Below are 48,621 nucleotides of genomic sequence, written 5' to 3'. Positions count from 1 at the left end.
GGCTCCTTTATCCGGCTGGGCGCAGAACGCCGTCGACCAGTCTGTTGATCTTGAGGGGGTTGTGATCGGCCAGGGCGGCCGGCAGCAGATCAGCGGGCAGCGCCTGGTAGCAGACAGGCCGCAGGAAACGGTCGATGGCCAGGGTCCCGACGGAGGTGAAGCGCGGATCCGAGGTGGCGGGGAACGGGCCTCCGTGAACCATCGCATGGCTCACCTCCACGCCGGTGGGCCAGCCATTGGCGAGGATGCGCCCGGCCTTGGTTTCGAGGTGAGGCAGGAGACGCCGCGCCAGATCGTGATCGGCAGGCTCCAGATGCAGGGTGGCGGTGAGCTGGCCTTCCAGGTCATCGATCAGTCGGAGCAGTTCGGCCTCATCGCGGCAGCGCACCACCACCGAGGCCGGGCCGAAGACTTCCTCGCCGAGCCTGGGCTCGGCCATGAATGCCTCGGCGGTGACGACGAACAGGGCGCTGCGGCCCCGGTTGGGCGCATCCGCCGTCCCGCCCGGGACTGCCTGTTCGACACCCTCGACGCCGGCCAGGGTTTCGACGCCCCGGACATAGCTGGCGTGAATGCCGGGGGTCAGCATGACGCCAGCCGGCGTGGCGCGCAGGGCCTCGGCCGCCGCTGCGATGAAGCGGTCCAGCGACGGGGATTCCATGGCCAGGACCAGGCCCGGGTTGGTGCAGAACTGGCCAGCGCCCATGCAGAGGGAGCCGGCGAAGGCCTGGCCCAGAGCGTCCGCCCGGTCATCCAGTGCTGCCGGCAGAAGCAGCACGGGATTGATGGCGCTCATTTCGGCGAAAACCGGGATCGGTTCTGGCCGCTGGGCTGCGATGTGCATCAGGGCCATGCCGCCCGCACGTGATCCGGTGAAGCCGACCGCCTTGATGCGGGGATCGGCCACCAGGGCGCCGCCCAGCTCATGGGAGTCGCCGGCGAGCAGGGAGAACACCCCGTCCGGGAGGCCGCACGTCCTGACCGCGTCGGCGATGGCGGAGGCCGCCATTTCGGAAGCGCCCGGGTGGGCCGGATGGGCCTTGACCACGACGGGGCAGCCGGCGGCCAGCGCCGAGGCGGTGTCTCCGCCAGCCACCGAAAAGGCCAGGGGGAAGTTGCTGGCCCCGAAGACGGCGACGGGCCCCAGGGCGATCTTGCGCTGGCGCAAATCGGGACGGGGCAGGGGCTGCCGCTCGGGCAGGGCCGTGTCCAGGCGGGCGCCGGTCCAGTCGCCCGCCCGGATCACCTGGGCGAACAGCCGCAGCTGGCCGCATGTGCGGCCCCGCTCGCCCTGTAGGCGGGCGGCGGGAAGGCCAGTCTCCAGGCTCGTGCGCTCGATCAGGGCGTCGCCGAGAGCCTCGATGTTGTCGGCGATGGTCTCAAGAAACCGTGCGCGTTGGTCGGGACTGGTTTCCCGATAGACCAGGAAGGCCTCCATCGCCAGAGCGCAGGCGGCGTCCACATCATCCGGCCCCGCCGCGGAGAATTCAGGCTCCAGCAGCGTGTCCGCGGCGGGATTGAACGCCCTGAATCCGGCGGGACGTGCGATCCGTCGTGAGCCGATGAAGAAGTCGCCTGTCAGTGTCATGCAGTCGCACCGCCTTGCAAGGTGAGGAAAGGGCGCCTCGTGCTAAGCATAACTCATACAAATAAACAAGGTCGCGTTGTTGGCTTTCTCAACTTCCGCCGCCCCCAAGTCCTCTCCAGGCGCGAGCTCGGACCAGATCAATGGTTGGGGACTGGTCAGCGATCAGCTGGTTTGGGAAGTGGCGCGCCCGCGGCGGGCTCGCTCGGTCATCTGAATGGGGGTGTCCATGATGGCCAGACGAATGAGCTCGGCCATGGCCTTATGCGCCTGCTTCGGATTGCCGGCGGCCACCGCCTCATAGACCAGTTCATGGTCCGGCACAGGGTCGCGCAACAACGGCGTGGCGCGTTGCTTGAACTCGGTCAGGGCGCTGACGGCGGCGGTGACGCTGTTTGTCAGGGAGATCATGAAGGGATTGCCGCTGGCCGCCAGCAAGGCCCCGTGAAAGGCGCCGTCGGCCTTACGCCCCGCCTCGGTGTTGAGGGTGTGTGCGACCATGCCATCCAGGGCCTCGCGCATGTCCCTGAGGTGGCGGTCCGAGCGGCGTTTCGCCGCCATTTCAGCTGCCGCCGGCTCCACCACCGAACGAAGCTCAAACAGGCTCTGCAGCACCGTGGGGGCGGGATCGCCGGAGAAAATCCACGCCAGCACGTCGGGGTCGAGCAGATGCCACTGGTCTTGCGCACTGACCCGTGTGCCCACCTTGGGTCGACTTTCCACCAGACCCTTGGCCGCCAGAATGCGAACCGCCTCGCGGTAAGGGGTTCGTGACACCTGCAGCAAGGCGCTGGCTTCTATTTCCCCGCCCAGGATATCTCCAGGCTTGTAATGGCCGGCGACGATCGCCAGACCAAGATCACGGGCGATCGAGCTGTGCAGGCGCAGGCCGGTTTTCTTGTCGCGAGGCGACGCAGGCGTGGTCATGGGTGTTTCGATTCCTGTCGCCTCCTTAGAGAACACGCCGGGCCGCCGGACAAGGCCGGCCGTCCCGAAGGGTTCACGCCAGGGTGAAGACGTTCCACGACTGGGCCTTCAATGTCGCTGTCAGCCTCTCGCCGTTAAGCACCGCTGTGCCGTTGTCCGAAGGGGAAACGGCCTCGTCGTCCCGGGTGTTGATCGCCTTCAGATCTGCGTGGTGCAATTGCTCGGCCCCTGTCAGCGCGGTGACGCCGCAGCCGCGCAGTTCGACGTCCAGGGCCATGTCCTGGTCGGTGCTCCGGTTCAGGGCGAACACCGAGCAGGCGCCGGTGTCGCGGTTCCGCACCACTGTGGCCAGGAGATACGGGACCGCTTCATGGTCACCGCCGCTGAAGGTTTCACTGTCGACCTTCAGGCGCAGAACCTCGCCATGGGCGTGCCGTGACGCCTGGGCGAAGGGGTGGAAGATGGTCTGGCGCCACGCCGGGCCGCCAGTTTCGGTCATGATCGGGCCGATGACGTTGACCAGCTGGGCCAGGCACGCGGACTTCACCCGGTCGGCGTTGTTCATCATGGTGATGAGCACGCCGCCCACGATCAGGGCGTCTTCGAAATTGTATATCTCTTCCAGCAGGGGGGGGGCCTCGGGCCAGCCCGGCTTGCGCAGGTGTTCGCCGCCGTGGGCCTTGTACCAGACGTTCCATTCGTCCAGCGACAGCATGATCCGCTTGGAGGAGCGGCGCCTGGCCGCCACGGCGTCGGCGATCGCCGTCACCTCGGTGATGAAGGCGTTCAGGTCCTCGATCACCGTGAAGTAGCGGGCGATGTCGTTCTCGTCGTTGCGGAAATACTGGTGCAGCGAGATGTAGTCGACCTGGTCGAAGCACTGGTCCAGCACTTCGTATTCCCAGGCGGCGTAGGTATCCATGGTCCGGGCGGACGAGCCGCAGGCCGCCAGCTCCAGGTCGGGATCGACCCAGCGCATGACCTTGGCGGTCTCCTGAGCGATGCGGCCGTATTCCCGGGCCGTCCTGGCGCAGATCTGCCAGGGGCCGTCCATCTCGTTGCCCAGGCACCAGAACCGGATGTTGTGCGGCTCCTCGAAGCCGTGGGCCTTGCGCAGGTCCGAATAGAGGGTGCCGCCGGGGTGGTTGCAGTACTCCAGAAAGTGGCGCGCCTCGTCCGGGCCGCGGGTGCCCAGATTGACCGCGAACATGGGCTCGATGTCCGCCCGGCGGCACCAGGTGATGAACTCGTTGGTCCCGAACTGATTGGTCTCGGTCGACCCCCAGGCCAGGTCCAGCTTCACCGGCCGCTGATCCTTGGGCCCGACGCCGTCCTGCCAGTCATAGCCCGACAGGAAATTTCCGCCCGGATACCGGACGATGGTGGGGCCAAGTTCGCGCGTCAGCTCCAGCACATCGCCGCGGAAGCCGTCCGCGTCAGCGGTCTCGTGGCCCGGCTCGTAGATGCCGCCATAGACACAGCGCCCCATGTGCTCGACGAAGGTGCCGAACACCCGCCGGTCCAGCGCTGAGATGACGAAGTCGCGGTCAGCGACGATTTTGGACGACAGCATGGCTTTGCTCACAGTTTTGGGCTCACGGTCTTGAGTTCGAGGTCTCGGGGATGTGGAAGAGAAGGTCGTTGACCCGGTGCTCGGCGTCCGCCAGCGCCCGGTCGATGGATTTCCGGCCCGTGATGGCCGAGGCCATCTCGTCGCCGATGATGTCCTGGATGGCGAACTGTCGCTCCACGTCGCTGGGCAACGGCTCGCCGATTTCCGCCAGCGACGCGATGGACGCGCGGTGCGGCAGCGCCAGATACTCGGGACTCTCGATCACCGCCTGGCTGGTCGGCAGGTGCCCCGTGCGAGACCAGTCCAGGTGATGTTCGGCGAAGAACCGCAGCAGGCGGAACACGGCCTCGCGCTCCCGGGACGTGCGGTCGCGCACCGGCATGACCCAGGCATGGCCGTCGATGAAACTGGCGGGACGACCCGGATACAGCTGGGGATAGGGAACGACGGCATAGCCGCCTTCAAGCGGGGCCCCCGGGCGGTTGGCTTCACGCTCGAAGTCGCCGATCATCCATGTGCCCACCAGATAGACGCCGCCGCCACCGTTGATGAAACCGGCGGTGGCCGCGGAATAGTCCTGGTTCCTCGTGGTCAGGTTCCGGTCGTAGATGTCCTTGAACAACTGAACCGCGCGCCGGGCCTCGGGCGTGGTCAGGTCGATGCGTCGGCGGTCGGCGAAGAAATCCGCGTTCTGCTGCATCAGCAAGGTGTAGAGATTGCGCGTATAGGCGGCCCGCTCATTGGCCATGGACTGGACCAGATAGGGCTTTCCCGTCGCCTCGGTGAAGCGGCGCGCCTGATCCAGCAACTCGTCGGCGCTGGTCGGCAGGACGGGCGATCCGTCCGCGCGCACCAGGCCCGCCTGGCGGAACAGGTTCATGTTGATGTGCCAGAGCGGCGCCCAGATATCGATGGGCAGGCCATAAAGCTCGCCGTCCCGGCTGACGCCGCCCAGGGCGGTGGGGGTGAGCGTCATCCGGTCCACGCCGGCCTGGGCCAGCCCGTCCGCCAGGGGGGCCAGCAGGCCGCGGGACTGATAGTCCGGAATGGACGATACATGCATGGTCACCAAGTCCGGCGGATCCCCCGACGCCAGCCGCGCGGACAGCTGGTCGTAGCCCGGCCAGGGCGCGATGTTCACCCGCACCCGCACGTCCGGGTTCTGCGCCTCGAAGGCGTTGATCAGGGCGGTCATGACGCCGCATTCACTGTCCAGATTTTCGGCGTCGGTCCGGTCCCCGATCTCGGCGCCGCATTCGCCGAAGACGCGCTGGACCTGGATTTCGGTCACGTCCTCTCGCGGCCCGCACGCGGTCAGGGCGACCGCCGCCGCTATGGAGATCACGGCCCGCATCCTCATCGCACCGCCGCTCCCGCCGCCGCGCGCACGATGTGCTTCTGGAAGATGACGTAGACGATCAGGATGGGGATGGAGGCGAACACCGCCTGGGCCATCAGGAACCCCAGGCCGTTGGTCTGGGCGAAGTTCTGCTGGGTGGCGGCGATGCCCACCGTCAGGGTGAACATGCGGCTGTCCGTGGCCGAGATGAGCGGCCACCAGTAATCGTTCCACGCCGCCAGAAAGGTGAAGATGCCCAGGGTCGCCTGGGCCGGCAGCGTCAGCGGCAGCAGCACCTTCCAGAAGACGCGGAACCGCGACGCCCCGTCCAGCATGGCGGCTTCGTCCAGTTCTTTGGGGATGGCCCGGAAATACTGGGTCATCAGGAACACGCCGAACGGAGCGGCCAGTCCCGGCAGGATGAGGGCCGGGTAGCTGTTGTGCAGATCCAGCCAGCTCAGCATCTGGTGCCTGGTGATGATCACCGACTGCTCCGGAATTGCGAGGCCGAAGAGGACCAGAATGAAGATGATGTTGCGGCCGGGGAATTTCAGTCGCGCGAAGCCGTAGCCCGCAAGCGACGACAGGATCAGCACGCCAAGGGTCGTAGCCAGCGCCACGATGGCGCTGTTGATCAGCCAGCGGAACACGCCCGAGCCGCCCAGGATGTCGGCGTAGTTCTGAAGCGTCCATGGCGCCCGAAAGACCGAGTTGGTGTCGCGCAGAAGCTCGACATTGGGTTTGAGCGACAGGCCCAGCATCCACAGCATGGGCGCCATCATGATGAGCGCGGCCAGGACCAGTCCGCCGAGGGCCAGCCAGCGGCCCGTCCGGTCCACGGCGCCGTGGGCGGGGATCATGACTGCTCCTCCCGCGTGCGGGCGATCAGGAACTGCACCATGGCCGCCATGAGGATGATGGCGAACAGGATCTGGGACGCCGCCGCCGCATAGCCAATGTCCCAGCGCCGGAAGCCCACCTCATAGATGAACAGCACAATGGGTCGCGAGGCGCCGTTCGGCCCGCCCTGGGTCATCAGCTGGGCCTGGCCGAACAGCTGGAACTGCAGCACGATCTGGATCACCACCACCAGGGCCACCGCGCGCCGTATGGATGGCAGGGTGATGCGCCACAGGCGGATGAGGGGGCCGGCCCGGTCCAGGGCGGCGGCTTCGTAAAGCTCTTTCGGAACCTGCTGGAGAGCCGCCAGGAAGATCATCATGGGCAGACCCAGGCACCACCACACAGTGGTCAGGGCGATGGCCGGCATGACCAGGCCCGGATCGTCCAGGAACGGTATCGGGGATTGTCCCGACGCCTCCAGGCCGTTGGCGATCAGTCCGCCGTCCGAGATCAGCACCATGCGCCAGATCAGGGTGACGACCGTGACCGACAACACCGACGATGCAAAGAAGACGCCCCGCAGGATCGCGGCCGTGCGGGTCTGGCTGTTGAGGGCCAGGGCCAGCAACAGTCCCAGCAGGGCCAGCGACGGCACGGTCAGAACGACGAAGTAGAAGCTGTTCCCCACCGCCTGAACAAACACCTGGTCCCGCATCAGCCGGACATAGTTCTCCACCCCGACGAAGGTCGCGCCGCCGAAGAGGTCGGCCTTGTAGAGGCTGAGGATCACCCCCGCGATCATGGGCCCGATCAGAAAGGTGACGAACACGAACAGGTACGGGGTCACGAAGGGCAGACCGCTCCAGTCCCGTGTGCGGCGGCCGGGCGGCCGGGCGGCGACGGCAGGGGCCTGGGTGCTCATCAATCAGTCCGCCGCATGCCAGCCGCGGTCGTTGGCGTCGAACAGGTGCGCCGCGACACCGTTCAGCTTGAGGCCGATGCGGTCGCCGATCTTCAGCGGCGTCTGACCCGGATTCTCCGCCACGAGACGCCTGCCCTGATCCGTTGTGGCGTACACATGATCCCGGTCGCCCAGGCGTTCCACCACATCCACGGCCGCGTCCAGATCGCCGGCGCCCGGCGCGGTGATGGTCACAGCATGGGGGCGCAAGGCCAGCCGCCAGCCCTCGCCCCCAGTCAGGCCCTCGCTCGGGACGCGGGTGGCGATCATGAGCCCGTCCTCAAGCCGGGCGTGGGCGAAACCGTCGACACCGGACGTCACGGTCACCGGCAGGAAGTTGATCCGGGGTGAGCCGACGAAGCCGGCGACAAAGGCGGTGGCGGGACGCGCATAGATCTCCACCGGCGTGGCCACCTGCTCGATGCCGTTCTTGCTCATGACGACGATGCGGTCGGCCAGGGTCATGGCCTCCACCTGGTCATGGGTGACAAAGATCATCGCCGCCTCCACCCGTCGCCGCAATTGGGCCAGCTCCAGCCGGGTGCGCAGGCGCAGGGCGGCGTCCAGATTGGACATGGGCTCGTCGAACAGAAACAGGTCCGGCTTCTTGACGATGGCTCGCCCGATGGCGGTGCGCTGGCGTTCCCCCCCGGACAGCATGCCGGGCTTGCGATCCAGCAGCGGTGCGATCTCCAGCATCTCCGCCGCCTCGTCGATGCGGCGGGCGATCTCGTCGGCGGGCGTGCGCGCGTTCCTCAGCCCAAAGGCCATGTTCTCGCGCACCGTCATGTGCGGATACAGGGCGTAGTGCTGGAACACCATGGCCACACCCCGGTCGCCGGGAGGAAGCACATCCACGCGTCGGTCTCCGATGCGGATCTCGCCCGCATCCGCCGTCTCCAGTCCCGCGACCATGCGCAGCAGGGTGGACTTGCCGCAGCCCGAAGGTCCGAGAAAGGCCACGAACTCGCCTTCGCCAATGCTGAGGGAGAGATCGTCGATAACCGTTGTCTGACCGAACCGCTTCGTCAGGTTCAGCAATTCCACGCCCGCCAAACGTCTGTCCCCATATGAAATGCGCCCGGTTGAAGACCCGGTGGTGGCGCTATTTACTCATACAAATGGCACTGCCCCGGAGGCTTTGCAACGAAAAAATGCGGACGATGAGACTGCGGCGGCAGTCATGGGCAGACAACGTATGCTGCCGCCTGCCCCTCCCGACGTTCCCGGCCTTGCGGGCCTCCGACTTCCGGCGCTGGAGGCTGCAATACACACGTGCTCAGACCTCAGGCGCGCTCTTCCAGGTGAGCCCCAGGGCGATGTGGGGCGGGCAGGGGCCACCGCCTGGACCGCAGCCTTGGCGGCGCCTTCCCAAATGCGCTGGAACGCCATGCGCGCCGTTCAGGGAGAGCCGCACGATCCGGGTGCTGCGGGCCGCCTCGGACCGGCCGTGAAGAGGCGGGGCCGCCCATGGGCCACAAGACCGGTCTCTCCCGGCTGAAGGAGGGCCGTCGCCCGATCCTGCAACCAAACGCCGGCCCCGCAGTAAAGAATATCGCCGGTGCTAGGAGGGCGCGCGGCAACAGTCCTGTTGGAGCGCGCGCTCCTTCGCTGGCGCCTGGGCGGTCTGGCGGTGCTGGTCTTCGCCTGGGTCATCGGATGGCTCACCGCGCCCTGATCGCAAGCAGCGGCCGTCAGGGGACGGCCGGGGCAGGGCGGCTGTCCCGCTTTTGGCGGCGCGGCCCCGCGAGGCCCGGCGACGGTGCAGATCGCACCCGCGCGCGAACTGCCTTGCTGGTGTACTGTGGCGGCATGAAGCTGAGCCCCGCCTTCGTCGCCCCGTCACTCGCCGCCCTGGTTCTGACCGCCTGCGCCACGACGCCGGCGCCTCTGCCGTCTTCAGCGGTCACATCGCCTCCCGGAGAAGCCGCCGCCATGGCCACCGACCTGACCGGCCGCGCCCTGGGGGTGCGGCTCTATGAGCAGCTCCGCCCGGCCGACGACAATGTGGTCATTTCGCCCGTCAGCCTGATGGGCGCCTTCGGGGTGGTGTCGGCCGGCGCGCGAGGCGAGACGCGGGCGGCCATTCTGAGCAGCCTGGGTCTGCCCCAAGGGGAGACGCTGCATTCGGACCTGGGCGCCCTGTTGCGTTCACTGGAGGTCGAGGACGGCCCCGCGACCCTCAGGGTCGCCAACGCCGTCTGGGTGCAGCAGGGGTTCACCCTCAACCCCGCCTTCGTCCAGACCGCCGAGCGCGAGTACGGCGCCCAGGCCCAGGCAGTGGATTTCCAGGGCGCGCCCCGCCAGGCGGCGGACCGGATCAACGCCTGGGTGTCTGAGGAGACCCGCACCCGCATCCCCGAACTGATCAGCGCCTCCAGCATCACCGACGCCACGCGCCTGATCGTCACCAACGCTGTCTATTTTCTGGGCGACTGGCTCCAGCCCTTCAACGCGTCCAGCACCACCGAGGAGCCCTTCCACCTGGCGGATGGCTCCACCACGCCGATTCCGCTGATGTCCCAGCGCGGCTCGTTCCGCCTTCTGGAGACCGACCAGCTCCAGGCCATCGACCTGCCCTATGAAGGCGAGCGCCTGTCCATGACCGTGCTCCTGCCCCGTGAGCGCGGCGGCCTGCCGGCGCTGGAGGCCGGCCTGGACACGGACCTGTGGGCGTGGCTGGCCAGGCTGGACGCCGAACAGCCCCGGCGGGTCCGGCTGTATCTGCCCAGAACCGAGGCTGCGCTCAGCTACAACCTGGTCCCGCAACTGACCGTCCTGGGCATGGGAACCGCCTTCACCGGCGGCGCCGACTTCCGGGGCATCGCCGACGCCCCGCTGGCCATCGGCCAGGTGGTGCACAAGACTTTCCTGCGCATCGACGAGAAGGGAACCGAAGCGGCGGCCGCAACGGGCGTCGCCATCAGCGTGACCAGCGCCCCGGCCGCCCCGCCGCCCACCTTCCGGGCCGACCATGCCTTCCTGTTCCTGATCCGCGACAGGCAAACGGGGGCGATCCTGTTCCTCGGCCGCATCGTCCGACCGGCGGCCCCGGACGCCTAGAGCGCGAGAGTTTCGCGCCATTACCGCCCCGGTCACGCGGCAGACAGCCCCCAATCAAGGCCCAGCGAACAGGGTTTGCGGTTCGCAGGGGCGTTCCGTTTGAACGCATGCCGCGCTCACCGCCGCCACGGGCTCGAGACCAGGGGGCGCCGACGCGTCCGGCGCCTGACTGCTGACGCCTGTCGCCATGGGCATGGACGCCTCCGGGCCGCCGTCACACGGCCCAATCAAATTCAGTGCATCAGGCGACGGTGGGGATCGGCGGCCGGCCGGCTCAGGCCCTGAACCAGCTGTCGCTCCACCTCAGGGGGCAGAACGACGGACAGACGGGCCTCGCCGGGCAGGGCGAAGGACAGAACCGCATGGCCCTGGTCCGTCCGCGCCGTGGCCACGGCCCGGGCCTTGATGCCGACGGGGGCATGGCTGGCGGCTTTCGCCTCCGGCTGCAGCAGCCGCAAGGCGAGATCCAGGGCCAGCTTGGGCGTGAAGCGAAGGCCCAGACGCGCGCCGTCCGCGACCAGCTGCACCAGACGATCACCCTGGCGCCAGCCGGTTCTGGCGATGCTGGAGATGAGCCGGGGCTCGGGAGCGGATAGCGTCATGGGATCTGTCCAAGTGTCCGGGGCATACGCCGTGGTGCGGCGCAACCGGCTTACACCATGATGGCGAACGCCGCACGGTCCTGACGTCGTGCGCAGCCGCCTGCCGGCCCTGGACCCGGCCGGGTCCAGGGCCGGCGCCCGCTCGCCTGACCGCAGCCAGGATTCGGGTCCGGGCGGGTGAGTGCGGCGCCCTGCAGCGGGACAAGGTCGAGACAACCCCCGGTTCGTCTCCCGGCGCGGGCCGGCCGGCGCGGCCCCCCGATGGACGGATCTGACCGGAAGCCGGTCGGCTGGCGCAACCGGGCGCGCGGGTTTCGTCCCCGGCCTGACGGCCTTCCTCGCGAAACAAGAAACCCGCGCGTCCCGGTCCTCCGCTGCGCTGCGGGGGCTCCCTGTGCTCGCCCTGCGCGCCGTCCGTCTCCCGGTCCGTCGATCGCCATCGAGGCCGCGATCGGCGCGGCCCGACAGCAAAGGAGAGACGACAATGGCCGCTATCGGAACCTTCACCGCCCAGGGCGACGGCTACACCGGGTCCATCAAGACCCTGACCCTCAACGTCAGGAGCGCGACCCTCCGGCCCAATGACAAGGCCGACGACAAGGGCCCGGACTACCGCATCTTCGCAGGCCAGACCGAGTTCGGCGCCGCCTGGAAGCGCACGAGCCAGCAGAACCGGGACTACCTCTCGGTCAAGCTGGACGACCCCAGCTTCCCGGCTCCGATCTACGCCACCCTGGTCGAGATGGACGGCGGGCACAGCCTGATCTGGTCCCGCTGACCGAGCCGGCGGCGGCGCGCCCGGTGCGCCGCCGCCCCTTTTCCTGACAATCCCAGATCGAGGAGGCCGCCATGACGCGCCCCGCCGAACATCCACGTCCGGACGTCCATTCCCGGATCACCGAAACCATCATCGCCCAGCTGGAGGCCGGCGTCCGGCCCTGGACCCAGCCCTGGACCGGCGGCAAGCCCGTCACCCGTCCGCTGCGCCATGACGGAACCCCCTACAGCGGCGTCAACATCCTGCTGCTGTGGTCCCAGGCCCTGAGCCGCGGCTATGGCTCGCCCACCTGGATGACCTTCCGTCAGGCCCTGTCCCTGGGCGCCCATGTGCGCCGGGGCGAGACCGGCGCGACGGTGGTCTACGCCAATCAGATCGTTCGCACCGAAGCTGACGAGGACGGCGAGGACACCGAGCGGCGCATCCCCTTCCTGAAGGCCTATACGGTCTTCAATGTGGAGCAGATCGAGGGCCTGCCGGCCCGCTTTCGCGCCGCGCCGCCCGAGCCGGTCAATCCGGACGCGCGGCAGGCCGAAGCGGAGCGCTTCTTCGCCGGCCTGGGCGCGGACATCCGTCACGGCGGTTCGGCCGCCTTCTACGTTCCGGCGTCAGACCATGTGCAGGTGCCGCCGTTCGAGACCTTCCGGGACGCAGGCGCCTACTACGCCACCCTCGGTCACGAATGCGTCCACTGGACCGGACACCCCTCGCGCCTGGCCCGGGACTTCAGCCGCGCCACGCGGGCCTGCGCTCGCGAAGAGCTGGTGGCGGAGCTGGGCGCCGCCTTCCTGTGCGCCGATCTCGGTCTTGAGCTGGAGCCGCGCGAGGACCATGCCGCTTATCTGGGGCACTGGCTCGAAGTGCTGAAGGCCGACAAGCGCTTCCTGGTTTCGGCGGCGGCCCACGCCCAGGGCGCCGTGGCCTGGCTGCACGACCGGCAGGCCTGACGGCCGACGGGCTGGCGTCCGGCGCCGGCCCGTCCCGCTCCGCACGTGCGGCCGCAGGATAAAGGGACGACAACGGCGCCTGTGCGGCGCTTCGTCGAAGCGTGACCAGATCGCCATTTGATGTGGAGGCGGCGCACGAATGTGCGCCGCCGACTTTGCTGTGGAACGGACAGCCGCCCCCGGATGGGGCGCCCTTCAGGGCGGCGGGCGAGCGGCCGGACACGGTCGCCGAGGGGAGGGGGGAGAGCCCCGTAGGCCTGCGGGGCGAAGGGGGTCGCGGTCAAGGGCAGGATAGGCTTTGCGCCGGCAATGTCTGACACACCCGCTTCCCCATGGACCGCTTCACCCTTCGCCTGCCGTCCGACCTGGCCCGCCGCTTCGACGCGGCGGCGGCCCCGCGCGGCGGCCGGTCCCGGTATCTGCGCAGCCTCATGGAGGCCGCCGTGCAAAGCGCCCTGCCTGCGCCGGAGCCGGGACCATCGGGCGCCAGGTCCGCCAAGCTGACCCTGCGGCTTCCGGAGCCGGACATGACAGCCCTGGAAGCCGAGGCGGCGCGCGCCGGGCTTTTGCGCACCCAGTGGGCTGCGGCCCTGATCCGCGGGCGCCTGCACGGCGGCCTGCAGCTGACGCCGCCGGAAGCCATCGCCCTGATCGGGGTCCGCCGCGAACTCAACCGCATCGGCGTCAACATCAACCAGATCGCCCGGGCCCTGAACACGGCGGTGCTGGAGGGCGCGGTGCTGGAGCTGGAGACGGCGCAGCTGGCCGCCTTCGCCGCCGAGATCCGGGCCCATGTGCGCGCACTGGACGCGGCCTTTGCGGGCAATCTGGCCTACTGGTCTGGGGACCCGTGAGCGACTTCCGCAGACCGCTGGGGTTCGAGGACGCCCTGCGGCCGCCGGTGGATGTGCGCCGCGCGCGTATCACGCGGCCGGTGCTGCGGCCGCCGGGCAGGGCCGGGGACGCCGCCGCCTACGGACAGCTGGCGCGGATCATCCGGCGGGCTCCGGAGGTGATGGTCAAGGTCACGGGCAAGACGCGGGACGCAGGACACCTCAATCGGCATCTGGAGTACATCAGCCGCAACGGCACGCTCACCCTGGAGGGCCCGGACGGGGAGCGGCTCGAGGGGCGGTCGGCGGTGAAGGCGCTGGCGGCGGACTGGGCGGCGGAGGCGGCCATGGCGCCTGGCCGGCGGGGCGACAGCCCGCTGTCCCGGTCCATCGTCCTGAGCATGCCCAGGGGCACCGATCCCATGCGGCTGCACGACGCCGCGCGCGCCTTCGCGGCCGAGGCCTTCGGCGAGCGCTTCCCCTATGTGTTCGCGCTGCACGACGAAGGGGGCCATCCCCACGTCCATCTCACCGTGCGGGCCCTGGGGTGGGACGGCAGCCGTCTCAATCCGCGCAAGGCGGACCTGGAGGTCTGGCGTCGGCGGTTCGCCCAGGCCCTGCGGGATCGTGGCGTGGAGGCCGAGGCCAGTCCGCGCCGGGCGCGCGGGATGGTGCGCAAGGCCGAGCAGACCCCGGTGCGCAAGATGCGGGAGCGCTTCGCGGCAGGGAAGGGGGCTGCGCCCCGGGTCATGGTGAGCGCCTGGCGGCAGGCGTCCACCACACCGGGACGGCCTGCGCCCTGGGAGGCGGCGATCCCTGAGCGACAGACCCGGATTCGCCGGGCTCTTGCGGCTGAGGCCGTCGCCCTGTCGCGTTCGGACCGCCCCGAGGATCGGGCGCTGGCCGCGGCCCTGATGGATCATCTGCGGCGCCTGCCGAAGGTGGAGATGCGGGAGGCGCAATTGTCCAGGCTGTCCGGTCGCGAGCGAGACCCTTCAGGTCGGGACCGATGAAGATCTCCGACGTACGCAGCGGCGTTGTACTCGATGAATCCTGACCCACGTCACGCTCGACGAGATGCGGGACAACCGCAATCTGAACGCGAAGGGTGCCAACGCGCCGTCGCTTGGCGTATCCAGAACTATGGCAAGCCCTGCACTTCCGTCCGGCGAGTTTCTGGGCGAGCGCTCCCGGAGCGTCTCCGCCCCGGGGTTTCAGGTGGACCTGCGGGTTGCGACCCTGCCCCCGGACGAAGTCACCACCCGCACGATGATGCTTATTTCGTCCTGGCTTTGGACCGGGGGTACCGAAAGCCGGGCGTCTTCCCGGCGCAGCTGTGCTGCGACGCCCACTTGCTGAGAGGCTTGGTCGCCTCGACAGACGTCACGTCACGTCAGCCCCCTTCCCATTGATTATGGGCCGCTTCTCCAGTTATCTGCCCGAAGAGACGGGGGTCTTGCTGGGTACATGAGTGGCGTGACGCAGAAAACCGTCGAAGCGGCGGCCGAACGCTTTCAGGCCGCCGGCCTCGGGCACGCGACCTGGGAGGAGGCGCTGGATGGTCTTGCCGTGGTCACCGGTTCAACCGGAGCCCAGCTGATCGGCCTGGGCTGCGAAGCCACCGTCCCTTTCAATGTCATGACCGGCGTCCCCCCGGCGACCGGGCGTGATTTCCTGGCGGCGGGCGGCGGCGACCCGGCCATCAACTCCCGCGTCCGGATCGGCATGCGCGCCGCCGAGCTGGAGGTGCTGGACGAGTCGGCTTTCACTACAGCGACGGACATGCGGCTCAGTCCTGAATATGCCGACTGGATCCGCACCTATGACATGCACCACACCTGCCTGACCAATCTGGTCAAGGAGCCTGAACGGAACGCCGGTCTCGCCCTCCTTCGCAGCCGGCGACAGGGCAACGTCAGCCAGGAGCAGAAGCGCGCCTTCGCCGTTCTGGCCGCCCATGCTCGCGGCGCAGTGCGCACACAGATGGCGCTGGAGGCTCAGGGTTCCCAGCTGCTGGCCGGCGCCCTGGAGGCTGTGCGAGCGACGGCATATTTCTGCGACGTGGACGGGCGGGTGCGGGGCATGACCGCTTCGGCGGAGGCTCTCCTCTCGGACGGCGATGTCCTGCGGCTGAGGAAGGGGAGGCTGACCACGGCCTGCGAAGCCGACCGCCACGGGCTGGAGACCGCCCTGAGGGCGGCCCTTGAAGGCGGGCCGCCGGCCTATGCCGTCGCCGCCCGGCGCCTGCACAGCGACGAGCGTCTGTTCATCGAGGCCGCACCGCTCCCCTCATCCAGTGCGCCGGGGTTTGGTCCTCGGGCCCTGATCATCGTCCACGGACCGGGCGTGGATGAAACGCGCGTGGCCGTGGCGGCCGGCTCTCTGTATGGGCTCAGCGCAAGTGAGGCGGCCATCGCCGCCCAACTCGCGGCGGGCCGCTCCCCCGCCGCCATCGCCCACGAGCGGCGCGTGTCTCTGGGGACGGTCAGGACGCAAGTGCGACGGATATACGAGAAGGTCGGCGTCGCCAGCCAACTGGAGCTGGCGGCGCGGATGCCAAAGCTCTGAGGGCCTTTCGGAGGCAGGAGCCGCCCTCGGCCGGACGGCATCTCTAGGTATCCGCCCAGGCACAGCGCTTGGCCCGTGCCACAGACATGAGCTGATCATGGGCCGCGCGCAGCTGAGCGCCCTCGAAGTCAAACAGGAGCCCCGACATCTCCCCTTCTAGCTGATGGCAGGTTCGGGGATCGGTGCTGTCAACGGTGGCGCAGGCGCTGACCGCGAGCAGCAGTGAAGACGCAAGGACAAGGCGTCGCATGGGGACTCCGTTCTTGATGACTGACTCCCAAGACTACGTCATCCCGCAACGTCCGACGTATCCAATATTGTACAGGGTTCTTCCCCGGGCGCCCGGCGGCTCGGTGGCGGACGCTCAGTTTCCTGAGACCGTCTTCCGCGCCGGGGACTTGCTCCCTATGCCCGCGTCCGGCGTCAGACGCCGTGTCCCGGCATGTCTACACAATTGGAGATGCGTCGAATTCTCAAGCGCGCCACCTTTGCGCCCGCATGCGTACTGGTGGGGGAATCCTTGGGCCATTCATCGTTCAATCAGCCTTCCGGAGAATCTTTCGGCGCGGCTTCCGGGTCACATCCCGCCGGACGCGTGGCTGCCAGGATCGCTCGATTGCTCCAGTGCGGGCTCGTGATCCTGGCGACGTTCGCAGCCACTGTGCTGCTGACGTCGCCGGCGCGTGCGGAAACCTACGATTATGCGCCGACTGACGGAGGCTCCCTGTGTCTCTGCCTCGTGTCGACGAGCTTCGAGTTCGTGCTTTCCCCGACTTACACCACAAGAAGAGGATCCAGCGCCTCGCTGACCAATCGAGGGATCGCCTTCGCCACGTTCTCGGTGCCGGCCGGCGTGACCTACACCGACGCCGTCCTGTCCTTCGACATGGTCAGTTCGACCGGATCTGGCGGCATCAGTGTACGCCGCTTCGCGGGATCGGTCGCCGCCGACCAGCCGTCCTGGGACGCACTGAGACTCTCGCCATCAATGGCGGGCGTGACTCCGACGGAGGGGGCGAAGGAACTGGTGCTGCCCGCCGTCTTCGTGACTGAGCTTAACGCTCTCAGCGCGTCGGGCGGGGGCCTGATGACCATAGGGCTCGAAGGATCGAACTCCGGCAATGGCTTCACCTTCCAGATGGATAATTTCAGACTGTCCGGCGATACGGTCGTGGTTCCGACCGTCACATCCGTTGCGCCGCTCGCGGGGATCGTTGGAAGCGTCGTGAGAGTGAACGGCACCGGGTTCAGCGGCGCGGACTCCGTGACCTTCGGAGGGGTTGCGGCGGCCTTCACCATCGAAGACGACAGCAGGATCACCGCCACTGTTCCGTCGCTGACGCCGGGCGTCATAGACATTCAGGTGAGTACGGCCGCCGGCGACAGCAACACGGCGGGTGCGGCCGATAATTTCACCGTGCTGCGAACTCTCGCCGGCCCGGTGGTGGATGCCCCGGCGGACGGGGCAGTCGTGCAGTTCCCGGTATTCAGGGGCGACGCGGCGCCGTCGGCGCGGGTGGTTGTGTCGTGGGGCTCAGGGGCCGTTGAGGACGTCGGCGATGGAACCGGGGCGTTTATGATTTCTTTTGCCCTCGGCGCCTTCCCGGACGGCGTCCACGACTTTGAGGTCTACCAGCTGGACCAGGACGCCAACACGTCGCCCCGGATTCCAATCACGCTCACCATAGACACTGTAGCGCCCCTGGAGCCGGTGATCAGTGCGCCTGCGGCCGGCAGCATTCTCGCCACAGATCGCCCGGAGATTGTGGGAACCGCGGAAGCCGGCTCCACGGTGACGGTTCTCGTCGACGGCGCATCGGCGGGGGTGACGACTGCGGACGAAGCGGGCGTCTGGGCTTTCATCACACCCCCACTGGTTGCGGGAGGGCATACGGTCACAGCGATGGCCGCCGACGCCGCCGGAAACGTCTCGCCAGCCTCGGCCGCTGTCGCCCTGATCGTTGATGCCGATCCTCCCGCCATGCCGACCCTGACGTCGCCTGCGGACGGTTCATTAATCACGGACCCGACCCCCGATGTGACCGGTACGGCTGAGCCCGGCGCCCTGGTGAGCGTGATCATTGACGGGAACACGGTCGGCACGGCCACAGCCGACGGCGCGGGCGCCTGGACATTCGCCGTCAGCGTGCCTCTGGTCGACGGGGCTCACACCCTGCGCGCCACGGCGACGGACTCCGCTGGCAACACTTCTCCGTCCTCGGCGACGGTCAGTTTCATGGTCGACGCCACGGCGCCAGCGGCGCCCGTGATCACCACCCCGGCTGACGGGGCCGTGGTCGGCGCGGCGACAGTGGTGGTTCGCGGAACAGCCGAGGCCGGGGCCCAGGTGGACGTGTCCCTGGACGGGACGGCGGTCGGCACGGTCACGGCGGACGGATCCGGCGGCTGGAGTCTGGATGTGGGGACGCCGACGCCGGGCGCCCACACCCTCCAGGTCGTGGTGCGCGACGCGGCGGGCAACGCCTCCGCGCCGACCGACACCGTCTTCACCTATTCGGTGCTCGAGGTCGAAGACGGAGCGCTTCCCGCGGGGCAGGTTGCGGTCCCCTATGAGACGACGATCACGCCGCAGGCGGGCTCGGCGCCCTTCACCTTCGAAGTGGCGTCGGGCGACCTGCCGGCGGGGCTGTCGCTGACCACGGGCGGCGTCATCGCGGGCGTGCCCACTGAAGGCGGATCGTTCAACCTGTCCATTCGTGTGACCGATGCATCGGGCGGCGCCGGCTCGAGCGCGGGCTTCACCCTCCTCATCGCCGCGCCGGACCTGGTCATCGCGCCCTCCGCACTGCCGCAAGCCCGGTTCCAGACCGCCTACACCCAGGTGCTCAGCGCTTCGGGCGGGGTGGCTCCCTATGCGGACTGGCGGATCACCGGCGGGGCGCTTCCGGACGGACTGACCCTGTCGTCTTCCGGCGTGATCTCCGGGACGCCCCAGGCCTTCGGTGAGTTCGACCTCACGGTGGCCGTGACGGACTCGGCGACCGGCGAAGGCCCCTATGACGCCACAGCCAGCTTTACCCTGGTGGTGCAGGCCCCGGCCACGCCGACGGTCCAGGACGCCAGCCTCGCGGTTCCCTATGGATCGAGAGGGACGGAGATCACCCTCACGGCCGGAGGTGTCTACGAACGCTTCGAGATCGTCACCCAGCCGAGCCGTGGCACGGTCTCCCTGGCCGGCGACATCGCCACCTACACGCCCGAGGCCGACTTCTTCGGCCAGGACAGCTTCACGGTGATCGCGGTTGGCCCGGGAGGCAGCTCCGCCCCGGCCACTGTCGTGCTCACCGTTGCGGCGCCGCCTGCGCCGGAAGTGTCGCCGGGCGAGCCTGTGGATGTGCCGGTGACGGCGGGTTCGGGGGGCGTTGCCTCGGTGGACCTGGGCGAACAGGTGCAAGGCGTCGTCGACGGCTTCCGCATCACCCAGCAGGCGCGCAACGGCGAGGCCAGCATCGAGAGCGGATCGATATCGACGGCGAGGGTCTCGTCGGGAGCCGCTTCGTCCGCTGTCCGCTACAGCCTGGTCTATCGGCCCCGCGCGGACTTCATGGGCGTGGACGAAGTCTCGGTCGTGGCCTTCGGCCCAGGCGGGGACTCTTCGCCGGCTGTGTTCACCTTCCACGCCCCGGGCCGGGCGCCGGACTTCCAGGCGGGAGTCCTCGCCGACGGCTCGCTGGTCTTTGAGCCCACCGCCGACCTGGTCGGCGGACCCTTCCAGGGCTTGCGGATCGTCACGCCCCCGGCGTTCGGCGAGGTGCAGGTCCAGGGCCTGACCCTCACCTTCACCCCGGGCGAGGAGAACGCCGGGGCGACCTTCCTGGAGTATGTGGTCGAACTGCCCTTCGGCGACTCCGCGCCCGGCCGCATCAATCTGGTGGCGCTCGCCGTGGTGGAGACCCAGGCCCTGACCGCCCGGACCCTGGCCGGGGTCCCGGTCACCGTCCGCATCACCGATGACGTTCGCGGCGGTCCCTTCACCGAAGCGACGGTTGTGTCAGTCGCCCCGGCTGACGCGGGGCTGGCTACGATCGGGAGCGCCGGGTCCGGCGCTTATGACCTGACCTACGCGCCCCGAGGCGCGTTCTCCGGCGAGGCCGTGGTCACCTATACGCTGGGCAATGGCGACTCGACGGCCACCAGCACCCTGACCGTCACGGTCGAGCCTCGTCCCGATCCGTCCCTGGATCCGGACGTCCGGGGCCTGGCCGGCAGCCAGGTCACGACGGCGCGCCGCTTCGCCGACGCCCAGATCAGCAACTTCCAGCGCCGGCTGGAGACCCTGCGCCACGGGGACAATCCGTCGGGAAACGGCCTGACCCTGAACGTCGGCTTCGGCCGGGACGGGACGGAGCAGGACCCGCGTGTCGAACTGGCGCGACGGTTGCGGGCTCCGGAGCTGGACCCGGGCGCCGGTCACGACCTCGAGCGCGAGTTCATGGGCCAGGATCTGTGGGCGGGCCGTCAGGGCGCGAACCGGGACGCCGCCGGTGATACCCCGGACGGGGCGCCCGTGGGCCTGCAGGCCCAGTCGAACACGGGTGGGGAAGAGGTCGGCCCCTCCGTGGGCGTCTGGACGGCGGGCTCCATCGACTGGGGCCGCCAGAACGCGGACGGTCAGCGAGACCAGCGCTTCCGGACCCAGGGCCTGACCATCGGCGTGGATGCGCACCTCACGGACCGGTTGATCGTCGGCGGCGGGGTCGGCTACGGCCGCGACCGCTCGGAGATCGGGGAGAACGGCACCCTGTCGCGGGCGCGCAGCCTGACCGGCGCCGTGTATGGCAGCTGGCGGATCACTGATGCGGTGTTCCTGGACGGCGTGGCCGGCCACGGCGAACTGGCGTTCGACTCCCGCCGCTGGGCCGAAGGTCTGGGCGACGAGCCCGACGCCTTCGCCCTGGGCGAGCGGGACGGCTCCGTGCGCTTCGTGTCCGGAACCATCGGCAGGATAGCGGGCGAGGGAACCCTGCGCCGCAGCCTTTACCTGCGCGTTGACGCCCGCACCATCAAACTGGACGCCTTCACCGAGACCGGCGCGGGCCTGGCCTCCCTGAGCTGGGACGCACTGGAGCAGGACAGCCTCTCCGCCAGCCTGGGCGTCGCGTGGAGCTGGCGGATCGACATGGGCGAGCGCGGCGGTCTGTCGCCCTATGCCCGCATTGAATGGTCGCGCGAACTGGAGCGTCTTGGCGAGCAGGGGGTCCGGTACGCGGACTGGGCCGCCAGCCCGACCTACCGGGTGCCCATGGACGCCTGGTCCCGTGACAGCCTCACCCTCAACCTGGGCGCCGAGTGGACCCTGCGCGATCGCCTGATGTTCAGCGCCGGCTACCGGGGCCTGATCGGCGACGCCAGCCAGAGCCATGGTGGGGAGGTCGCCCTCAGATGGTCATGGTGAAGGCCGATGGGATAGCGGACTCGCCGGGCCGTGCGTCGTGCGACTTCCCCGCCCCATACCGCGAAGGCTCATCCTGCCTTGGCCCACGCCACCGCGTCCGCTCCGGCGGGAAGCCGCATCGGGCACGAGGGATCGGTCGCAGCGCGCCACACCGCCTCAGCGACGTCGGTCGGATGCGTCACGTCCCCCGGGTTTTCAAGCCCGGCGAAAACCTGAGCCGCCACGTCGGCATAAGCCTCGGGGATGCTCATGCCCATGCGGGCGCGGGCATTGGCGCCGAATGCGGTGGCTGGCGCCAGCCCCGGGAGCACCAGCCGCGCCCGAACGCCGAACGGCTCCAGCTCCAGGGCCATGGACTCGGTGAAAGCGTTCACCGCCGCCTTGCTGGCCGTGTAGACGGACAGCAGATGCAGCGGTCGTAGCGTCACCGTGGACGTCACGTTGACAATCACGCCTGCGCGCCGCTCCCGAAACTGAGGCAGGAAGGCTCTGGTCATGGCGATGGTCCCGAGCGTGTTGGTCTCGAACACCTCCCGAGCCTGGTCCAGGGAGATACCTTCCACCGCGTTGAGCAGGCCGACGCCGGCGTTGTTGACGAGCACGTCGATCGGACCAGCCGCCTCGACAACGCGGGCGATGCTGGCCGTGTCCGTGACGTCGAGCGGCAGGATCCTGAGGTAATCGGACGGCGGCAGGAGGTCGGGGTTCGGCGTGCGCATTGTGGCGATGACCGTCCAGTCGCGGTCGAGGAAGTAGCGGGCGGTCTCAAGGCCGAAGCCGGATGAGCATCCGGTGATGAGAATGGTGTTCATGACTGCTCCTTTGGGGGAGACCGACAGGTATGATGCGCCATTCGGACCTGCTACCGTCAGAAATCCAGATTTCATTGGCGTAAGTCCGAATGTCCGACCCCCTCACACAAGTCGTGGGCCTCCTGCAGCCCAGCGCCTCATTCTCCAAGCTCGTCATCGCCTCAAGCCCATGGGCTGTGCGCCGCTCGGATGGCGACGGCCGGCCTTTCTATTGTGCGATGCTGGAAGGCGCTTGCCGCCTGTCGGTCGCCGGGCAGGCGCCGGTCACGCTTGAACGAGGTGATTTCGTGCTGGTGCCAGCAGCCTTTGACTTTTCTACCTCCAGTCTGCAGCCGCCGCCAGAAAGCTTCGAGACCCAACGGACGGAGGTCAGCCCCGGTGTGTTCCGGCTCGGCGGCCTCGACGACGCGCCGGACGTACGGATGCTGGTCGGCCACTGCGCCTTCGTCGCAAACGACGCCAGGCTGCTGGTCTCGTTGTTGCCGCAACTGGTGCACGTGCGGGGGCAGGGTCGGCTGACCACCTTGGTCGAGCAGGTGAACGGCGAGACGCGCGCCGACCGACCTGGTCGCGACGCCGTGCTAACGCAGCTGCTTGAGGTTTTGCTGATCGAGGCCCTGCGCTCGTCGGCCGGCCCCACGGCATCCCCGGGCCTGTTGCGAGGCCTGGCCGACCGCCATCTGGCCACCGCGCTGCGGCGGATGCACGAGCGTCCGACCCATGCCTGGACAGTGGTCGAACTGGCGCGGGAGGCGGCGCTGTCCCGGTCGACCTTCTTCGACCGGTTCCGGCGCGAGGTGGGCGTCGCACCGATGGAGTACCTGCTGGGCTGGCGCATGGCTCTGGCCAAGGATCTGCTGCGCCGCGAGAAGGTGGGCGTGGCCCAGGTGGCTGCGCGGGTGGGTTACAGCTCGGCAAGCACGTTCAGCGTCGCCTTCGCCCGCTCGGTCGGAATGGCGCCGATCCACTACGCGCGTGAGCAACGAAACGGCTGATACGGCGGTTGGGGCTCTCAGGGAGCCCCTGCAACGACCGACTTGGGTCGATCTGCGACTATGGCTTTCAGTCGCATGTCGGGCACTTGCAACCCGCACCAGCGGTGACCGCCCTGCTGGCTCGCTCGCGGGGAATGACTACTGAGATCGCTGCGCAATGGCACGACCTGCGCGCTGATGATGACCGTTTTCCACATGCATGAGTTAAGCGTCAGACGTGCAATTGTTGCATGAAGGTTTCGCGAAGGGGTGTGCCGGCCCCTGAATACGAAAGAACATTTTCCCCTGTTGGCCCTACGCTCACTGAAATGATGGGCGGTGGGATGTCATCGGGGTGTCCGCCCTTGAAGGGGATAGATCATGAATAAACTATCGAGGCGAGCCGGGCTCCTGAGCTCCACCGTCGTGGGAGGGGTGACGCTCTCCCTGATCCTGCACGCCGGGGCCGTCAGCGCCCAGACCCTGGAGGACGACGGGCGTCGTCTCGACGAGCCGGTGGAGGTTCAGGAAATCGTCATCACCGGCTCTCGCATCCGGCGGGTCGAGACGACGACGTCGGCGCCGGTGACGGTTATCGACCAGGCGGTGATGAACGAACGGGGCTTTATCCAGGCTGGCCAGGCGCTGAATCAAAACACCTCGGTAATTCCCTCGGCTCCCCTCGCCGACGGCAGCGGCGCCGCGGCGGGCAGCGGGCGGCAGTATCCCAACCTGTTCGGCCTGGGCGCGGGACGAACCCTGACGCTGGTCAACGGGCGTCGTTTCGTCACCACCGGGGCGGGCACGGGCGACCGGGTCGTGGACACCAACGCCATCCCCGTGGGCCTGCTCCAGCGCGTGGACATCGTCCAGGCAGGCGGGGCCGCCGTCTACGGCTCGGACGCCATCGCCGGGGTCGTCAACTATGTGCTGCGCGACGATTTCGACGGCATGGAGTTTGACGTCCAGTACGGCGTGTCGTCTCGCAACGACTATCCGCAGCAGAGCGCCCGGTTCACGGCGGGCCGCAATCTGCTGGACGGCCGCGCCAATGTGGCGGGAAGCCTGGAGTGGTCGCAGACCGAGTCCCTGCTCAGCTATGACCGGCCTATTTCTGACCTGGCGCGCCTGACAACCAGCAATCCGGCCAACACCAGCGAGACCGACGGCATCCCGGCCCTGCGGGAGATCTTCAACGCCCGGTTCTGGCCGTTCAACTACAATGGCGTGATCTACACCGTCCCGGCCCCGTCGCCGGCCCTCCTTCTGCGCATAGACGGTGCGCCGACCCAGTTCGCCGCTGATGGCCGCAGCGTCGTGTCCTACGACCCCGGTGAGGTGTTCGGGGTGCCCTTCGCCTCTGGCGGCGACGGGTGGGACTATCGTGAGATCGCCGCCCTGTATTCAGCCGTCGAGCGCGTCAACGCCAATCTGATCGGGCACTATGATCTGACCGACCGCGTAAGGCTTTCGGGCGAGCTGATGTTCGCCTCGACCGAGGGCCGCGATCCCTATGGCACCCAGGGCGGCAGCAATACGGTGCTCAACAACGCGGCGTCCGGGGCGGGCGTCCTGACCTTCACGCGCAACAACCCGTTCCTTTCGGCCGAGGCGCTGGCCCAGCTGACGGCAGCCAGCCCGGCTTTTGCGGCGGGGGCGCCGCTGTTCCTGTCCAAACAGTGGGCCGATGCGGTGCCGACGCGCGAGTTCGTGCACACGACCGATATTTGGCGGGCCCAGGCAGGTCTGGACGGTGATTTCGACTGGGCGGACCGCAACTTCTACTGGAGCCTGTCCTACAGCCGGGCCGAGGTGCAGGGGGAGACCGCCGGATGGGGTGTCTGGACCCAGCGGATGCAGAACGCCGTCAACGCTGTTGAAAGCGGCGGCGACATCGTCTGCGCCATCAACGCCGACGCTGACCCCACGAACGATGATGCGGCGTGCGTGCCCATCAATCCGTTCGGCAATGGCACGGTCACCGACGAGATGAGGGACTATGTCGCGGTCCGTACGGGCCAGACCTACGACAACACGCAGGACAATTTCCTGGCGACGCTTGGCGGGACCCTGTTTCACCTGCCGGCAGGCCCGGCCAGCTTCTCGGTGGCCTATGAGTATCGCCGGGAGTCCTCCGAATTCGTCCCGTCAGAATCCGCCCAGCTGGGCCTGACCGGGTCTGGCACGGTGTCCGTGCCCAGCGGCGGGTCCTACAACACCAACGAGTTCTCGGCCGAGGTGCTGGTGCCGATCCTTGGCGGTGGGTTCCACCTGCCGTTCGCCCGGAGCCTGGAGTTCGACGGCGCCTACCGCACGGTGGACAACTCCATCGCCGGGCGTGAGGATGTCTGGGGCGCCGGCCTGCGCTGGGGTGTGATCGACGGGGTGACGGTGCGGGTGTCCCGCAGCCGCAACTTCCGCGCCCCGACCCTCGACCAGCTGTTCGCGCCGTCATCGACGACGCTGGGGTCGATCGCGATCAATCCCTGCGATTCCGACCGTATCAACAGTGGGCCGAACCCGGCCGTGCGGCGCTCCAACTGCGAGGCCCTGTTCGCGGCCAATCCGGGATGGGGATCGCTGGATGGATTCCAGGACCCCGGCGAGAACTTCAATGCGGTGATGATCACTTCGGGGGGCAATCCTGATCTGCGCAACGAGCTGTCGGACACCTTCACCTATGGGGTGATCCTCCAGCCGTCGTTCATTCCCGGGCTGACGATCGTCGCCGACCGGATCGAGGTGGATCTGAAGGACGGCCTGTCGGCGTTCCTGCCCCAGGACTTCCTGACCACCTGCTTCGACTCTGTCGAGCCGAGCGCCGTCTGCGACCAGTTCACCTTCAATGGTCAAGGGCATGTGGCCACCGCCAACTCCACCACCTTTAATGCCGGCCGGGTTCGGTACGAAGGCGAGGTCTACAACATCAACTATGTGTTCGGCCTGGACGACTGGTTCGCCGGGCGCGACTACGGCCGGGTCGAGCTGAACGCCGAGATCACCCACACTGCGCTGCTGGAGACCTCGGTGACCGGCTTTGACTATCTGCGCACCGACGGCACCACCCGGGCGCCGGACTGGGTGTCGCGATACGACGTACGCTGGTCCCGCGGGCCGCTGCGTCTCAGCTATTCGATGTCCTACCTGCCGGAAGCCAAGGTGAACCTGTTCGACACCATCGAGTCCACGCCGGTGCCGGACATTGAGCGCAACATCCGGCACAATCTGTCGGGGCAGTATGACTTTGGCGACTACACGGTGCGCGCCGGGGTCATCAACCTGACCGATGAGGAGCCGTCGTATCCGACCCGGAACTATGGCGACATCCTGGGCCGTCAGTACTTCGTCGGACTGAACGCCCGCTTCTAGGATAGAGCAGGGGGCGGGGCCAGGCGCGCCGCCCCCTGCTCTATCGTCCGAACGCCGTGGAGTCCGTCATGCCCTTCAGTCCGCCCAACCGCAGAACCGTCCTGGCCGGACTCGCCGCGTCCGGTGGCGCGGGGACGGTGAGGGCGCAGTCGACGACGCGCGAGACACCGGTGCGCGTCATCACCGGGCATGAAGGCCGCTTCAACGGACGCGCCGTGCGCTATACGGCCACGCTGGAGGAAACCCGGATCACCGCGGCGCCGGAGCGACCGGCCGCCCGGTTCGTGACCACCGCCTATGTGGCCGAGCCTCGCGACCCCGCACGGCCGGTGCTGTTTCTGTTCAACGGCGGACCCATCGTGGCCTCGTCCTATCTGCACATCGGCGCCTTCGGCCCCCGGCGCTACGATCCGCCGCGCGACGTGAACGCCGATGTGGCCCCGCCTTACGCCCTGGTGGACAATTCCGACTGTCCGCTCGACGTGGCCGACCTGGTGTTCGTCGATCCGCCGGAGACGGGATTCAGCCGCCTGGAGGACGAAACGGACAGGCTTCAGGCCTATTCGGACCGCGCCGATTCCCTCATGACGGCCGAGTTCATCCAGGTCTGGCTGCGGGCGGCCGGCCGGGAGACGTCCCCGGTTCATCTGGTGGGGGAGAGCTACGGCACCTTGCGGGCGTCGCTCACGGCCGGGCTGCTCAGCGAGACCCGCCCGCTGGAGGGCCTGGTGCTGCTTGGGCAGGCCCTGAACATGATCGAGACCAGCCAGCGTGCGGGCAACATCCTGTCCTACGCCACGAACCTGCCGACCCTGACGGCGGTCGCCTGGCATCACGGCCGCATATCCCGCGGAGAGGGTCTCTCGGCTCGGATCGAGGAGTCCTGGGCCTTCGCGATGTCGGCGTATCTGGAGGCGCTTCGGCTGGGGAACGCGCTCCCCGTCGCTGAAAGCCGGGCCATGGCGGGGCGGCTTGAGGCCTTGACCGGCATCGGACGGGACTACTACCTGGCCAATCGGTTGATGATCAGCAAGGTCGCCTTCTGCCGCGAACTGCTGCGCGATCAGGGGCTGATCCTGGCCATGTACGACGCCCGCTACGCCGGCCCTGCGCCCGCGGCCGGCGAGCCCGCGACCGACCCCTACGGCAAGGTCAACGCCATGATCCCGCCTCTGCTGGCGCGGCACCTGACCGAAACCCTGGGCGTCACCCTGCCCATGGCGGACTACCGCGCCTCGGCGCCGCGTCCGGGACCGTGGGCCTATGCGCCCTCGTCGGGCGCCGGCGGACCCTTCGACGACTATCATTATGACCGGGGCGTGGAGCAGGCGATGGCGGCCAATCCCCGGTTTCGCCTGCTGATCGGCACTGGCGTGTTCGACACCACCACCACCCTGGGCCCGGCCCGGTATCTGGCCGACCAGGCCGCCTATCCGCGTGAGCGCCTCGTGCTGCGTGAATATGAGGGCGGACACATGGCCTACAGCAATCCCGATGCGCGCACCGCCATGGCCCAGGATCTGCGGGCCTTCGTGGCCGGGCCGCGCTCGGCGTAGCGTTCAAGGAGTTCTCGCCATGCTGAAGTCGATGTGGATCGCGTGTCTCACCCTGGCGGGGGCGCTGTCGTTCACGGCCGCCGGCGCCGGGGGGCCGGACACGCTTGGTGCGGAAGTGCGGGTGCTGCTGGCGCCGCGCATGGCGGCCGACGCCGTGGCCGCCGTGGATGTGCGTGTGACGCTTGTCGCACCGGGCGCGGCCGAGGGCGATGTGCTGATCGAGATGCCGCTGATCCGGGCCATGGCCCCGTCGGCCCTGCAGGACTCCAGCGCGCTCTCGGCCTGGGACGACCGGGGGCCGCTGGCCCTGACGGTGGACGAGGACCCGGTCGATCCCACGGGGTTCCGGCAGGATCGGCGCTGGCGGGTGCAGCGGGCCACCGCAGGCGATGTGGTGGTTCGCTATCAGGCCACGCCGCGCGAGATCACCCCCGCCACGCGGCCCGGCCCGCTCTATGACATGCGCGGCGAAGGGCAGGGCTTTCACGGCTCCGGCGCCGTGATCATCGCCTTGCCGCCGGAGGGCTGGCCCCGGCCGGTGCGCATCGACTGGGATCTTTCCGATATGCCCGAAGGGGCGCGTGGCGCGAGCAGCCACGGGGAGGGATCGATTCAGGCCGTCGTCCCGAAACAGGGCGTCGCCAGCAGCTATTTCATGGCCGGGCCGCTGCACAGCCTGCCCCGCGACGGGCGCGGGGCCTTCGTCGGCTACTGGATCACCCCGCCCGCATTCGATCTTGAGAACGCGCTTAGGCGCATAGAGGACGCCTACGGGCAGTTCTCCACCTTCTTCGGCGATGAGGCTGCGCCCTTCCGCGTCTTCATGCGCACCACCCCCGCCTTCGCCGGCGGCGGATCGGGCGGCTACAACTCCTTCATGTTCGGCAATGTGGAGGGTCAGTCGCGCGAGGAGGCCGAGGTCCTCGGTTTGCTGGTCCACGAAACCCTGCACAACTGGCTGAACGGCCTGGGCGAGGAGACCAGCCAGTGGTGGTCGGAAGGCACGACCAGCTACTACACCGAGGTGCTGTCCTATCGCGCGGGACTGACCAGCCTGGATCAGTTCCAGAGGGCCATGAACGACCTGTCCCGATCCTATTACACAAACCCGCGCAGCGACCTGTCCAACGACGAGGTGACGCGGCTGTTCTTTTCGGACGGTGACGCCCAGCTGGTGCCCTACCAGCGCGGGCCGATCTATTTCGCCCAGGTTGACGCCCGGATTCGGGCCGCATCGAATGGCGCGAAGCGGGTCGACGATCTGGTACTGGCCCTGCTGGAGGCGCGGCGCAACGGCGGCGATTACAGCCGCGCGGGCTGGGTGGCCCTGCTGCGGCGCGAACTGGGCGAGGCTGGCGTCGCCGAGTTCGAGGCCATGATGGCCGGCCGCCCCATGGACTTGCCCGACAACCTGCTGGGGCCCTGCTTCGAGCGCGCGTCCACCACCCTGAGGCGTTTCGAACCGGGCTTCCGCGTGGAGCACGACGGTCGCGTGACCCGTCTGCTGCCCGAGGGCCACGGGGCCCTGGCCGGGGTGCGCGACGGCGACCGCCTGGCGGACCGCGACGCGCTGGAGGCGCTGGAGGCCGCCGGGCCGGGCGAGGCGACGCTGGCGCTTGTGCGTGGTGGACGGGCTGTGAGCGTCGCCTTCGAGCCCTGGGGCCCGGCGCGGCCGGGCTATCGCTGGCTGCGCAATGACGTTCCCGAGCAGGCCTGCGGCATCTGAGACCGCTCTTCAGCGCGCGCCGCGGACCGGCAGGAAGGTGGAGCGCTTCATCTCGGACAGGGCCACGGTGGAGTTGATATCCACCACGCCCGGCAGCTTCAGGATCTGTGTGAAGATGAAGTCCTGGTACCAGCGGATGTCGGGGGCGATGACCTTGATCATGGCATCCCGCTCGCCGAGGATCGAATAGCATTCGACGATCTCGGGCGTGGCTTCGATGGCGGCCAGGAACTTGTCCCGCTCGTCCTCGGTCAGGTGTTTGATCTTGAGCTGGGCGAAGACGTGCAGCTGGAAGCCCATTTTTTCGGCGTCAAGTATGGCCACCTGGGCCTTGATATAGCCCTCGTCCTTCAGCCGCTGGATCCGGCGCCAGCAGGGGGACTGGGACAGGCCGACCCGATCGGCGAGTTCAGACGTCGAGATGGAGCAATCCCGCTGAAGCTGCTCCAGGATTTTCACGTCGATTGCATCAAGATCGTTCGGCATTGATCACTCACAAATCGTTCCAAAGCTCGCATTGTCTATTCATGCATAGAGGGTCTGACGGTGGCAAACGCAAAGATTCTTCGGGCTGATCGCGCATATCATGCGGTTCGTGGGGGCGATTGTCGCGCCCCGTGTTGATTCAGGCCGAGGATGCACCCGACCTCTACCCCAGCATCCCGGATGTGGAATGACGCCGTGACGGCCCGTCAGGACGACGCGCCGCTTTACGCCGGTGCGAGCTACAGCGCCTGGGCCCGTGACCTCTATCGGCGAATGCCCTTGCCAAAGAGCTCGCTGCTCGTTTTCGAAAGCACCGTAGAGGAGCCTGTCCACCTGCTGGCCGATCTGGTGAGCCGGGCGTTCTCCGGCGGTCCGCCGGATCGGTACGAGAGCGTCTTCGGGCGCGGCAATCCCCATCTTCTGGCCGCTCTGGCGGCCCGATACGGCGTCGCAGGGCGCTCCATTCTGGCCGTCACCGGCGTGTCGAGCGGCATGGCCCAGGTCTTGAACACCCTCGTGTCACCGGGCGATCATGTGCTCGTGGAGCGGCCGGGTTTCGACGTCCTGTCCAGCCTCGCCCATGCGGCCTGGTGCAAGGTGACGGATCTGGCGCGTCCAGCCCCGGACTTCGACCTGACAGCGGCCGACCTGCGCCGGGCGCTGCGGCCGGACACCCGCATGGTCATCATCAGCAATCTCCACAATCCGTCCGGCCGCCTGCTGGACGAGCAGCGGGTGCTGGAGCTTGCCGCGGCCGCAGCCGAGGTGGGCGCCTGGCTGGTGGTGGACGAGGTCTACGCGGACTTCGCGCGAGCCGACGCGATCCGCCTTCAGACGGCGCCAAACCTCCTGCGCATCAACAGCCTGAGCAAGGTGTTCGGCCTCTATGCCCTCAGATGCGGCTGGATCATCGCCGATCCCGAGGTGATCGCACGGGTCGCCGCCGCCAATGCCGGACTTGAGTTCGGCGTCTCCAAGCTGACGCACGCAGTGGCGGCGATGGTGCTGGAAGACAGCGGTGCTTTCGAGGATCATTGGCGCGGTGTGCTGGCGGCCGGGCGGCCCGTTCTGGCGCGGCACATGGCGGCCATGGCGTCCGACGGCCTGATTGAGGGCGAAGCCCCGCCGTTCGGCTGCATGGCGTTCCCCCGCGTGGTGGGCCATCCCGACACGCTCAGACTGGCCGAATCGCTCTGGCGAGAGGACGGACTGGTCACGGCCCCCGGCGAGATGTTCGGCCGTGCCGGGCACATGCGTCTGGGCTTCGGCCTGTCGCCTGCCGCCCTTGATGAAGGCTTGTCGCGGCTGCACGAAAGCCTGCGCCGCAGACGAGGCGTTTCGCCAGAAGGATGAGACGATGACCCGATCGGGCCAGGGCGGACGGATACGCGGGCAGGGCATGGCGTTGTCGCGGTTGCTGGCCATGGCGGGGAGCGTCTGTGTTCTGCTGTCGGCCACCGCGGCCATGGCCGAACCCGTCCGGTATCTGGTGATTGCGGGGGGCGAGTCCGTCGGCTGGATGACGGTCGATCAGGGCGGACGAAGGGTCGAGATCGATTATCACGTGGACAACAACGGGCGCGGACCCAAACATCGGGAGCGACTCCAGCTGGATCGGGACGGCTTTCCGGTGTTGTGGACCATCGACGGAACCTCGCTGTTCGGCGGCGCGGTCAACGAACGGTTCGAGCGCGGGGAGGGGCAGCTCAGCTGGGTCAGCCAGGCGGACGCGGGCCAGGCCCCGGCGCCTGGGCCCGTACTGTATGTGGCCAATGACGCCAGCCCGTGGAGCCTTGCGCTCTACGCGCGGATTCTGCGTGCGGCGCCGGGGCGTGCGCTGGACGTGGCGCCAGGGGGGCGCATCACCCTGACCGAGGTGCGGCGCGCGGCCGTGGGCGACAGCGGCGTCGAGGGGACCATCTATCGCCTGACCGGGCTGAACCTGGCGCCCGGCTATGTGATGCTGGACGACCGGAGCGCCCTGATCGGCGACCTGGGCGGCGTCATCCGCGAGGACCTGGCCCACGCGGCGCCGTCGCTCAGGGACCTGCACGCCGAGCTGGAACGCGAACGCATCCGCGAGCTGCAGACCCGGCTGGCGCACCGGTTCGACGCCCCGGTGCGGATCCGCAATGTGCGCATCTTCGATCCTGAGACCGGGACCCTGTCGCCGCCGTCCGAGGTGACGATTTTCGATGACCGCATCACCACCATCCTGCCCGAGAGCGGCGGCCCGGCGCGCGACGACGCCTATGAGATCGACGGTGAAGGCGGGACGCTGATCCCCGGACTGCACGACATGCACGCCCACAACTCGCTGCAGAGCGGCCTGTTCTATCTGGCGGCGGGCGTGACCACGACCCGCGACATGGGCAACGACAATGAGCGCCTGCTGGACCTGACCAACCAGATCGAGCAGGGCCTGCTGCCGGGACCGCGCATCGTGCGCAACGGCATGCTGGAAGGCCGCAGTCCCCACTCCGTGCGCACCGGCATCCTGGCCGACACCCTGGACGAGGCGCTGGAGGCGGTGCGCTGGTACGCCGACCACGGCTACTGGCAGCTGAAGATCTACAACTCCCTGCATCCGGAGTGGGTCGGGCCGGTGACCGCCGAGGCGCACCGGCTGGGGCTGGGCGTCACCGGACACATCCCGGCCTTCGTCACGCCGGACCAGGCGCTTGCGGCGGGCTACGACGAGATTTCGCACATCAACCAGTTGATGCTGGGCTGGCTGCTTGAGCCGGGCGAAGACTCCCGCACACCGCTGCGTCTCACCGCCATGGCGCGGGGCGCGGATCTGGACCTGGCCAGCGCGCCGGTGCAGCGGACCATCGACCTGATGCTGGCGCAGAACGCGGCCCTGGACGTCACCGCCGTCACCCTCGAAACCTTGATGATGAGTCGGGCCGGGCAGGTTCCCGCCATGGCCGAGGCCTTCATCGACCACATGCCGATCGGCTATCAACGCTATCGCCGGCGCGCCTTCGTGGACATCGACACGCCGGAGGCGGATGCCGCCTATCGGGGCGGATTCCAGACAATCCTCGAGACCATCGCGCGCCTGCATGACGCGGGCATCGTGCTTCTGCCAGGCACCGACGACACTCTGGGGCTGACGGTTCACAGGGAGCTGGAGCTCTACGTGCTGGCGGGCCTGAGCCCGGCCGAAGCGCTGACGGCGGGGACCCTGACCCCTGTACGCTACATGGGCCGCGACCAGTCGCTAGGTCGCATCGCGCGCGGCATGCTGGCCGACTTCTTTCTGGTTCCCGGCGACCCCACCCGGGACATCAACGCCGTCCGCGCGATCCGCATGGTCATGAAGGACGGGGTCGTCTATCTGCCCAGTGAAATCTACCCCGAGCTGGGCATCCGCCCGTTCGTGGACGGGATCGAGATTCAGCCGCCGCGCACGCCGTCCGACGGCGGACAGGCCGAGGCCGCTGATCCGCCCATCCTGTTCGGGCCCCAGGGCCTGGATCACCATCACCACTGACGCGCCGGGAGGCTGTCTTGCTGCTGCTGGATCAGGAATTCGTTCGGGGCCACCTGACGGTCGAGGCGTGCATTCCCCTGGTGCGCGACGCCATGATCGCCCTGTCAGCGGGCCAGACCCTGCAGCCCCTGCGCAGCGTGCTGCATCTGGCCGAGGGGCGCGCCTTCGGGGTGATGCCCGGCGCCATGGCCGGGGTCTTCGGGGCCAAGCTGGTCAGCGTCTATCCAGAGAATTTCGCGCAGGGGCGCCCCTCCCATCAGGGGGTCATCACCCTGTTCGACCCTGCCGACGGCGCGCCCGCGGCTCTGGTGCATGCCGGGGAGGTCACGCGCATCCGCACCGCCTGCGCCAGCGCGGCGGCGACCGACGTGCTGGCCCGGCCGGACGCGACGCGGCTGGCGGTGCTCGGCTACGGGGAACAGGCGCGGGCGCACGTGGCCGCCATGGCCGCCGTGCGGTCGCTGTCCGAGGTCCGCGTGTGGGGCCGGCTCCCGGAGCGCGCCCGGGCCTTCGCCGCTGACCTGCAGAAAGAGCACGCAATCTCTATCGAGGCAGTGGGCGACGTCCGGGAAGCCGTGCGCGACGCCGATATCATCTGCACCGTGACCGCGGCGTTCGAGCCGATCCTCCTGTCCGACTGGGTGAGCGACGGGACCCACATCAACGCCGTGGGCTCCAGCTACGCCGGGCCGGTGGAGATCGCGCCGGACCTTGTGGCCCGCAGCCGCTTCATCGCCGATTATGCGCCCGGCGTCCTGGCGCAGGGCGCCGAGTTCCTGGCGGCGAAACAGGCCGGTCTGATCGACGACAATCACGTGGTCGGCGAAATCGGGCAGGTGTTCGCCGCAACCCTGAAGGGCCGCACCCGCCCGGATGAGGTCACCCTCTACAAGTCTCTGGGCCACGTGGTTCAGGATCTGGCCTGCGCGGCCTGGCTGGCGGCGCTGGCCCGCAAGCGCGGTGGCGGCGTCGAGATCGACTTCTGAGCGCCGCGCTCTACTCCGCCATGAAGTCGCGCACCGCGTCCGCCAGGGCCTCGAGGTTGGTGTCCTCGATGAAGACCGAGTGGCCCGAGGCGAAATAGGCCGCCGTCAGCCGGTCTGCGGGAATGCCCGCCTGATCCAGGGTGTAGCGCCCACCATAGGCCGGGGTGGACAGGTCGTAGTATCCCGCCGACCAGAACACCCGCAGGTCGGGGTCCCGCGCCATGGCCTCGGCCAGATGCGGAATGGCGTCGATGAAGCCTTCGTGGTCCCAGGCGCTGTTCACCTCCAGATTCAGAGCCTGATAGGTGTCGTCGGCCCGGAAATCCAGCACATCCGCATAGTAGGCGTCGACCACCGACACTCCGTCTTCCGGTCGGAACACCGTCTCCTCGGGGTCGGCCGGACGCGCGACGGCCTCGGGGCCGTAGTTCATGCCGGGGTCGTCATAGGGCGGGCGCTGGGCCGGGGCGTCCAGCCGGGCCGTGGCGCGCGCGTCCAGCTGGCCGGTGCGCAGGCCCTGATCAGCGAGAAGGTTGAACATGAACAGGGTGTTGGTGATGCGCAGGTCGTTCTCGGCGATCAGGGCGGCGGGCAGGCCGGTCATCGCCGACAGCCGCCCGGCCATGGCGCCCCGCTCGGCGTCGGGCAGGGCGGCGCCCTGGATCAGCGCCGCGATGTAATCCGTGCGCGCGAACACCACGGCGTCTTCGTACACCTGCTCGACCGTGCGGCCGTCGCGGGCGGCGCGGCCATGATGCCAGGCGGCCGCCGCATAGCTGGGCAGGGACGACACATGGGCGAGCGGGCCGCTGCGTTCCCCGGGCACGAGGGCGAACAGCAGCACGCCGTCGAACTCCAGATCCGGGGCCACGCGCATGATCTCCGCCGCGCGGAGGGTGCCGTAGCTCTGGCCCAGCAGGTAGCGGGGCGAGTCCGTCCGCTCATGGCGGGCCAGCCACTGGCGGATGACGTCGGCGACGGAGCGCGCGTCGCCCGTGCGGGTCCAGAACGGGGCCCCGTCGTCGTGGGGACGGCTGTACCCCGTGCCCACCGGATCGATGAACACCAGATCCGCCGCATCCAGCAGGCTGTGCGGGTTCATGGCCAGATACTGATGATCGCCCTCGCCGAAACGGCGCATGGGCCCGAAGGCGCCGAAATGCAGCGGCGTGGTGGAGGCGCCGGGGCCGCCGTTGAAGATGAACAGCACCGGTCGCCCGGCGGGCGCGACGTTGGTCCGGATGTAACTGGTGGTGACCACCGTTCCCGAGGCCCGGCCGTCTTCGGACCGGACCATGGTCTCGGCCACGACGGCCTGATAGGCGACCGGCCCGTCCTGAAGCTGCGTCACATGGGCGGTGACGACTGAGCGGGGGTTCCGGGCATCCTGGGCGGCGGCGGGCGCGGCGAGCGTCAGCATGACGGCGAGGCCGGCTGCGAGGCTTCGGATCGACTGGATCATGACGCGCTCCGGGAAACGGGACCGACGCCGAACCGGCCGCGCACCAGGTACCAGGCGGCGCCGATCAGCCCCCAGACCGTGAGCGCCACATAGGGCCGCCAGTCGGCGGTGAGGCCGAGCAGGACCACGACGAACGAGGCCACGACCCCCATCCAGCCCCAGATGGCGACGAAGCGTCGGCTGGGACGGAAGGCGGCCTGGGCGTGGATCTCGGGGTGGTGGCGCGCGATGCGTGTGGCCGACAGGCAGGTGGCGCCGTACTTCAGCAGTGTCGGCACGTTCACGGCCAGGAACAGGGCCGTCAGGTTCATGGGCGCCAGCAGGCCCAGCACGCACAGGCCGAAAGCGACGGCCAGGGCGATGTGCGGCGTCTGGAAGCGCGGATGAACCCTGGCCAGGGGCGAAGGCAGGGCGCCCGCGCGGGCCATGGCGAACAGATAGCGGCTGAACACCATGGCCAGGGCGTTCAGGGACTTGCCGATGGCGAGCACCGCCGCGAGGACGATGACGGGCCGGGCGAGGTCGTCGCCCATGAACACGGCGGCGGCGTCCAGCACCGGGGTTTCGCTGGCGGCCAGCGCCTGGGGCCCCAGCACGCCGAGGGCGACGGCGGCCACCATCAGATACAGGATCATGGCCGAGACAATGGAGGCGGCCACGCCGATGGGGATGGCGCGCCGGCTGTTGCGGACCTCGTCGCCCACCTCGGTGGCGGCCTCGATGCCGAAGAACAGTCCGATCAGGACCGGCGTGGCGGCCAGCACGCCCGCCCAGCCTTCGGACATGAAGGGGGTGAAGGAGTCCGGCTGGACCGACGGCGCGCCCCAGCCGGCGAACACGAAGAACAGAACGATCAGGCCGGCCATCAGCACGGTCTGGACCCGCGCGGCGATGGCCACGCCCCACAGGTTGAGCCCGAAGATCAGGACGAACACGCCCAGCATGGTCGCCTTGGTCGGGACCGGGACCAGCATCGACACATAGCGGGTCAGCACCAGCGCCAGGATCAGCATGGCGCCCACGCTGCCGGCGATGCGCAGCCAGGCGATCATGAAGCCCGTGGCGGGCGACAGGAACCGGCGCGGCCACTCGTAGGACGCGCCGGCGGTGGGCAGGGCCGATCCCATGAAGGCGTAGGTCACCGCGATGATGAACATCGGGACCGCCGCCAGCGCCACCGCCAGCAGCATGGCCGGTCCGGCCAGGGCCGTGGCGGGCGCGATGACCGAGAAGATCGAGACCCCGACGGCCAGACCCAGCCCCAGGGCGATGACCGAGATCAGACCTACGCCCTGTTTCAGATGCGGCGCATCAGCCATGGAGCGTTTTCCTTTCATGGGACAGCAGCCATGCGGCCGCGGCCAGATCCTGGGCGGCGTGGCCCAGGGACTTGTAGACCGTGATCTGGTCGGCGTCGGTACGGCCGGGGTGTCGGCCCGAGAAGACCTCGCCGATCTCGGCCGCCACGTGATCGTCGCTCACGCGGCCCTGCTCGCGGGCGCGGAGGAACTCGCCGCCGTGGGCCAGGACATGGTCGCGGTGATCGGCGATGAACAGGCTGCGCGCCACGAGTTCCGCGTCCGCCTCGGCCGCATGGGGGCCGCTGGAGCCCACAAGGTTCACGTGGGTTCCCGGCGCGATCCATGCGCCTTGCAGCACGGGCTCGGACGCGGTGGTGAGGGTGCAGACCACATCAGCGCCCTCCACGGCCTCGGCCGCCGTCGCACAGGGCAGGACGTCCAGACCGAAGCGCTCTTGAATGTGACGGGCGAAGGCGGTGACGCTCGCGAGGTCCCGTCCCCAGACCCGGACAGTCGTCAGCGGTCGCACGGCCGCGATGGCTTCCAGATGCGCCTCGGCCTGCGTGCCCGTTCCGAGCAGGGCCAGGACCCGGGTGTCAGGCCGCGCCAGGGCGTCGGTGGCCGCCGCCGTGGCGGCGGCGGTGCGGACGCGGGTGATCGCTTCGGCGTCGCCCACAAAGACCGGACGTCCGTCGTCCGTGTCGAACAGCACGACCAGACCCTGATGCCGTCGGCGACCGGGGCGGTCGGCCGCGCCATAGACGCTGACCAGCTTGGCGCCGAACCCGGCCTCGCACACGGCCGGCATTAGCGCGAAGGTGCGCCCTTCGCCCACCGGCAGGAAGCTGCGCAGGGCCTGCCCGACCCGGCCGTCGGAAAGCTCGATCATGGCCTGGCGCATCAGGGGCACGCAGGCGGCGATGCTCAATCGCGATCGCACGGCCTCGGCGTCCATGACCACCAGGGCGTCGCTCAAGCCAGCGCCTCCACCAGACGGTCCACATCGGCCGGCGTGTTGAAGACCGATGCAGACACGCGCAGCCGGTGCGCGCCCAGGGTGACCCGCACGCCCGCGCGCTGGAGCCGGTCCCCGAAGGCCTGGCGGGCGTCCTTGTAGGCGAAGGCGACCAGCGGGCTGGTGCTGTCCTCGGGCGTCATGGGCTCGAAGCCCAGGCGCGGCAATTCGGCGCGGGCCCGTTCGATGGCCGGCTGTCTCCAGGCCTGGATGGTCTCCACGCCCAGGGACTGGATGTAGTCCAGCGACCAGTCCAGATGGGCCAGGCCGGTGTTGGTGAAGGTGCCCATGGCGAACAGGCCCGAGGCGTCGTCCCGCGCACGGGTCTCGAACATCCGCGGACCGGGCGGATCATGGGGATAGGCGTGGCTGGAGAAGGCGGCCAGCTGCTGATAGCCGGCCTGGGGTCTGCGCAGCCGCGGAATCAGGTCGGCCCGGGCGTAGAGAAAGCCCAGCCCCATGTCGCCCATCAGCCATTTGTAGCTGGACGACGCCACCAGATCGACGCCGGTGGCCCGCACGTCGAAGGGCACGGCGCCGATGGCGTGGACCGCATCCACATAGACATGGGCCCCATGGGCGTGGGCCAGATCGCACACGGCCTTCAGGTCATGCTGAAAGCCGTTGATGGTGGAGACGGCTGACAGGGCCACCAGACGCGTGCGGTCGTTCACCGCCGCCTCCATATCCGACATCAGGATGCGGTTCTCGCGCATGGGCAGGATGACCACCTCCATGCCCGCACGCTCCAGCTCGGCGTACAGATGGAACGACCCGAAGAAGTGCAGCGCGTCGGTGACGATGCGGCCGCCCACTTCGGGAATGCCCAGGGCGCTGACGGCCAGCTGCTCGCCGGCGGACGTGCTCTGGACATAGGCCACCTCGGCGGGCGTGGCGTTGATGAGGCCTGCGAACCGTTCCAGCACCGACTGCCGCAGGGGTGCGAAATCGTAGCCTTCTGGGCCGCCGTTCATGGCGCGGGATTCGAGATAGAGCCGAACGGATTCCCGGGCGCCTACGCTGAAGGGATGGACGGAACCGGCATCCAGATAGACGCCCTGGATGTCCGGGAACTGATCGGTGGCGGGCAGGGCGGTCGCAGACCCGACAGCGCCCGCGACCGCAGGCGCAGCGGCGGCGGCGGCAGGCAGGGTCGCGGCGGCGGCCAGCCAGCTTCGCCGCGTCAGTCCTGGTGCACGCTCGTCGGCCATGATCCTGTTCCTCAAGCTGAAGCCGTCACAGGGCGCAGGCGCTGTCCGGGACGCCGTCGACCCGTTCCCACCGCCATCCGCTGACCGGCTCGCCGCGCGGCAGATAGCGGACGCCATAGGTGCGGCCGTCGCGGCGGATGGTCATCTCCATCATGCGGTCCTCGTCGCCCTGCGCCTCGCGCACCGGCGTGATCGACAGGATTTCGTCGCCCTCCGCAAGTCCGGCGCGGGCGGCGGCGGACTCCGGCAGCAGATCCGCCACCACCCCCAGCCGCATCTCGTCGAAGCCCAGCTGGAAGGGGCGATGGGACGCCTGCACCGGCCGCAGGCAGGGGCCGAAAGACTGGGGATGCGGGAACAGGGCTTGCCCCGAGGTCATGGCGTCGAACCCGGCTTGCGCCTCGTCGCCGATCTCGGCCTGCAGGAGTTCGACCCACTGCGCCAGGCCGATGCTTTCCCCCGCTTTCTGGCGCGCCAGGATCGTGAGGACCAGATCGTCGAGCGACCGCTCTCCGCCGGAGGCGGCGCGGACCTGGGCGTCGACATTGGTGAGATAGATGAAGCCCCGGCCATAGGGGACCCGCTGGGCGCGGGAGTCGCTCCAGAAAATCCGGCCGGCTTCCTCATTCGAAAGGCCAAGGTGCGGGTTGGCGTAGTAGGCGTCCGCGCGACGATTGATGATGTCCAGGAACTCATCAGTCTCAAGGAGACCGGCCCGAAGCGCCAGAAGCGAGGAGTAGAACTCCGCAGTCCCCTCCGTATACCAGGCGGTCAGGGCGTGAGGGTCGCCGCCGTTGAGGCGGGGCCAGTTGTGGGCCATCTCGTGGGCCAGCAGCATCTGCAGCCCGCCGCTGGTGGTCTCGCCCCCAGCGCCGTAGCCGAACATGAAGGACTGGGCCAGGGCGGTGCCGCCGCCTGCCGGATAGGGATTTTCGCGAACGAACACCCGATAGGGCGCGCCGGGATCATTGAAGAACTCTGACATGTAGGTGTAGAGCGCGCGCGTCTCGGTCGCCAGATCGTCGATGTCAAAGGGCGGGTGAGACAGCCAGTAAAGGGCGAAGTCATCGGCCCCGGCCTCGGGCTCACTGGCCACGGCGCCCACGGCGTAGAACGAGAAGGCCAGGGTGCTGGCCGGCGCGGTGACGGACCGTTCGCCCTCGCCGAAACTCCACACCCCGCGCGCGCCCTCGGGCAGGGCGGACAGGTCCCAGTTCAGGGTGATCCGGTAGGGCGTCTCGACCGTGGGCAAGGCGAAGAAATAGACTCCGGCGCCCATCAAGCCGCCGTCCTGGGCGCGCAGGTCGAACAGAGGACCGTTGCGGGTTTCGGACGAGACCGGGCGCGGCGTTACCGCGTAGGCGACAGTCACATCGCCCTCCGCCGCCCGGTCGCCCAGATAGTGGCGATACACGCCCTCTGGCGTCGGCTCCGCATCCTCGGTCCGGAGCGACAGCAGGCCGCGCCCGTCGCGGACATGGATGTCGTTGGCACCATAGGCCGCCGTGGGGGTCGAAACCAGCGTCACCGGCATGCGCAGCAGTGCATCCCCGGGGTCTCCGCCCGGCGCGGGGAAACGCAGCTCCACCTCCAGCCGATCCACTCCGCCGTCCGCCGAGGGGCGAGGCGTCAGGGTGACGGAAAGAGCCGGCGGCTCAGCCGCCCACGCGGCCGGGGCGGCCAGTACGAGACAGAAGATAAGGAGGCTTTGAAGGCGGGGCATGAACCCTGTCCGATGCTGCTCTGGTTGCATCAGAGTACCCAAGGAGACTGGAGAGGTTCATGCGATTTCTGCCGTCAATGGCGGCGAAGGCGGCTATTTTATGCGTCCTTGCCCTTGGCGCCGAATGAACACCCCGGCGGGGTTCCCCTGCCTGGCGGAACGGGGGAGGCTAGGGCCGGCTGTGGACCCGGGTTGCCGCGGCAGGCGGCAGGGCGCCGGTCGTCTCGGCACGGAGCCCCGGTTGACCGTATTTTGGGCACATCCCGCTCGGGAAGGCCCGCCTCGCCAGCGTAGGCCGGGCAGTTCCGCAGATTCGAAGCGCAAAAGCCCATATGGGGTGATCGTCCCCTTGGCGAGGCGGAAACAGCCATATCCGGGTGCGACTGACAGCCCGCTGAACATGACCCGTCCGGGGCTGACAAGGCGCCCCGCGGGCCGCGATCGCTCGGCATCCGGCAACTGGCAAACCGTATCCCTCCGCCCTGAACGGCGACCAAAGGGAGCCGCACCGTCGTCGCGGCGGGGTGGCTCCACACAGGCAGTGCAGCAGCCCCTCAGTCGATTTCGCAGGGGATGCCGCCGCTTGGGTTGCAGGGCGGATCGATCTCGCCGAACAAGACGGTCACAAACACCGTAGCTGTGGCGGTTCCCCCATGGCCGTCGCTGATCGTGTAGGTGAAGCTGTAGTTTCCAGGCATCAGCGGTGCGGTGTAGAGGACGTGACCGCCGCCCGACGCGATGGTTACAGACCCCCCGCCAGAGGCGGGCTGGGTGACCGAGGTGACGGTGATGGCGTGGCCGTCGGGATCGGAATCGTTGGCGCGCACCATGATGGCGTTGGTCGAGCCCGTCATGGCCGAAGCGGTGTCGTTCACGGCGACGGGCGGCTGGTTGGCCTGGGTCACCGTGACCGTGACGGTCGCGCTGGCGGTCCCGCCCTTCCCATCGGAGATCGTGTAGGTGAAGGTCTTGGTGCCTGCGCTCGCCGGCGCCGTATAGCGGACATGCTCCCCGCTGTTGCGGATGGCCACCGTCCCGCCGCCCGAGGGCGTCCCCACCGCAGTCACGGTCAGGGTGTCGCCGTCGGGATCCGAGTCATTGGCCCGAACCATGATGTCCACAAAGGAGGACGCGCCCACGCTGGCGGTGTCATTGACGGCCACAGGCGGCTGGTTCGGGATCGTGGAGGTGATGATGCTGCGCCGGTTTCCGGCGCTGTCATACCGGTATTCGATCACGACGCCGTTGGAGTAGGTGGCCTTGATGAGGCGCCCTGCGGCGTCATACTCGTACTGCACCCCGGCGGCCGCGGGGCCTGACGCCAGCAAGGTCAGGGCGGCGAAGGCCGCAAGACCGATCCGACCAAAGCTCATCCGTCCGTCTCCGCATCTGCGTTGGCTACAGGGCCCGGTTCCGCCGATCGCGCCGCAAACGACGGGCGGCCGTCCATGAAGGTTTCGATCGCCTCCTGGCCGACGCGAACCTCATGGTCGCTCGGCAGGGCGGGAGGGTGGGGCTCCGGCCGGGCCTGCCCCAGCCACACGAAGGCGGCCACACCCGCCAGGCTCGCGACCCCGATCAGGGCGCCGGCGCGCGGCCACGAGACGGCGGCGAGCCGGTCTCGCCAGGATCCGCCTTGCACGAAGCGGTCTCGATCAATGACCTGGAGGAACGGCGCGCGCGCCGTCCGGGCCGCGGCGCCGACCACGCGCATCGCCGTCGTCAGGATGTCTGCAAGTCTGCCCATCGAGCCCCCCAGGACCAGGACAAGGAGCGTAGCAGTTTGTGCATGGAGCGAAAGCGAAATTAATAACCGAGGGTTGAAGATTCCCCCTAGGCGACTGGCTCAATACCGGTCTAGCTTCGTCCTATCTGACGGTTCGGGGGGACGGGGATGACGTCGGCGAAACAGAAGGCGGCCGCCTCGGCCGGCCCTCGTAGTCTTGCGGGTCGCCTGCGGCAGGCGGCACTGATCGCTTCGCTGGGGATCGCGGCGGTTCTCGCCGGCAGCTATGCGCCCACAACCGCCCAGAGCGGCGGCGGGGGCGGCGGCGGACCCACCCCGGCGGTGCGCATCGGCACAGCCTCGCTGATGTCCCCGGCCGCGGCCAACGCCTATTATCAGGCGCAACCCAATCCCACGGTCTCGACCAACAGCGTCCAGGTTTCCGGACAGCCCCTGATCAATGCGCCCCACGCCGAGTACGTGGAGCTGGCCCGGGCCCTGGAGAATGATCCGGACCTTATCTACGAGTTCATCCGCAACACGGTGGACACCACCTTCACCTACGGCGTTTCCAAGGGCGGCCTGGGCGCCCTCATTGACCGCAAGGGCACGGCCTTCGATCAGGCCCAGCTCATGGTGGGCGTGCTCAGGGCGGCGGGCCACACCGCCAGCTACCGGGCCGGAACCATCACCCTCAACGGGTCGCAGTTCAGCGCCTGGACGGGCATTTCAAACGCCAGCGCCGCCTGCCAGCTGCTGGCCGGAGGCGGCATCCCCGCCACCATCAACGGCAGCACCACCGCCAACTGCAGCTATGGCTCGGCCAATGTCTCCAGCGTGGTCATGGGCCATGTGTGGGTGGCGGCGGTCATCAACGGAACCACCTACTTCTTTGATCCGGCCTACAAGCCGTATGACGTCATCGCCGGCGTCAATCTGGCGAGCGTCGCGGGTCTGAGCAGCGGTCAGGCGCTCACCCAGGCGAGCTCCGGCGTGCAGACCGGGACGGCGTCGGGCGTGGCCTATGTGCGCGCCATGAACGGCGGCAATCTGGGCACCCGAATCCAGGCCCACGCCAACGCCCTTCAGACCTACATCGACACCAACCTGTCTGACGGGCGGCTGGAGGATCTGGTAGGCGGTCGGGAGATCGTGCGCCATGAAACGCCCTCAGGCGGCTTGCGGCAAACCGCGCTGCCCTATCCCTCGACGGTGAACCACACCTGGACGGGCAACATCCCCAATCCCTACCGCGCGTCTTTGCGCATCCGGATCAAGAAGTGGAGCACCACCGGGTCCCTGACCGAGATCATCGATCGTCTCGTCTACGCCGATGACGTTTACGGCCGCCGCCTGGTCTTCCAGACCAATTTCGCCAACAACCGACAACTGGCGCCCAGTACGACCTTTCTTGGCCAGCTTCGCCTGGTCAATGAGCATGGCGAGGGTCCGACCCTGGCGAGCCACACATCCAGCGAGAGTCCGGCCTGGAGCACGGGCGACATCACCCTGAACGTGAACATGCCCTATGCCGCGCGGGCGGCCGGGTCGACCACGGACGGCTCCTACATGGACGCCGAGGTGGCCAAGTCCGTCACCTACTCCCTGCCCATGACGATCGTGAACGGCTGGGGCGAGGCCACAGGGGCCCTCGTGGCCAAATGGGGCATGCGCTCGGACACCGGCATGCCTGTCCCCCGGGCTGACGGCTGCGAGACCTGCATGAACCTGTTGCCCCAGACCTCGGGGGATGGGCGCCGCGAGCAGATGGCGGTCAGCTGGCTGGCGCAGTCCGGGCGGGCTGGCGCCCTGCACGCCCAGATCGCCGGCTCGGTCTATCAGCACCACTATTCCGTCGGCGTGGTGTCCGCGGACACCGTCGTCACCTCCAAGGCATACGAGTTTCCCACCTATGTCCGGTTCACCCACGCGATCGCCGACAGTTTCGACCGGGTGGATATCGACACCGGGTTCAGCCTGGTCAGCCGGACCAATGTGACGGCCAATCGCCGCGCGGCCATTCACGCCATCGCGGCCACCCTCAACGCCCTGGAAGGCGCCGTGGCGGGCCAGGCCGCCGATGTGCCGGACGTCAACGCCACGGCGACGCGCTTCCAGTGGGGTAATGCTCCGCCCAGCGGCGAGGACCAGGCCAGCGGCGTGGGGGCGCGTCGCTTCTACGCCTTCACCAGCGCCAACGCCGCCAATGCCTCGACCCTGGTGAAGGTGGAAGGCGTCACCTCCAATTCTGAAAGCGGACACCACGGCGCGCACGGCGAGCCGCCGATCGGCAACAGCGAGATCCAGACGCGCCGCGGCGCCCTGGCCAATGCCATCTCCAACTATGCGGCGGCGGGCTTTTCCGTCTTCGCGTCGGAAGACGCATTTCTAGGTCCGGGCCAGCGGGCGGGCAATTTCGAGGGCCAGTATCACCAGGGCCAGTCCTTCCCGCTCTATTACACCCACCACTACTCCAACCAGCGGGGCGGCGCCCTGGTCGCCAACCGCTATGACGCCAACGGCGATCCGGTGGAGATCGCCCATGTGGTGGTCAGCCATCGCGGCGCTATCAAGGGCGGCGGCGGCGGCGCCCAGACCTGGCACGACGCCCAGTATGCGCCCCCCGAAGCGGCCGACTTCATCCGTGACGAGTTCATCGACCGGTCGAGCGCGGCCGGCGTCGACCTCAGTTCGGGCTCTGTCAGCTTCACCAGCCCGGCTTCCCTCACCGTCGGGCAGGGGGATTTCCCACACAGTCTGAGCGCGAGCGTCACCTGGCGCGGCGGCAACTGGCACTCCAATTTTTCGGGGCTCGGCTCCCAGACCAATCCGGCCGGACCCTGGACCACCAGCTGGAACAATGAGCTGACCATCTCCAGCAGCACCCTGGAGGTGCTGGGCGAAGGCGACATACGAGCGGTCGCCGGCACCGTGGCCGCGTTCCTGGTCATGCAGGACATCTACAAGGGCGCGGCGACCACCCAGCGCGAGGTCGCCGGTGCGCTCACGGCCGCCTGGTGGCTGGATCACGTCACCGGCAACGTCGTCTCGGCGACCCTGGGAACCAACACCCAGCAGTTCCTGCGCCGCGCCGACGGGCAGTGGTTCTCTCCCGGCGCGAGCTATGCACGCCTGACCCAGACCGGCGCCCGGACCCGGATCGCCGAGCAACCATCCTGCTCCATGAGCGACGTCAGCTATGTGCCGACCCGGGGGTGGGGCTATGCGGGCATGTCATTCCAGGTCACCAGTGCGACCGGGGATGTGCAGACCTTTGAGAATTGGCAGGCCGACGTCACGCCCATGGGCTCGGGCGAGAGTTGTCTGCGCGCCCGAGGGTTCCGACTGGCGAGCTGGGCTTTCCCCGGCGGCGTCAATCTGAACGTCAGCTACGCCATGCAGGGCATGAATGCGCCGGGCCTGGCGGAGGTGAACAGCAACCTGGGCCTCAAGATCGTGTTCCTGGATCACGGCCGCGCCGGGTTCCACAACGGGCTGACGGGGGGCAACCGCCGGGAAGTCGCCCTGACGTCGGCGCAACATACGGATGCGGGCGGCAACATCACGCGCTTCACCACCGAGTATCTGGGGACGGGTCTTTATCGTCGCCATCTGCTGACCGAGATCTTCGAGCCGCGCAGCGCCACCGAGGCCGCCCTGCGATACACCTACGACAGCATCGGCCGGGTGATGGAGGCGCGCGACGCCATCGCCATCGCCACGCCGGCCTCGCGCAATCCGCACCAGTTCTTCATCGCCGACGGTTACCGGGCGTCGCGCCTCAATCCGCTGGGCCATCGTTACGTCGTTGAGTACGACTTGGACGGGCGTCCGTTCCGCCATACGGATGAGGATGGCTACCAGACCCTCGCGACCTTCGATGGACGCGGACGGGTGACGTCGCGAACGTCGGCCTGGGGCGATGTGACCACCTTCGCTTATGACGATCGCAACAACCTGACCCAGCGCACCCAGACCTCGCGCGGCGGATGCGGGACCGACGCCTGGTGGTGCCAGGGCATCACCGTGTCGGCTCAGTACCACGCCACCTGGAACAGGCCGACGCGGATCACCCTGCCGGCGACGGCGGCCGATCCATCGGTCCGGCACTGGGATTTCACCTACAATTCGAACGGTCTTCTGACCCAGGTGAAGGGCCCCAGTGTCCTGAACGGCCTGACGGGGACCAACGCCCAGCCGATCTGGGCCACCACCTATGACGCCTACGGGCGCGTGGCGACTCAGACCGACCCGACAGGACGTAGAGCGTCGAACACCTATGGCGGGGCAGGGCTGCCGGCCTTCTGTCAGCGGCTGGCCACCGTCTCCAGCCAGTCGGGCGGGTTGAACCTGGTCACCACCTTCGGCTGCAATGCAGTGGGCGACGTGACCAGCGTCACGGACGCGCGCGGTTATACCACCACGACCACCTACGACAGTCTGCGGAGGCGCACGGCGGAGGTCGGGCCGGCGGGTACGAACATCCAGACCCAGTGGACTTATGACGCCAACGGCAACCAGACCCATGAGCGGCGCTGGGATGCGTCGGCCTCAGCCTGGCGGATCACGCAGACGGTCTATTCGACGACCAATCAGCCGACGCGGGTGATCGATCCGGAAGGGAACTGGACACGCTATTGCTATGACCAGATGGATCGCGCCTATCGCGTGATCGACCCGTCCCTGCGCATGCGAATCCACTATTGGACGGCGGCGGGCCGTCCCACCCAGACCAGCCGCTACTACGTGGCAGCGCATAACGGAACCTGCGGCGCTTCCAATGGCCGCCCTCCAGGTGTGACCAGCTATCGCGAACGCGCTTTCGAGTACAATGAAGGCGGCCTGGTGTCGGCCGAGATCGACGCCAACGGCAACCGCACGGAGTTCCAGTACGATGGCTTGGGCCGTCAGCTGGTGACGGCATACGCGGACGGCACCCAAGCATGGACCCTGCTGGACCAGCGCGGCCAGGCGGTGATCCGCAAGCAGCGCTCGGGTTTGAGGGCCCAGGTCTTCTACGACGCGGCCGGCCGGGACTATCACGTCTGGGAGCACCAGAACGGGGCGGCCAACATGGTGGGCCGCCACATCCGGGCCGCCTACGATCTGGCAGGGCGCCCGGTGTGGCGGGACGTGTCGGTGCAGCCGACCTCGACCTGGTCGGACACGCACCTGAGGGAGGTGCGCACCTACGGCTATGACGCCGCCGGCCGGCTGACCACGGACCAGGTGCGCCCCGAGGGGAATGGCGGCGCCAATCCCCTGACCCTGGTGTTCACCTATGGCTACGACGCGGCGGGCAACCGCACCTCGATCCAGTGGCCGGACGCCTGGACAGCC

The 48,621-nt window shown here is 68.5% G+C and carries 32 protein-coding genes; 15 read left to right on the top strand and 17 right to left on the bottom strand.

Features of this window, described 5'->3' with window-relative positions; genetic code table 11:
• Positions 1 to 7 precede the first annotated feature (7 nt).
• From C0461_RS02500 to C0461_RS02470, 7 genes are all read right to left on the bottom strand, one after another.
• On the bottom strand, positions 8 to 1,588 hold the full coding sequence (locus tag C0461_RS02500; RefSeq protein ID WP_292103643.1) for an aldehyde dehydrogenase (NADP(+)): 1,581 nt from the start codon (positions 1,586 to 1,588) through the stop codon (positions 8 to 10).
• A gap of 162 nt (positions 1,589 to 1,750) precedes the next feature.
• Positions 1,751 to 2,512 carry a FadR/GntR family transcriptional regulator gene (locus tag C0461_RS02495; RefSeq protein WP_292103641.1) on the bottom strand — a complete coding sequence of 254 codons (762 nt, stop codon included), beginning with the start codon at positions 2,510 to 2,512 and terminating at the stop codon, positions 1,751 to 1,753.
• A gap of 73 nt (positions 2,513 to 2,585) precedes the next feature.
• Complete coding sequence (locus C0461_RS02490; RefSeq protein ID WP_292103640.1) at positions 2,586 to 4,085, bottom strand: alpha-N-arabinofuranosidase; 1,500 nt, start codon at positions 4,083 to 4,085, stop codon at positions 2,586 to 2,588.
• A gap of 22 nt (positions 4,086 to 4,107) precedes the next feature.
• The gene (locus tag C0461_RS02485) at positions 4,108 to 5,439 is read right to left on the bottom strand and encodes an extracellular solute-binding protein (RefSeq protein ID WP_292103647.1); all 1,332 of its coding nucleotides are present in this window, start codon (positions 5,437 to 5,439) and stop codon (positions 4,108 to 4,110) included.
• Between the two features lie 2 nt (positions 5,440 to 5,441).
• Positions 5,442 to 6,284, bottom strand: coding sequence for a carbohydrate ABC transporter permease (locus tag C0461_RS02480; protein WP_292103638.1), 843 nt, complete (start codon positions 6,282 to 6,284; stop codon positions 5,442 to 5,444).
• A complete protein-coding gene (locus C0461_RS02475; protein WP_292103636.1) occupies positions 6,281 to 7,189 on the bottom strand; it encodes a sugar ABC transporter permease in 909 nt (302 codons plus the stop codon). The genes C0461_RS02480 and C0461_RS02475 overlap by 4 nt, the downstream gene beginning before the upstream one ends.
• 3 nt (positions 7,190 to 7,192) lie before the next feature.
• Positions 7,193 to 8,275: an ATP-binding cassette domain-containing protein gene (locus tag C0461_RS02470; RefSeq protein ID WP_292103644.1), complete on the bottom strand. Its 1,083-nt coding sequence runs from the start codon at positions 8,273 to 8,275 to the stop codon at positions 7,193 to 7,195.
• A gap of 765 nt (positions 8,276 to 9,040) precedes the next feature.
• On the opposite strand from C0461_RS02470, the gene C0461_RS02465 reads away from it, so the two are divergent.
• Complete coding sequence (locus tag C0461_RS02465; protein ID WP_292103635.1) at positions 9,041 to 10,291, top strand: serpin family protein; 1,251 nt, start codon at positions 9,041 to 9,043, stop codon at positions 10,289 to 10,291.
• A gap of 233 nt (positions 10,292 to 10,524) precedes the next feature.
• Here C0461_RS02465 and C0461_RS02460 read toward each other — a convergent pair whose 3' ends face one another.
• Positions 10,525 to 10,893 (bottom strand): hypothetical protein, encoded by a 369-nt coding sequence (locus C0461_RS02460; protein ID WP_292103634.1) that lies wholly within the window; start codon positions 10,891 to 10,893, stop codon positions 10,525 to 10,527.
• A 484-nt stretch (positions 10,894 to 11,377) separates the two neighbouring features.
• On the opposite strand from C0461_RS02460, the gene C0461_RS02455 reads away from it, so the two are divergent.
• The 6 genes from C0461_RS02455 to C0461_RS02430 all read left to right on the top strand — a co-directional run bounded on the left by C0461_RS02455 (position 11,378) and on the right by C0461_RS02430 (position 21,435).
• On the top strand, positions 11,378 to 11,671 hold the full coding sequence (locus C0461_RS02455) for a DUF736 domain-containing protein (RefSeq protein ID WP_292103632.1): 294 nt from the start codon (positions 11,378 to 11,380) through the stop codon (positions 11,669 to 11,671).
• 71 nt (positions 11,672 to 11,742) lie between these two features.
• The gene (locus C0461_RS02450; RefSeq protein WP_292103630.1) at positions 11,743 to 12,618 is read left to right on the top strand and encodes a zincin-like metallopeptidase domain-containing protein; all 876 of its coding nucleotides are present in this window, start codon (positions 11,743 to 11,745) and stop codon (positions 12,616 to 12,618) included.
• Positions 12,619 to 12,950: 332 nt separating this feature from the next.
• Entirely contained in the window at positions 12,951 to 13,472 is a 522-nt protein-coding gene (gene mobC, locus C0461_RS02445) for a plasmid mobilization relaxosome protein MobC (RefSeq protein WP_292103626.1), read from the top strand.
• The gene (locus C0461_RS02440) at positions 13,469 to 14,464 is read left to right on the top strand and encodes a hypothetical protein (protein ID WP_292103625.1); all 996 of its coding nucleotides are present in this window, start codon (positions 13,469 to 13,471) and stop codon (positions 14,462 to 14,464) included. The genes mobC and C0461_RS02440 overlap by 4 nt, the downstream gene beginning before the upstream one ends.
• Before the next feature lie 463 nt (positions 14,465 to 14,927).
• Positions 14,928 to 16,019 (top strand): LuxR C-terminal-related transcriptional regulator, encoded by a 1,092-nt coding sequence (locus tag C0461_RS02435; RefSeq protein ID WP_292103624.1) that lies wholly within the window; start codon positions 14,928 to 14,930, stop codon positions 16,017 to 16,019.
• A gap of 760 nt (positions 16,020 to 16,779) precedes the next feature.
• Positions 16,780 to 21,435 carry an Ig-like domain-containing protein gene (locus tag C0461_RS02430; protein ID WP_292103623.1) on the top strand — a complete coding sequence of 1,552 codons (4,656 nt, stop codon included), beginning with the start codon at positions 16,780 to 16,782 and terminating at the stop codon, positions 21,433 to 21,435.
• Positions 21,436 to 21,503: 68 nt separating this feature from the next.
• Here the strand turns inward: C0461_RS02430 and C0461_RS02425 are convergent, their stop codons facing one another.
• A complete protein-coding gene (locus C0461_RS02425; RefSeq protein ID WP_292103622.1) occupies positions 21,504 to 22,247 on the bottom strand; it encodes an SDR family oxidoreductase in 744 nt (247 codons plus the stop codon).
• An 89-nt stretch (positions 22,248 to 22,336) separates the two neighbouring features.
• Between C0461_RS02425 and C0461_RS02420 the strand changes: the two genes are divergently transcribed.
• The 4 genes from C0461_RS02420 (at position 22,337) to C0461_RS02405 (ending at position 29,872) form a co-directional block, all read left to right on the top strand.
• The gene (locus C0461_RS02420; RefSeq protein ID WP_292103621.1) at positions 22,337 to 23,242 is read left to right on the top strand and encodes an AraC family transcriptional regulator; all 906 of its coding nucleotides are present in this window, start codon (positions 22,337 to 22,339) and stop codon (positions 23,240 to 23,242) included.
• A gap of 360 nt (positions 23,243 to 23,602) precedes the next feature.
• Complete coding sequence (locus C0461_RS02415) at positions 23,603 to 26,590, top strand: TonB-dependent receptor (RefSeq protein ID WP_292103619.1); 2,988 nt, start codon at positions 23,603 to 23,605, stop codon at positions 26,588 to 26,590.
• A gap of 68 nt (positions 26,591 to 26,658) precedes the next feature.
• Complete coding sequence (locus C0461_RS02410; protein WP_292103618.1) at positions 26,659 to 28,146, top strand: peptidase S10; 1,488 nt, start codon at positions 26,659 to 26,661, stop codon at positions 28,144 to 28,146.
• Between the two features lie 19 nt (positions 28,147 to 28,165).
• Positions 28,166 to 29,872, top strand: a complete 1,707-nt coding sequence (locus C0461_RS02405) for a hypothetical protein (RefSeq protein WP_292103616.1) — start codon at positions 28,166 to 28,168, stop codon at positions 29,870 to 29,872.
• A 9-nt stretch (positions 29,873 to 29,881) separates the two neighbouring features.
• Here C0461_RS02405 and C0461_RS02400 read toward each other — a convergent pair whose 3' ends face one another.
• Positions 29,882 to 30,358 (bottom strand): Lrp/AsnC family transcriptional regulator, encoded by a 477-nt coding sequence (locus tag C0461_RS02400; protein ID WP_292103615.1) that lies wholly within the window; start codon positions 30,356 to 30,358, stop codon positions 29,882 to 29,884.
• Between the two features lie 195 nt (positions 30,359 to 30,553).
• Between C0461_RS02400 and C0461_RS02395 the strand changes: the two genes are divergently transcribed.
• From C0461_RS02395 to C0461_RS02385, 3 genes are read left to right on the top strand one after another with little or no spacing between them, the layout of a single operon-like run.
• Entirely contained in the window at positions 30,554 to 31,711 is a 1,158-nt protein-coding gene (locus C0461_RS02395; protein ID WP_292103613.1) for a pyridoxal phosphate-dependent aminotransferase, read from the top strand.
• Between the two features lie 4 nt (positions 31,712 to 31,715).
• Entirely contained in the window at positions 31,716 to 33,857 is a 2,142-nt protein-coding gene (locus C0461_RS02390; RefSeq protein WP_292103612.1) for an amidohydrolase family protein, read from the top strand.
• A gap of 17 nt (positions 33,858 to 33,874) precedes the next feature.
• Positions 33,875 to 34,843, top strand: a complete 969-nt coding sequence (locus tag C0461_RS02385; protein WP_292103611.1) for an ornithine cyclodeaminase family protein — start codon at positions 33,875 to 33,877, stop codon at positions 34,841 to 34,843.
• Between the two features lie 10 nt (positions 34,844 to 34,853).
• Here the strand turns inward: C0461_RS02385 and C0461_RS02380 are convergent, their stop codons facing one another.
• The 7 genes from C0461_RS02380 to C0461_RS02350 all read right to left on the bottom strand — a co-directional run bounded on the left by C0461_RS02380 (position 34,854) and on the right by C0461_RS02350 (position 43,302).
• Positions 34,854 to 36,305, bottom strand: coding sequence for a peptidase S10 (locus C0461_RS02380; protein WP_292103610.1), 1,452 nt, complete (start codon positions 36,303 to 36,305; stop codon positions 34,854 to 34,856).
• Entirely contained in the window at positions 36,302 to 37,624 is a 1,323-nt protein-coding gene (locus C0461_RS02375; protein WP_292103608.1) for an amino acid permease, read from the bottom strand. Before C0461_RS02375 ends, C0461_RS02380 begins: the two co-directional genes overlap by 4 nt.
• On the bottom strand, positions 37,617 to 38,582 hold the full coding sequence (locus tag C0461_RS02370) for an ornithine cyclodeaminase family protein (protein WP_292103606.1): 966 nt from the start codon (positions 38,580 to 38,582) through the stop codon (positions 37,617 to 37,619). The genes C0461_RS02375 and C0461_RS02370 overlap by 8 nt, the downstream gene beginning before the upstream one ends.
• Positions 38,579 to 39,832, bottom strand: coding sequence for an aminotransferase class V-fold PLP-dependent enzyme (locus C0461_RS02365; protein WP_292103604.1), 1,254 nt, complete (start codon positions 39,830 to 39,832; stop codon positions 38,579 to 38,581). Before C0461_RS02365 ends, C0461_RS02370 begins: the two co-directional genes overlap by 4 nt.
• 25 nt (positions 39,833 to 39,857) lie before the next feature.
• Positions 39,858 to 41,555, bottom strand: coding sequence for a hypothetical protein (locus C0461_RS02360; RefSeq protein WP_292103602.1), 1,698 nt, complete (start codon positions 41,553 to 41,555; stop codon positions 39,858 to 39,860).
• A 554-nt stretch (positions 41,556 to 42,109) separates the two neighbouring features.
• On the bottom strand, positions 42,110 to 42,928 hold the full coding sequence (locus tag C0461_RS02355; RefSeq protein WP_292103600.1) for an Ig-like domain-containing protein: 819 nt from the start codon (positions 42,926 to 42,928) through the stop codon (positions 42,110 to 42,112).
• The gene (locus tag C0461_RS02350) at positions 42,925 to 43,302 is read right to left on the bottom strand and encodes a hypothetical protein (RefSeq protein WP_292103597.1); all 378 of its coding nucleotides are present in this window, start codon (positions 43,300 to 43,302) and stop codon (positions 42,925 to 42,927) included. Before C0461_RS02350 ends, C0461_RS02355 begins: the two co-directional genes overlap by 4 nt.
• Positions 43,303 to 43,449: 147 nt before the next feature.
• Here C0461_RS02350 and C0461_RS02345 point away from each other — a divergent pair.
• The coding region (locus tag C0461_RS02345; RefSeq protein WP_292103595.1) for a transglutaminase domain-containing protein at positions 43,450 to 48,621 on the top strand (5,172 nt) is incomplete at its 3' end.

The organism is Brevundimonas sp., assembly GCF_013823285.1.
Lineage (GTDB): Bacteria > Pseudomonadota > Alphaproteobacteria > Caulobacterales > Caulobacteraceae > Brevundimonas.
The sequence above is the reverse complement of the archived record's forward strand: the minus strand, read 5'-3'. Positions and strand labels throughout refer to the sequence as shown.

Excerpts from the sequence above, each read along its gene's own strand:
- C0461_RS02500 (WP_292103643.1), bottom strand. The coding sequence starts at position 1,588 with ATGACACTGACAGGCGACTTCTTCATCGGCTCACGACGGATCGCACGT.
- C0461_RS02495 (WP_292103641.1), bottom strand. The coding sequence starts at position 2,512 with ATGACCACGCCTGCGTCGCCTCGCGACAAGAAAACCGGCCTGCGCCTG.
- C0461_RS02490 (WP_292103640.1), bottom strand. The coding sequence starts at position 4,085 with ATGCTGTCGTCCAAAATCGTCGCTGACCGCGACTTCGTCATCTCAGCG.
- C0461_RS02485 (WP_292103647.1), bottom strand. The coding sequence starts at position 5,439 with ATGCGGGCCGTGATCTCCATAGCGGCGGCGGTCGCCCTGACCGCGTGC.
- C0461_RS02480 (WP_292103638.1), bottom strand. The coding sequence starts at position 6,284 with ATGATCCCCGCCCACGGCGCCGTGGACCGGACGGGCCGCTGGCTGGCC.
- C0461_RS02475 (WP_292103636.1), bottom strand. The coding sequence starts at position 7,189 with ATGAGCACCCAGGCCCCTGCCGTCGCCGCCCGGCCGCCCGGCCGCCGC.
- C0461_RS02465 (WP_292103635.1), top strand. The coding sequence starts at position 9,041 with ATGAAGCTGAGCCCCGCCTTCGTCGCCCCGTCACTCGCCGCCCTGGTT.
- C0461_RS02460 (WP_292103634.1), bottom strand. The coding sequence starts at position 10,893 with ATGACGCTATCCGCTCCCGAGCCCCGGCTCATCTCCAGCATCGCCAGA.
- C0461_RS02455 (WP_292103632.1), top strand. The coding sequence starts at position 11,378 with ATGGCCGCTATCGGAACCTTCACCGCCCAGGGCGACGGCTACACCGGG.
- C0461_RS02450 (WP_292103630.1), top strand. The coding sequence starts at position 11,743 with ATGACGCGCCCCGCCGAACATCCACGTCCGGACGTCCATTCCCGGATC.
- mobC (WP_292103626.1), top strand. The coding sequence starts at position 12,951 with ATGGACCGCTTCACCCTTCGCCTGCCGTCCGACCTGGCCCGCCGCTTC.
- C0461_RS02425 (WP_292103622.1), bottom strand. The coding sequence starts at position 22,247 with ATGAACACCATTCTCATCACCGGATGCTCATCCGGCTTCGGCCTTGAG.
- C0461_RS02420 (WP_292103621.1), top strand. The coding sequence starts at position 22,337 with ATGTCCGACCCCCTCACACAAGTCGTGGGCCTCCTGCAGCCCAGCGCC.
- C0461_RS02415 (WP_292103619.1), top strand. The coding sequence starts at position 23,603 with ATGAATAAACTATCGAGGCGAGCCGGGCTCCTGAGCTCCACCGTCGTG.
- C0461_RS02410 (WP_292103618.1), top strand. The coding sequence starts at position 26,659 with ATGCCCTTCAGTCCGCCCAACCGCAGAACCGTCCTGGCCGGACTCGCC.
- C0461_RS02405 (WP_292103616.1), top strand. The coding sequence starts at position 28,166 with ATGCTGAAGTCGATGTGGATCGCGTGTCTCACCCTGGCGGGGGCGCTG.
- C0461_RS02400 (WP_292103615.1), bottom strand. The coding sequence starts at position 30,358 with ATGCCGAACGATCTTGATGCAATCGACGTGAAAATCCTGGAGCAGCTT.
- C0461_RS02390 (WP_292103612.1), top strand. The coding sequence starts at position 31,716 with ATGACCCGATCGGGCCAGGGCGGACGGATACGCGGGCAGGGCATGGCG.
- C0461_RS02380 (WP_292103610.1), bottom strand. The coding sequence starts at position 36,305 with ATGATCCAGTCGATCCGAAGCCTCGCAGCCGGCCTCGCCGTCATGCTG.
- C0461_RS02375 (WP_292103608.1), bottom strand. The coding sequence starts at position 37,624 with ATGGCTGATGCGCCGCATCTGAAACAGGGCGTAGGTCTGATCTCGGTC.
- C0461_RS02365 (WP_292103604.1), bottom strand. The coding sequence starts at position 39,832 with ATGGCCGACGAGCGTGCACCAGGACTGACGCGGCGAAGCTGGCTGGCC.
- C0461_RS02360 (WP_292103602.1), bottom strand. The coding sequence starts at position 41,555 with ATGCCCCGCCTTCAAAGCCTCCTTATCTTCTGTCTCGTACTGGCCGCC.
- C0461_RS02355 (WP_292103600.1), bottom strand. The coding sequence starts at position 42,928 with ATGAGCTTTGGTCGGATCGGTCTTGCGGCCTTCGCCGCCCTGACCTTG.
- C0461_RS02350 (WP_292103597.1), bottom strand. The coding sequence starts at position 43,302 with ATGGGCAGACTTGCAGACATCCTGACGACGGCGATGCGCGTGGTCGGC.